This window comes from Methanobrevibacter sp., assembly GCF_017410345.1.
GTDB lineage: Archaea > Methanobacteriota > Methanobacteria > Methanobacteriales > Methanobacteriaceae > Methanobrevibacter.
On the sequence record NZ_JAFQQZ010000001.1, the window covers coordinates 1 to 45,980 of the forward strand.

At 34.5% G+C, this 45,980-nt stretch carries 41 protein-coding genes; 9 read left to right on the top strand and 32 right to left on the bottom strand.

The annotated features are described in order from the left end of the window. Positions 1-102 precede the first annotated feature (102 nt). Positions 103-1,224, bottom strand: a complete 1,122-nt coding sequence (gene cofH, locus IJE13_RS00005) for a 5-amino-6-(D-ribitylamino)uracil--L-tyrosine 4-hydroxyphenyl transferase CofH (protein ID WP_292775525.1) — start codon at positions 1,222-1,224, stop codon at positions 103-105. A 148-nt stretch (positions 1,225-1,372) separates the two neighbouring features. Between cofH and IJE13_RS00010 the strand changes: the two genes are divergently transcribed. The 5 genes from IJE13_RS00010 to IJE13_RS00030 all read left to right on the top strand — a co-directional run bounded on the left by IJE13_RS00010 (position 1,373) and on the right by IJE13_RS00030 (position 5,367). After that, positions 1,373-1,909 carry a nicotinamide-nucleotide adenylyltransferase gene (locus tag IJE13_RS00010; RefSeq protein ID WP_292775527.1) on the top strand — a complete coding sequence of 179 codons (537 nt, stop codon included), beginning with the start codon at positions 1,373-1,375 and terminating at the stop codon, positions 1,907-1,909. Positions 1,910-2,066: 157 nt separating this feature from the next. Further along, positions 2,067-2,504, top strand: a complete 438-nt coding sequence (locus IJE13_RS00015; protein ID WP_292775530.1) for a molybdenum cofactor biosynthesis protein MoaE — start codon at positions 2,067-2,069, stop codon at positions 2,502-2,504. 396 nt (positions 2,505-2,900) lie between these two features. Then, entirely contained in the window at positions 2,901-4,121 is a 1,221-nt protein-coding gene (locus tag IJE13_RS00020) for an HD domain-containing protein (RefSeq protein WP_292775612.1), read from the top strand. A 61-nt stretch (positions 4,122-4,182) separates the two neighbouring features. Continuing rightward, positions 4,183-4,737 carry a UbiX family flavin prenyltransferase gene (locus IJE13_RS00025; RefSeq protein ID WP_292775533.1) on the top strand — a complete coding sequence of 185 codons (555 nt, stop codon included), beginning with the start codon at positions 4,183-4,185 and terminating at the stop codon, positions 4,735-4,737. A gap of 66 nt (positions 4,738-4,803) precedes the next feature. Beyond that, positions 4,804-5,367 carry a methyltransferase domain-containing protein gene (locus IJE13_RS00030; protein WP_292775535.1) on the top strand — a complete coding sequence of 188 codons (564 nt, stop codon included), beginning with the start codon at positions 4,804-4,806 and terminating at the stop codon, positions 5,365-5,367. A 79-nt stretch (positions 5,368-5,446) separates the two neighbouring features. Here IJE13_RS00030 and IJE13_RS00035 read toward each other — a convergent pair whose 3' ends face one another. From IJE13_RS00035 to IJE13_RS00060, 6 genes are all read right to left on the bottom strand, one after another. Further along, positions 5,447-6,181: a molybdenum cofactor guanylyltransferase gene (locus tag IJE13_RS00035; protein WP_292775537.1), complete on the bottom strand. Its 735-nt coding sequence runs from the start codon at positions 6,179-6,181 to the stop codon at positions 5,447-5,449. Positions 6,182-6,292: 111 nt separating this feature from the next. After that, complete coding sequence (locus IJE13_RS00040) at positions 6,293-7,060, bottom strand: hypothetical protein (RefSeq protein ID WP_292775539.1); 768 nt, start codon at positions 7,058-7,060, stop codon at positions 6,293-6,295. A gap of 289 nt (positions 7,061-7,349) precedes the next feature. Further along, a complete protein-coding gene (gene guaB / locus IJE13_RS00045; RefSeq protein ID WP_292775541.1) occupies positions 7,350-8,843 on the bottom strand; it encodes an IMP dehydrogenase in 1,494 nt (497 codons plus the stop codon). Between the two features lie 138 nt (positions 8,844-8,981). Further along, complete coding sequence (locus tag IJE13_RS00050) at positions 8,982-9,701, bottom strand: (5-formylfuran-3-yl)methyl phosphate synthase (RefSeq protein WP_292775543.1); 720 nt, start codon at positions 9,699-9,701, stop codon at positions 8,982-8,984. A gap of 258 nt (positions 9,702-9,959) precedes the next feature. Beyond that, positions 9,960-11,420 carry a sodium-dependent transporter gene (locus IJE13_RS00055; RefSeq protein WP_292775545.1) on the bottom strand — a complete coding sequence of 487 codons (1,461 nt, stop codon included), beginning with the start codon at positions 11,418-11,420 and terminating at the stop codon, positions 9,960-9,962. A 278-nt stretch (positions 11,421-11,698) separates the two neighbouring features. After that, positions 11,699-13,174, bottom strand: coding sequence for a homoserine O-acetyltransferase (locus IJE13_RS00060; RefSeq protein ID WP_292775547.1), 1,476 nt, complete (start codon positions 13,172-13,174; stop codon positions 11,699-11,701). A 281-nt stretch (positions 13,175-13,455) separates the two neighbouring features. Between IJE13_RS00060 and IJE13_RS00065 the strand changes: the two genes are divergently transcribed. Next, the gene (locus IJE13_RS00065; protein ID WP_292775549.1) at positions 13,456-13,719 is read left to right on the top strand and encodes a hypothetical protein; all 264 of its coding nucleotides are present in this window, start codon (positions 13,456-13,458) and stop codon (positions 13,717-13,719) included. Between the two features lie 75 nt (positions 13,720-13,794). On the opposite strand, the gene rnc is transcribed toward IJE13_RS00065, so the two are convergent. The 7 genes from rnc to IJE13_RS00100 form a co-directional block, all read right to left on the bottom strand. Continuing rightward, positions 13,795-14,463, bottom strand: a complete 669-nt coding sequence (gene rnc, locus IJE13_RS00070; protein WP_292775552.1) for a ribonuclease III — start codon at positions 14,461-14,463, stop codon at positions 13,795-13,797. A 652-nt stretch (positions 14,464-15,115) separates the two neighbouring features. Beyond that, positions 15,116-15,625 carry a flavodoxin gene (locus tag IJE13_RS00075; protein ID WP_292775555.1) on the bottom strand — a complete coding sequence of 170 codons (510 nt, stop codon included), beginning with the start codon at positions 15,623-15,625 and terminating at the stop codon, positions 15,116-15,118. Positions 15,626-15,819: 194 nt separating this feature from the next. Next, the gene (locus tag IJE13_RS00080; protein ID WP_292775557.1) at positions 15,820-16,005 is read right to left on the bottom strand and encodes a 50S ribosomal protein L37e; all 186 of its coding nucleotides are present in this window, start codon (positions 16,003-16,005) and stop codon (positions 15,820-15,822) included. 210 nt (positions 16,006-16,215) lie between these two features. Then, a complete protein-coding gene (locus IJE13_RS00085) occupies positions 16,216-16,449 on the bottom strand; it encodes an LSm family protein (RefSeq protein ID WP_067146527.1) in 234 nt (77 codons plus the stop codon). Between the two features lie 531 nt (positions 16,450-16,980). Next, a complete protein-coding gene (gene tsaA / locus IJE13_RS00090) occupies positions 16,981-17,373 on the bottom strand; it encodes a tRNA (N6-threonylcarbamoyladenosine(37)-N6)-methyltransferase TrmO (RefSeq protein WP_292775564.1) in 393 nt (130 codons plus the stop codon). Positions 17,374-17,435: 62 nt separating this feature from the next. Further along, positions 17,436-18,140 carry a 2-amino-5-formylamino-6-ribosylaminopyrimidin-4(3H)-one 5'-monophosphate deformylase gene (arfB, locus tag IJE13_RS00095; protein WP_292775566.1) on the bottom strand — a complete coding sequence of 235 codons (705 nt, stop codon included), beginning with the start codon at positions 18,138-18,140 and terminating at the stop codon, positions 17,436-17,438. An 83-nt stretch (positions 18,141-18,223) separates the two neighbouring features. Next, entirely contained in the window at positions 18,224-18,706 is a 483-nt protein-coding gene (locus IJE13_RS00100; RefSeq protein ID WP_292775614.1) for an RNA-binding protein, read from the bottom strand. 299 nt (positions 18,707-19,005) lie between these two features. Here IJE13_RS00100 and IJE13_RS00105 point away from each other — a divergent pair, with 299 nt between their 5' ends. Continuing rightward, positions 19,006-20,493 carry a sodium-dependent transporter gene (locus IJE13_RS00105; protein WP_292775568.1) on the top strand — a complete coding sequence of 496 codons (1,488 nt, stop codon included), beginning with the start codon at positions 19,006-19,008 and terminating at the stop codon, positions 20,491-20,493. A gap of 58 nt (positions 20,494-20,551) precedes the next feature. Here the strand turns inward: IJE13_RS00105 and IJE13_RS00110 are convergent, their stop codons facing one another. Continuing rightward, positions 20,552-21,154, bottom strand: a complete 603-nt coding sequence (locus IJE13_RS00110) for a YigZ family protein (protein WP_292775570.1) — start codon at positions 21,152-21,154, stop codon at positions 20,552-20,554. 156 nt (positions 21,155-21,310) lie between these two features. On the opposite strand from IJE13_RS00110, the gene IJE13_RS00115 reads away from it, so the two are divergent. Continuing rightward, positions 21,311-21,676 (top strand): hypothetical protein, encoded by a 366-nt coding sequence (locus tag IJE13_RS00115; protein WP_292775572.1) that lies wholly within the window; start codon positions 21,311-21,313, stop codon positions 21,674-21,676. Positions 21,677-21,722: 46 nt separating this feature from the next. Here IJE13_RS00115 and IJE13_RS00120 read toward each other — a convergent pair whose 3' ends face one another. From IJE13_RS00120 to IJE13_RS00195, 16 genes are all read right to left on the bottom strand, one after another. Then, positions 21,723-24,935, bottom strand: coding sequence for a DUF5814 domain-containing protein (locus IJE13_RS00120; RefSeq protein ID WP_292775574.1), 3,213 nt, complete (start codon positions 24,933-24,935; stop codon positions 21,723-21,725). A gap of 148 nt (positions 24,936-25,083) precedes the next feature. Beyond that, positions 25,084-26,160 carry an ATP-binding cassette domain-containing protein gene (locus IJE13_RS00125; RefSeq protein ID WP_292775576.1) on the bottom strand — a complete coding sequence of 359 codons (1,077 nt, stop codon included), beginning with the start codon at positions 26,158-26,160 and terminating at the stop codon, positions 25,084-25,086. A 51-nt stretch (positions 26,161-26,211) separates the two neighbouring features. Then, positions 26,212-26,886 (bottom strand): molybdate ABC transporter permease subunit, encoded by a 675-nt coding sequence (gene modB / locus IJE13_RS00130; protein WP_292775579.1) that lies wholly within the window; start codon positions 26,884-26,886, stop codon positions 26,212-26,214. A 109-nt stretch (positions 26,887-26,995) separates the two neighbouring features. Then, on the bottom strand, positions 26,996-27,202 hold the full coding sequence (locus tag IJE13_RS00135; protein WP_292775582.1) for a TOBE domain-containing protein: 207 nt from the start codon (positions 27,200-27,202) through the stop codon (positions 26,996-26,998). A 20-nt stretch (positions 27,203-27,222) separates the two neighbouring features. Then, positions 27,223-28,032, bottom strand: coding sequence for a molybdate ABC transporter substrate-binding protein (gene modA, locus IJE13_RS00140; protein ID WP_292775584.1), 810 nt, complete (start codon positions 28,030-28,032; stop codon positions 27,223-27,225). A gap of 250 nt (positions 28,033-28,282) precedes the next feature. Continuing rightward, a complete protein-coding gene (locus tag IJE13_RS00145; RefSeq protein WP_292775586.1) occupies positions 28,283-29,089 on the bottom strand; it encodes a zinc ribbon domain-containing protein in 807 nt (268 codons plus the stop codon). Between the two features lie 135 nt (positions 29,090-29,224). Next, positions 29,225-29,476 (bottom strand): DUF5654 family protein, encoded by a 252-nt coding sequence (locus tag IJE13_RS00150; RefSeq protein ID WP_292775589.1) that lies wholly within the window; start codon positions 29,474-29,476, stop codon positions 29,225-29,227. 293 nt (positions 29,477-29,769) lie between these two features. Then, complete coding sequence (locus IJE13_RS00155) at positions 29,770-30,474, bottom strand: ECF transporter S component (protein WP_292775591.1); 705 nt, start codon at positions 30,472-30,474, stop codon at positions 29,770-29,772. A 128-nt stretch (positions 30,475-30,602) separates the two neighbouring features. Then, positions 30,603-32,441, bottom strand: coding sequence for an ATP-binding cassette domain-containing protein (locus IJE13_RS00160; RefSeq protein WP_292775593.1), 1,839 nt, complete (start codon positions 32,439-32,441; stop codon positions 30,603-30,605). Further along, entirely contained in the window at positions 32,432-33,424 is a 993-nt protein-coding gene (locus IJE13_RS00165) for an energy-coupling factor transporter transmembrane component T (protein WP_292775595.1), read from the bottom strand. The genes IJE13_RS00160 and IJE13_RS00165 overlap by 10 nt, the downstream gene beginning before the upstream one ends. A gap of 575 nt (positions 33,425-33,999) precedes the next feature. Further along, positions 34,000-37,800, bottom strand: a complete 3,801-nt coding sequence (locus tag IJE13_RS00170; RefSeq protein ID WP_292775597.1) for a right-handed parallel beta-helix repeat-containing protein — start codon at positions 37,798-37,800, stop codon at positions 34,000-34,002. A gap of 214 nt (positions 37,801-38,014) precedes the next feature. After that, entirely contained in the window at positions 38,015-38,659 is a 645-nt protein-coding gene (locus tag IJE13_RS00175) for a MotA/TolQ/ExbB proton channel family protein (protein WP_292775616.1), read from the bottom strand. Positions 38,660-38,768: 109 nt separating this feature from the next. Next, a complete protein-coding gene (locus tag IJE13_RS00180) occupies positions 38,769-39,500 on the bottom strand; it encodes a DUF2162 family putative transporter (RefSeq protein WP_292775599.1) in 732 nt (243 codons plus the stop codon). Positions 39,501-39,572: 72 nt separating this feature from the next. Further along, a complete protein-coding gene (locus IJE13_RS00185) occupies positions 39,573-39,905 on the bottom strand; it encodes a DUF2149 domain-containing protein (RefSeq protein WP_292775602.1) in 333 nt (110 codons plus the stop codon). A 174-nt stretch (positions 39,906-40,079) separates the two neighbouring features. After that, complete coding sequence (locus IJE13_RS00190; protein WP_292775604.1) at positions 40,080-41,183, bottom strand: CDP-glycerol glycerophosphotransferase family protein; 1,104 nt, start codon at positions 41,181-41,183, stop codon at positions 40,080-40,082. A 103-nt stretch (positions 41,184-41,286) separates the two neighbouring features. Next, entirely contained in the window at positions 41,287-44,169 is a 2,883-nt protein-coding gene (locus IJE13_RS00195) for a CDP-glycerol glycerophosphotransferase family protein (protein ID WP_292775606.1), read from the bottom strand. A 146-nt stretch (positions 44,170-44,315) separates the two neighbouring features. Between IJE13_RS00195 and IJE13_RS00200 the strand changes: the two genes are divergently transcribed. Next, a complete protein-coding gene (locus IJE13_RS00200) occupies positions 44,316-44,867 on the top strand; it encodes a hypothetical protein (RefSeq protein WP_292775608.1) in 552 nt (183 codons plus the stop codon). A gap of 116 nt (positions 44,868-44,983) precedes the next feature. Here IJE13_RS00200 and IJE13_RS00205 read toward each other — a convergent pair whose 3' ends face one another. Further along, positions 44,984-45,892: a hypothetical protein gene (locus tag IJE13_RS00205; RefSeq protein ID WP_292775610.1), complete on the bottom strand. Its 909-nt coding sequence runs from the start codon at positions 45,890-45,892 to the stop codon at positions 44,984-44,986. Positions 45,893-45,980 lie beyond the last annotated feature (88 nt).

Genomic DNA, 45,980 nt, shown 5'->3' on the forward strand with positions numbered 1-45,980 from the left:
AAAATTCCAAATAATTAAATCAGCACAAATTATTTTGAAAAATAGGATAAAAAAAATAAAAAAGACTAATAAAAAAAGACAATTGAAAATAAAAAGAGAAATTTATAATTCAATAGGATAAAACTCAGTGTAAGTGGAGTTTCTCTCTAATGGAACTCTTCCCAAGTCATTGACCAATTTAGTTAGGTCTCTGATGCTTGCATTTACACCATCTGGAGCTCCAGAAGCTTCAGACAATTCATCTCCACCTAAAGTTCCGCCTAAGTCATTGGCACCGGCCAACAGTGAGACTTGAGCAAATCTGAATCCCATCTTAACCCAAGAGACCTGAATGTTCGGAATGATGTCCCCGAACATCAATCTTGCAACTGCATAAAGCTTAAGATCTTGAGTGCCGGTAGCTCCCAAATCCCTTTGTCCCTCAAGGAATATAGGGGAGTATTCATGCATGAATGTCATAGGAATGAATTCATTGAATCCGCCTGTATCAAGCTGAATTTGTCTAAGTATGTCCAAATGCTCCACTCTCTCTTCCAAAGTCTCAACATGGCCATACATCATGGTTGCAGAGCCTGTAATGCCCACTTCCTGAGCAATCTTGATAATGTCAATCCATTCCTGTGTCTTGACTTTCTTAGGACAGATTATCTCTCTTGACCTGTCTGTCAGGATTTCAGCTGCAGTTCCAGGCAATGTGTCCAAACCTGCCTTCTTCAATACCTTAAAGGCATCATCCACAGCCATTTCACTGTTTAATGCAGCATCCCTAATCATTGTAGGTGAAAAACCATGAATCTCCACATCTGGATAATGTGATTTGAGCAGTTTCAAAAGATGCTCATAATATTCAATTGTAGCATCTTCAAGCACTCCTCCCATCAAGGTAAATTCACGGGCACCGTCACGATAGCCTCCTTCAGCCTTATTTAAAATTCCTTCATCATCCAGCAAATAAGCGTCAGGGTCGTCAGGATCCTTTCCAAAAGCGCAGAATCCACAGCGAACATGGCAGATGTTTGTGAAATTGATATTGCAGTTATTGATGAAAGTGACCTTATCCCCGACAATCTCTTCCCGGACTGCATCTGCTGCAGCTAAAAGTGGATAGATTTCTGAACCCTTTAGGTTCATCAGGTAATTTCCATCTTCAACTGAAATAGGCTCATCAAAAGCGCTATCTAAAATCCTTTTAGTTTTTGATGCCACATTAATTCTATCGTACATAATTTTAAATCAGTCTTATATCACTTATATACTTTTCTTTTAATGCTTAAATGAATTAATCTAATGGAAATAATTCGAAACCAAATCAAATGAATCACTAAACTCAAATAATCAAATATTAATATAATAAAAGATAAAAAGAGATACAATGAAGAAAGTGACACGTGGCTTACTTATTGGAAGAATGCAACCTGTTCATAATGGCCATATCCAGATTATAGAAAAGACATTGAATTATGTCGATGAAGTCATAATCGGTATTGGAACCGCTCAAATAAGCCATGAGCTAAAGGATCCATTTACAGCAGGCGAAAGGATTATGATGATGACACAGGCATTGGATGATGCGGATATCGACCCTACCAGATATTACATCATACCTATTGAAGACATCAATAGAAATGCATTGTGGGTAGCTCAAGTCAAGATGCTTACTCCTCCTTTCTCTAAAGTCTATAGCGGCAACCCTCTTGTAAAACGATTGTTCAAGGAAGAGGGCTATGAAGTCTATCAGCCTGAACTCTTTGACAGGGAAGTCCTGTCCGGAACAGAAATCAGAGATAGGATATTGAATGATGGAGATTGGAAATCCCTTGTTCCTCAAGCTACAATAGATGTGATTGAAGAGATTGACGGAGTCAATAGAATCAAGGAATTGAATCAGAAGGAATTGAGCGAAAGATAATTCCTATTTATTTATCTATTTTTTTGGAATAATTTTATAACAATAGTTATATTTATTAAGAAAAAAATTAAATATATTAATGGAATAAGACAAATTAATCTTAAGTATCAAACTTAAACTTATTATTGCTTATTTAATTATTTATTAGGATGATAGAATGGTAATTAAAATTGTAGAAAAAGACGAAGAGTACTTTACTATTGGAGACTTAATCGAAGACATAAAGAAATCACAAAGAGTTGATGAAGCGGGAGCCATTTACAGCTTTGAAGGAATCGTAAGAGGAACAGAAGATGAGAAAACTGTTGACAAGCTCACTTTAAGCCTTCCAGACAAGGAAAAGGGATTGGCTGAAATTGAAGCCATTGTTGAAACCGCTAAAGTCAAGCATGGAGTCTTTGAAATAAGCGTTATCCATTATATTGGAGAGTTCTATACTGGAGATCAATTGTTCCTTGTAGTTGTTCTCGGACCTCACAGAGGAGAAACCTTAGAGGCACTTACTGAAGTTGTGGAAAGGGTCAAGCATGAGATTGACTTTAAGAAGGAAGAGCTTTCCAATAAGGGAACCAAGGTCATAATGGCAGGAGGATAATTATTCTCCCCATTTTACCACCATTTCATTTGTTCACCATATAAAAATAACTATTTTTAATCATAAACTACTTTTTTAAAAAAACTAATTTCAATACTAAAGCTATTTTTGAAAATTAAATTTTCTTCCAATTAAAAACAATATTTAAATGAGATTGAAATTTTAAAATAATGAACAATATTGATTTAAATTGGAAAATTATAATTAAACTAGTAAAAAAATAGGAATAAAAAGCTAAAACTAACCTAATTATTAGAAAACTTTATTAAATAAGTATTTTATAAACTATTATTAAGTAATTATTGAATATTTGAATTAAAAACCCAAAATAAAGAAAAAAATAAAATAAAGAACAAAGAAAAATTTTTTTAAATTCAAAATATCATAAGAAGTGTTATCATGTCACACCAGAAATTCATCAGAGACAGCATTCATGGAAACTTGCCGCTAAATGAATTTGAAGTGGAGGTATTGGATTACCCTCAAGTTCAAAGATTAAGAAGAGTGAAGCAATTGGGATTCATTTCATTGATCTATCCAGGAGCAAATCACTCCCGTTTTGAGCATTCCATCGGAACAATGCATCTAGCATCAAAGCTTGCCGAACAATTGGAATTGGAAGAGGATGAAAAGGAATTGGTCAGAATGGCAGGTTTGCTCCACGATGCAGGGCATGGCCCGTTCTCACATGTTTCAGAAGCTGTTTTCGATGTTCCTCATGAGGAATTGACTGGATATATTGTCACAAAGACAAGTTTGGCTGACAAGCTTTCAGAAAGATTTGACACACAAGAGATTGTTGACATCATTAACGGAAAGGGTAAGTTAGGCCCAATAATATCTGGCGAACTGGATATGGACCGTATGGATTATCTGATTAGAGACTCACATTATACTGGAGTTGCTTATGGTGTTATCGATACTGAAAGAATCATAAGCAATCTAAAGCTGAAAAGGGAATTGATATTGGACATCAAGGGAGTTCAGGCTGCAGAGGCAGCTCTCACCGCTCGTTATTTGATGTACCCTAGCGTCTATCAGCATCATACAACAAGAATCATAAATGCAATGTTTAGAAGATGCCTAAGACACATGATCAGCCAGGATATCATAAACCCTAATGAGATGTACAAATACGATGATTCTGATATGATCAGCATGTGCAGAAGCTCAGAAGGATATTCAAGGGACATCATGGAACGAATTGACAACAGAAACCTTTTGAAAGCAGCTAAAACAGAATCAGTGAACAATTTCGAAAGTCCTGAAAAGGTATTCGCAATTGAAAAGGACAAATTGCTTAAGGCTGAAGAGGAAATCAGTGAAGACTTCAAATTGGATAGGGATTATGTCATCCTAAGCCTTCCTGAATACCCTAGATTCGATGAGATGAAGACATGGGTCTCAGTTGGAGAGAACCTATATCATCTGAATGAAATCTCAAGCATTGTAGGTGCATTGAGCAGTGCAAGATTCAATTATGCAGACATTTGCCTTTATGTCCCTAAAGAGGAAAAGAACAAATTGAACAGATTGAAATTGGAGAATTACATTGATTTGCCTGAAAAGGTGAATAAGTTTGATACAATACACTTTGAACAGTCAAAATTATTTTAATTGAAAAAAAATTTAAAAATCAGAAACTTTAATTAATTTTAATATTTTATGAGAGGATACGATGATTTTAATAGCTATTACAGGTGCTAGCGGAGTAATCTATGGAGTGGAATTGCTAAAGGCACTTAAGGAATTGAACATTGAAACAGGATTATTGATAAGTGACCCTGCCAAAACAGTTATGAAATATGAGCTTGATGAGGATATTGAGGAAATCAAGTCATTGGCAGACCACTACTTCGATGCGAATGAGATTGATTCTTCCGTAAACAGCGGCTCATTCAAGTTCGATTCATTGGTGATCATACCTTGCTCCATGAAGACAGTCTCTGCAATAGCCAATGGCTATGCATCCAACACAATAAGCAGAGTGGCAGATGTGGCACTGAAGGAAAGAAGAGAACTTGTTCTAGTGCCAAGGGAAACTCCTCTAAGGGATGTCCATCTTGGAAACATGCTTAGGATATCCAAAGAGGGAGGCATCATATTACCTGCAATGCCTGGATTCTATCATGACCCTAAAGACATCAAGGACATGACTGACTTTATTGTGGGAAAGGTATTGGATGTTTTAAGAATAGACAATGAGATGTTTAAAAGATGGGAAAAACCTTAATTTTTATTTTTTAATTTTTTAAAAATCAATTTATTTCTAACTATTTTAATTCAATAGAGTGAAAAAATGATTAATGACTTTGACTTTATGACCACATGCGATATTTCCGGATTCCTAAAAGAGGAAATCAGATCAATTTTAATATACAAATCAGCTGTTAAGGACACAGACATTGTTTTGGACATCAATTGCGGCGTAGGAGAAATATCAACTGAGCTTTCAAATATGGCTGAAAAGGTTTACGCAATCGACGAAAGCCAACAGGCAATCACCATAAGCCAAGAGAACATCAAAAAGCTTGGGAATATTGATAAAGTTGAACTGATCAATGAGAATGAACTGTCTGCATTGGAAAAAATAGAGGAATTCGATGTAACCATCTTAAAAGCAAAAAAGGATAATTATAATGAAATTATCGAAAAAGTCCATGAAAAGATCAATTCAAAAGGAAGAATTCTTATTTTAACAAACTTATTGGATTATGAAGTGGATATTGTAAAAAAACTGGATGAACTGAATTATATTCCACAAATAACCCAAATAAACATCTCAAAAGGACAATTGCTGTATAAGGGAATAAAATTGGAAAGTCAAAATCCTATGACAATCGTCTATGCTAAAAAAAGATAATTGAAAAATTTTTAAATAAAATTTTACTATTTTTTATTTATTTTTCAATTTTTTAAAAAAGATTATTATTTTTATTAACTCATTCTAGACCTAATCCCTCAAGGTCCTCTTTTCTGTTGAAGTTTCTAAAGTCCTTATCAAACAGTACCTTATTGTCCACTTCTATAAAGCAAGGATTATTAAGACTTCCAATAAATGACTTAACGTAGAGATTATCTTCTTTCAAAAGTTCATCAATATTATTCAGATTCTCTTTTTTATAAATGGAATGCAATGGCTCTGAGTTTGCTATCTTCATATCAATGGTCATTTCATCTGCATTCTCAAAGTTGAATTCCTCATTATCCTTGAACTTATCCTTATTTGACTTGATATGGAATGGAATGATGGCATCAACATCCAAATCCAAGTTCTCTTCCAATAGGCCAAACATGACCTCAATGAAATCTTCACTGATGAAAGGGGAATCGCATGGCAATACAAGTGCATAATCTGTCTTAATATTCTTAAGCCCAGTCATGATTCCTGATATGGGACCCTTTCCCTTGATTTCATCTTCAAGAAATTCCAGTGAATAGTCAAAATTGTCCTCAATTTCACTTTCACAATACTGGTCAAGTAGTGACTGATAATCAGCTATCCTTTTTGAATCATTTAAAACAATTGTAGCATCATTTATTTTATAGTTTAGTCTCTCAAGTATGTGTAAAATCATAGGTTTCTCTTGAATAATCATAGATCCCTTATCCTGACCCATTCTTCTACTCATTCCTCCTGATAAAACTATGCAAGAATACAATTTTTGACCATTCATGACTATCATCTTAAGAACATTAAATCTTTTGAAGTTGAAAACAATAAAAAAAATAGAAAAATGATTAATTGACTAAATGAAAATCATAGTCAACTAACCCCATGATAGAAACTATTCATTAACATGAACATCTGCATCGGTATCAAATGGATTGGTACGGATGGCAAGTGAAATCATGTAAGGATAGTACTTTTTAAGGTATTTCAAGTAATAAACCCATTCATATACCAATTTGGAGTAGACTCTCTTGATATCACCATTCAAGTGATTGAAGTCTGCATCCTTGATATCTGAGAACTCCCCTCTGCGGGTAAGCTCCTCATCCAAATGCATTATAGCAAGCAATAGAGATGAGAATTCATCCTTTTCAAGGAGATTAGGGTTGTTGATGAGGTTTATTAAGAATTCTCTCTTTTCCACAAGTATGGAATGGATATTATTCAAGAATTCTTCCCTTTCCTCTGGAGGAATGTCTGCCTTGAAGTCAATTCCATTTTCCTTCAATTCCTTCATCTTATTGTCATAATCCTTTTCATCCCAGTTTCTGATGTCCTTAAGGCTTTCAGTGTTGATCTTATTCTTATTCACTTTGCTGAACTCTGAAATAAGATCGTATCCAAGTTCTGAGAAGAAAGTTCCCATAAGCATGTCAATCTTTTCCAAAATGGCTTCATGTTCCTTTTTGCCCATGATTCCTTCAAGCAGGAATCCAACAATCAATATGTCGATTGGAATGAAGCCTATATGTTTCCAAAGATATGCAATGATCTCCTCACCATCTCCGAAGATAAGGTATCTTGCCAGAAATATGATGATGGCTAAAGCGAACATGATTATTGCAAATCTGATCTTCCAACTCCTATCGTTGTTTTCTCTCATTTTATAAACTCCAATAAATATTACAAATTATCTAAAAATTATAAAATACATTTTAGTAAAATAGCTATTATAAATTTTAATTAATTTATATAGATAGTTTATTCTTTAAATTTAATAAACTATTCGTTTTAAGGAATAAGAATTAAATCCGTTAAGTAATGGAAGATAAAAAAAGATGAAACTATAAAAAAATTAAAAAAAACTAAAAAAGTAAAAAAAGTAAAAAAAGTTTAGTTAGGAATAATTCTCCTAACCAAAGAAAAGATTTTGAATAAATTTTTCAAAAAACTTATTCTAAAGTCGGATAATTAGGACTTTCGTTAGTGATCATCAATTCGTGTGGGTGTGATTCCTTGATTCCACTTGCTGTAATTCTAACGAAACGAGCGACTTCCTTCATGGTTTGAATGTCACGAGCACCGCAGTAACCCATGGAAGATTTCAATCCACCAACCAATTGGAAGACAACTTCAGCTACGGTTCCCTTGTATGGAACTACACCTTCTACACCTTCAGCAACCAATTTTGAATGCTTCATATGAGTTCCTTTCTCCAATTCCTGGAAGTACCTGTCAGCTCCACCACCGGAACCTCCGGTCATGGCACCAATGGAACCCATTCCACGATAGGTCTTGTATTTCCTACCATTCATGGTTACCACATCACCTGGTGATTCCAATGTTCCTGCAAGCAAGTTACCGAGCATTACCACATCTGCACCTGCACCAATTGCCTTGGCGATATCACCGGAGAATCTTAAGCCCCCGTCTGCAATTACTGGAACTCCAGCTTCACTTGCAACATCAGCAACTTCAGCGATTGCTGTCACTTGAGGCACACCGATACCTGCTACAATACGGGTAGTACAGATGGAACCAGGACCGATACCTACCTTAAGACCATCCGCACCGTGAGCAATCAAGTCTTCTGCAGCTTCACGGGTTGCAATGTTACCCATGCACAAGTCAGCATCGATATTGTCCTTAATGGTTTCGGCAAATTTTACAACATTCATGTTATGGGCATGTGCACAGTCGATTGAAATGATGTCTGCTCCCGCTTGGTCTAATGCCATAGCCCTATCCAAATCGAAAGGACCGCAAGCAGCTGCCACCAGGTATTTGCCTTTCTTGTCAAGTGCAGCATTCGGGTACTGATCTTGATTCAATATATCCTTAATGGTAAGGATACCAACCAAATCACCATCTTCACTGACTACAGGCAATCTTTCAACCTTGTTTTCATAAGCAATATCCAATGCTTCCTCTGAAGTGATATCCTCCTTAATGGTAACCACTTCAGAAGTCATGATGTCTTTAACTAATTTTTTTGAATCAGATTTTAGGAATGGCCTTACATCCCTTTTTGAGATAATTCCAACTATCTTATCGTTTTCCATAACTGGAAGACCACTTACTGATTCATTTTCCATAATGTCTGAAACGGTTTCAATGGAAGATTCCGGGCTTATTGTCACTACATCACGAACAGTGATGTCAATAGCGCTTTTTACCTTTTTAACCTCTTCCACTTGTGCCTCTTGAGTGATGTTACGATGAATGACACCGATTCCTCCTTCCTGAGCAAGTGCAATGGCCATATTGGCTTCTGTAACTGTATCCATTGTAGCACTCATAATAGGAATGTTCAATTGAATGTCTTTAGTTAAGCTGACTTTGGTATCCACATCTTTCGCTTCAATCCAGGAAGCGTTAGGAACCAATAGAAAATCATCATAAGTATAACCAGGTTTTGCATTATAAATCTTATCTGAGAATTGCAATCTTTTTTCCTCCTAAAAATTCTAAAAACAAAAAAACATCAAAAATGATTTAAAAAAAATTATCCTAATTTAATGGATTAAATTAGAATAATTTATAATAATTAAAAAAATTTAAAAAGTTAAAAAAAAACTAAGAATTTAGTTTTCAAAGGATTTCACGAGCTCTTTCAATTCAGCTACAGCGGTTCTGTCAATGTGGCCGGTGTTTCTGTCTCCACCTACACAGGCAGCTCCTCTGACACCCACTACATCACAGCCGATATCATATAATGGCTTCAATTGATCCTTCTTGACGGAACCTGCCAAAGCCACTTTCAATCCATAGCTGTGAGCCTCTTCAGTGAATTTCCTGCAGTCATCAATATCCAAGTAATCGAATAATGTATGACCATCCTTAACAGCAGTATCCAACATGGCAATGTCTGCACCGGAGTCTTTTGCTATCTTAGGAATCTCCCAAGGACTAACAGCCCCGACTCTATGAGCATCTGCATAACCGGAAGCAACAACTGTAGCGTCAGGATTGGTGTCCTTTACAGCTTTGACTACACCTTTCATTACTTCCAATCCTTCCTCATAGTTGCTTGGACCATATAATCCTACCTTAATGTAATCTGCACCGGAAACCAATGCGCCCATAGCAGCTAAAGACACGGTTCCAGGCTTGTATGGAACATCCCCTAAAGTTGCGCTTACAAGCATGTCGCTAGGAGTAAGTTCTCTAATGTCTTTAATTACCCAAGGGAAATTAGCACCTAAGGAACCTTCCTTAGGATTTTTTACATCCACTATATCTGCTCCACCTTCAATGGATTCAATAGCTTCATCATGATTTATAGGACTAATTAATAAAAGCAATCATATTCCTCCAAAATCTATATAACATTTTTAATCTTTTGTAATCTTAATAAATTTTAATCTCCTATCTAAATCTATAATTTGATTTTTTATAATCTTTTATATCAGTAATAAATACTTAAATATATTAATTATAAACATTTTAGATTATTTATACTTTTATAAATAATTATATAAAAAGGTTTATATTTTTAGATTAATTTTAATATTAAGGTTCTATTATTTAAAGTTTTTTATAAAAATAGAAAAAAGAGAAAATTAATTCTCATCCTCTCTTGGGCTTAATCTTGTTAAAATGAAACTGAAGACCAAAACACCTACAATGATGATCAAGTCAACAATCAGCTCAAAGGTAGCTGCACTCATGAAAAGGTCATACATACCGTAAATCCACATTGCAAACAATACAATCGGAAGCAAATATTTGATTATGAATTTCCATACTTTTCCGACTTTCAAATGACCGTTCTCATTCAAGACAGGAATGAGGTCATCAATCTTATAGAACCATGCAAATATCACACATTGAACACCAATCAAAAGCAATATACCGAATTGGTTAACAAATGAATCAATGATTCCGACCAGATAACTGCTTATTCCAGTAGTCAGCAAGACTGAAAAGGCACATCCTATAACGGATAGAATGGCTGCAGTTTTCCTTCTTCCTAAATTGAACTTTTCACTTGTGGAAGAAAGCATAGGCTCAAAGAATCCCAATGCTGAAGTGATTCCTGCAAATAGAATTGCCAGGAAGAGCAATGGAGCCAGAACTCTGCCGATTGGACCCATGATATTAAATATCATTGGGAAAACAATGAAAACAAGCCCTGTTCCTTCAGTGACCAATTTTCCCATTGCCATACCAGAATGAAGTGACATGTACCCGAGTATTGAAAACACTCCAAAAGCAGTGAATATCTCAAACAATGAGTTGGAAGCGACTACGATAAGCACATTGTCAGTCAGTTTGGAAGCCTTAGGCAGATAGCTTGCATATGTGAGAGCAATCGCCTGACCCATACTCAAGGAGAATATGATCTGAGCAAATGCAGCAAGCCAGATGTTGATGTCCAGAAGCATTGACCATCTCGGCCTTAGCAGTGTGTCTATACCAATCATATGTCCAGGCAAGGTGATTGCATAAAGGACTATGAATCCCATGATTACAAACAAGCAGGGAATCAGGATTTTGGAAACCTTTCCAATACCTTCATCGACATTCCTATGGGAAATGTACCATAAGACAATCCACATAATGATTACACAAATGGTTGTAGGGATGAGCAAAAATCCCGCACTTGCCAAGTCAGAGCTTCCGCCAACGGTATTTGTGAAGTAGGCAGCAGTATCGGTTCCCCATCCAAAGCTAAAGCTGGTAAGGAAATATACCATATCCCAACTAAGGATAACCATATAATAGATTGTTACAATGAAAACAAATAGAACAAGCATCCAAGCCACATACTCGAATCTCTCGTTTATGTCCTTTAGAATCTTCGAGAAGGACTCCTTGAAACTGAATCCAATACCATATTCAAGTATTAGAAAAGGAATTCCCATGATTGCTATGGCAGTGAAATAAGGAATGAAGAATGATCCTCCACCGTTGGAATACACTACATAACTGAATCTCCAAATGTTTCCAAGCCCAACAGCAGCTCCAATCATAGCTAATATAAATGAAAGGGAACTGTCCCACTCTAATTTTTCACTCATCTTATTCAATCCTAAAATTGTTGATGATATTTTTATAAATATGAATATAAAAACTTATCTTAATTAATTTTAGATAAGGAAAAATAATCTAAAATAATCTAAAATAATCTAAAAAAAGCTAAAAATTAAAAAAATAAAAAATTATCTAAATAATCTAAATAATCTAAAAAAAGCTAAAAATTAAAAAAATAAAAAATTATCTAAATAATCTAAATAATCTAAAAAAAGCTAAAAATTAAAAAAAAGAAAAATAGAATCAAACTATAAAATAGTTTGATCTAGTAGTTAGAAATCAAGTGACTTATTCTATCAGTTGTAATGAGACCTTTTAAGTTGGATCCTTCAACAACAGGCAAACAGGAGATATTGTACTTCTTCATCAGTCTTGCAATATCCTCGATCTCATCTGTAGGTTTGCAGGTCCTCACATCCTTGGTCATTACTTCCCTTAGTTCTGTGCAGTCTTCTACAATTGATTTGGACAGGTCCCATGCAGTAACGATTCCTGCCAAGGAATTATCCTCATTTACAACAGGCAAATGAGTGATTTCCCTGTCAAACATGATTACTGCAGCTTCCTTCACACTTGAGCCGATATTGATTGTAGGAACATCTGTTTTCATGACATCTCCAACATTATGCTCGGAGAGGAAATTGGATAGAAGGAAGTTCATCTGACCGTTTTCAAGCAGGAATGCATCATGACCGTAACTTGATTTGACTTCATTATAGATTACATCAACATCATTGGATTGAAGTGCCGCAAGCAGATCCTTGGATTGGTCCACCGGATATAGCCAATCGGAATCAACTGCAATGATTTGTATCTTGGATTCGACTCCTTTCAGACCTTCAGCGAGATTGCCTTCAATAGCCAAGTCAAAGTAATCGACAGCTTTTGTAATGTATAAATAGGAATTTGCATCAAAGCGCCTTACAAAAGTCTCCCCTTGGTGGTGCAAATAGCTTTCCACCTCAAAATCGACGGTAAAGTCATAGCTTAGCTCTTTCTTGTCCTGCAAGTCCCTTCCGAATTTCTGATACATTGATTCATCACTAAGATAGGTGATGTGGCCAATCATACGGGCAACGGCAAGTCCAGATCTAGGAGACTTTTCCTGGTCATAGTAATTTCCCTTATTCCAGTTATTGTCCAGAATGATGGATTGTCTACCTACCTCATTGAATGCAATTTGCTGAGGTGAAGACCTTGCAGTTGTAGCGATTATGCTTGCCTTTTTCATCATCTTCGGATAGGAAACAGTCCATTGCAATGCCTGCATTCCCCCCATGGAACCTCCAATGACAGCATATAGTTTCTCTATGCCCAAAAATTCTATAAGCTTCTTTTGCGCATGAACCATATCCTCAATGGTGATTATTGGAAAATCAAGAGCATATTCCTTTCCGGTTTTTGGATTGATTGATGCCGGTCCGGTTGAACCCTTACATCCCCCTAATACATTTGAACAGATGACAAAGTATTTGTCTGTATCCAACGCCTTTCCAGGACCGATGACCATGTCCCACCATCCAGGCTTTTCGTTTTGGTTGCCTGTGAACACACCTGCAGCATGTGCATCCCCTGTAAGTGCATGGCAAACCAAAATGGCATTGGATTTTGCGGAGTTCAACTCCCCATAAGTCTCATAGGCAAGTTCCACATTAGAGAGAGTCTTGCCGGAGCTTAACTTCAAATCATCCTCAATAGCGAATTGTTTGGTTAAAACCCTACCAACAGATTTTTGTTTCATTTTAAGTACCTATATAAGTTTAAGAATACTGAATTTTATTAATTCAGCATACTATTCAACAGCTAGCTAGTATTAATCAAATTGATCATTGATAATTTCAGTTTTTCATATAGTTAGTCATAAATCTGAAATTTCTAAAATAATTAAAAATTATCGCCTTATTTATATTTATCTTAAATACTATTTATATTTACTTATAAATGGTTAATTAAAAAAATAGTAAAAATTAATATCTATAATTGATATATAAGCATTTAACAATAAGAATAAGGGATTATTTTATGACAAAAGAGAATAAGATGGAATTCAACAACACTGACCTGTTGATCGAATTATATGAAATGCTATTCAACGACATCATCACTGTAGAGACAAGCAAGATAGTGTCCAAATTCATTTTAGACTTGATAGACAATCAGGAAATCGATGAAGAGAAAGTTATCAAGCATTTTAATGAAAAGAATCCTGAAAACATGGAATTTGGCTTGAAAGAGGATTTGGATACAATCTATGATATCTGTATTGAAATTTATGAAGAGGAATAGTTTCATACTATTCTTTTAATTTTAAACTTTTTTTATTAGTTTTTTAATTTTAAATTATATCTAAACTATTCTAACTTATTTTCCCAATTTAAGCTTCTCAATAGCTTTGCTGGCAGCCAATTGCTCTGCCTCTTTTTTGCTTTTGCCTACACCATGGCCGTAATCCACACCATCAATCAGAATCCTCATTACAAAGGTCTTGTCATGTGGAGCACCATGTTCCTCAAGCAATTCATAACTAACTTCAACATCTTCAGCATCACCATATTCCTTGATTGTGGACTTGTAATCATAAAAGAACACTGTCTTGGCTTCAATATATGGGAAAACAGTCTGCTGAAGGAATTCCTTTGCCTTTTCTATTCCCTGATCCAGATAAATTGCTCCTAAGAATGACTCGAAAACATCTGCAGTTATTGAAATGACCTCATTGTCGGTAAGGGCATTGTCTTCCAAGTTCAATCTAATGCATTTATCCAAGTCATTTTCATGTGAATAAACGATCAAAGCATTTTGACAGACGTAATTAGCCCGAAGCTTAGTCAACTTCCCTTCACTGAAAGTAGGATGCATGTTCTGCAGGAATTCAGAGGTCAGCATATTCAAAACGGAATCTCCAAGAAATTCAAGCCTTTCATAATCATAATCCAAATCATACTTTGCACTGTATGAAGAATGAGTAAAGGCTATTTCATACAGATTTTCGTTATTCGGGACAATATTAAACTTTTCCAATAATTTCATATAATTCACTCAATGATAATCTTATGAGTACAGTTAAAAATAGTGGTTTGCTTATTTGATGAAATTATTATAATAATTTAATATTAGCTCAATTGCCAGCCATTTAAGCGTTTAATAAATTAATATTAAATTATCATAATAGCACTATTATGACATTTATAATTTAAAAATGTAAAAAACTATACCTAGTTGAATATATGTTTTACTTAATATATAAATCTTAAATAATTAAATTATTTTAAATTCAAGACAAAACTTAAACCAATCTTTAAAATTATAACATTAGTTTTCAAATGCTCTCGAACAATTCATTTATAAATAAAGGCAGATAAGATTATATAACAAACATAAAGACAGATTTTTTAAATCCGAATAGATTGCTGCAAATCAGGTTTAGGCTTCGGCTTAAAGATTTAAATCAGAATCTAAAAGGGTTTTGAAATCAAGACTTATGTTTTCTTGAATAATATATTTTTAATCCCTTTTTAAAGGAACAGGATCTTAGAATCTTGTATTTTATTAAAATTAAAAGACATATTATTGAATCTGGAAAACATAAAACAAATAAAATAAGATATTTTTTAAAATAAGATAAAATTAAATAAGATTTTTTTTTAGATAAATAAAATAAATAAGAAAAGGCAGTTTATATTTATCCTTTAACCCAATGCTTTACTTTTTTTCTTGAATCATCAACAAAGCTGCCTTGAATTGAGAGACCATCTTCTATTTTAGCTCCAGGACATAATTTCTTCAGATCCTTTAGGCTTTTGCCAAAACCGCTTCCTTCGTGGGTTACAAATGGCTTGACTGTCTTTCCACTGAAATCCAATCTTTCAAGCTGGGTCCATACAGGCATTGGCATGGTGTTCCACCAATTAGGAAAACCTATGTAAATGGTATCATATTCGCTGATATCCTCAATGTATTCCTTAAGTTCAGGCCTTGCATCATCCTTCAATTCAGCTTTAGCCACTTCAGTGCATTTCATATAGTCTTCAGGATAGTCGTTTAACGGGTCCATTTTAAACAGATCCGCATCTGCAAACTCTTTTATGTAATTGGCAATCACTTCTGTATTTCCTATTTCCAGATCTTTTATTCCTTCATTAGTGTAATTGTTCCCTGCTCTTGAAAAAAACAAAACCAAACTTTTTGACATAATCTTGACCTCATGACTTATGCTTAGATTATCTTATATTTTTAATAATATATAAAACTTAAAAAATAGCTTAAGATACCTAAAATGGACTAAATGAAATAAAAATTAAATAAAAAATAGTAAGTGTTTTTGAGATAATCGCATTATCTCAAATAAATTTTATATGTGCATCAAATGCACTATAGCAATTAAACCTATACTAATCTTTGACGAGTGGTAGGTTTTTTGTTTTGCCAACTGTATCTTCTTATTTTGCTGGATTTACCAAATCCGCAAGAAGCACAAACTTTTTTACGTACGTGGTATGAGTTCTTACCACATCTTCTACATCTGATATGGGTCTTTTTATTCTTTTTACCCATTGATGGAGTTCCTTTCACTTCTATCTCCTCCTAAATTAATAATCACAATAATAATAATTTTTACATTGAATGCTAAAATGGTCTATAACATAGTCTTATTAAAAATAAGAACATAAAATAGATAATTAATTAAATTAATTGAAAAATTAATTTAACTAATATGAGAATAATTCAATAATCTTTGAGTAGAACAAAGAAAAACTTCAGAAAAAATAAGAAACTAAGTTTCTATGGAGAAATGTATACAATATTGTCTCCTCTAATGAGAACAGTACCTAATCTTCTCATTATTTCTCCTTTTTCCAATTCTTCAGCATCATTAAGAACCAAGTTCATATGTAAGTCGAAACTTTTTAAGATGCCTCTGAATTCTCTTTCTCCTTTGAGTTTAATCAAAACTGGAGAGTTTACTGCTTTTCCTAATGCGTCAAGTGGTCTTTGAACATTTTGTTGTCCGCTCATGATTATCACCTATACTATATTAAATATGTTCGTATAATATATAAACTTAACTATTATTTCCATCCTTAATGGAAAATCAAGCCTCTTTTCAAAACAAATATCCATTAGGAATTTTCGTTTTAAGATATTATACATTAGTCAAGGAATTTTTTAGAAAAAATTAAAGACAATATGTTTTAGACACAATAATCTTATTTTAATTAGAATTTTTCTAAAAATTAATGAATTAATAAGATCAACTATAAAATTAAAAAACCAAAATTATCTTAAAAATTATTAAAAATCATTAAATTCCAATAAAATTTGAAAATAATCAATAATAATATAGCTAAACCAAATTAATATTAATATAATATATATAATAAATGATATATAAAGTTTTGTACCTAAATCGCTTAAATAGCTAATATTTATCCCTATTTTTTTATGAAAATAAATAAAAATTAGTATAATCTAAAAATGAATAGTAAAAATTAATATTTTAAGAAAAATAAGAAAAATTTAAAATAAAAATAGGAAAGAATATTTAAATCATAAAATGTCCTTTATGTCAAGCACTGGAGTGCCATTCAACATGTCGACCCCACTGAACTTGATCACATTTCCATTTATTTCCTCTATCCTTATTGTAGAAACCCCAATGGGATTTGGCCTATTCGGTGCATGAGTGGAGAACAATCCTTTAATCGGTCCGACTCCTCTAAATGGAACCCTCTGCTCGAATCCCTTTGACTTGTGGAAATAGAACAGGACCATATACCTTTCACCGACTTCCATGCTGGACATGCTTTCCAAATACTCTTCATTGATGACCATTTCAGCTACAATATCTCCAGATTCCCTCTCAGCCTTTGGCATGTTCCCGACATCTTTATATGGAGACTTGATGTATCCGATTGGCTTGAATATTATCTCTTCATCCATAAAATCATCTCATAAAAATTAATATTATTAAAAAAAACAAGAAAAAAAATAAAAAAAAACAATCAGTATCCATAATGGGAATCCAATTGCTTTTCAACATCCAGCAATACGGAGTTGATGGCCAGCTTCAAGAGCTCATTTCCATAGACCTCATCAACATAAACGCCGTTTTCCTGAATGTCAATTGCGCCTTCCTCAATGTTTGGATCATTCAATCTCGCTTCAGTGAACATGGATAGGCCAACTTCACCATATTGGCTCAAATCGGTCTGATTCTCCACCTCATCTTCATCAAGAATTCCTAAAACCTTTCCCATGGACAATTCTCCGGAACCTCCATGAGGCCCTTCGGATTCAATGATCTTGCTGTTTAATGTGATGAGCAAACCGGTCTGCTCCTCAATTTCATAAAGACTGGCAACAATAGGCAGATTGCCTCCATGCCCATTCACTATGACAACACTGGTGATTCCCAAATATTCCTTTGCTGATCTCAAGACCCTGATTATTTCCTTTGTCAGATTATCAAGTGAAACATGAATTCCATGGTTTATTTCCTTTATTTCATGTGCAGGATAGATTACTCCCAGGAATTTGGCTCCACTTTCCAATGCGGCCTTGAAGGCAATGTAAGAAGCTATCTTTGCATCAGTATCAATCGGAAGGGCAGGACCATGGTTTTCAAGATGTGACCCAAGGGCGATTATTCCCACCTTATGAACATTAGAGTTTCTGACATTTCCAGCATTTAATCTTAATTCCACCATATTATCACTTAAATAAATAAAAAATTCAATATTAATTCAAAAAAGATTATGAAGATATTAATTTAAAATTAAAAATAAATCCATTAAACTTCCAGATTCCAGATTGCATCCCCAACATAATGGAGTGACTTGATTGCCTTTCCTTCGGAATTCTCAACCATCTCCGGACCGCTGATCAGGCTGATTCCCATAGCCAATGGCTTGTTGTGGGTCTCTTCAACGATAATGACCACATCACCTTCCACAATGGACTCGTCAGCATCCACAATACCTGGACTCATCACATCTGCACCTTTGGTAACGAATCTGACAGCCCCCATGTCAACAACCACCACTTTGCTGTCCAATTCCAAATTCAAGGCAGCCTTAAGTGTAGGATATGGCTTTCCATTGATTATAATGATGTAAGGCTCACCATTCACCAGAATAAAGTCATAGTCTTCAGCTTCAAGCATTTCAAGAGTGTCCTTATTGTTGATGAAGGAACCGTAGTCTCCAAGCTCACTTTTAATGTCCTTTACTTTCTTCTTCTTTAAAAAATATCTTTTCTTGATTTTCAAAACCAGCACCTTAAGTTTTTTAATTTTTATTTTAAGATTAATTAAAAATTCTATAATTCTATTTATGTACTTTATTTTAATAATATTTTACTAAAATTTAATAAAAATAAGGGATAGGTGAAAACAATAGTTTACACAGTATAGTTTTTATATTTGGAATGCAATATTATAATATATTAAATTAATTTTAGATAAAAAAATCTTAAAATAGCTTCAAATCCCTGGAATATTGATTTGAAAAACTATTGGAATTTTTCTATTTTACAATTTAATCAATTATTATTAAATTTTATTTGTGATTTTTTATGAGTGATAAGAACGAATGGGGCAGCAACCTGTCATTTGTCTTGGCAATGGTAGGTTCTGCTGTAGGACTTGGAAACATATGGAGATACCCATACGTCCTGTACAGCAATGGTGGAGGAGCATTCTACATTCCATATATCGTTGCTATACTGTTGATGGGAGTTCCATTTTTAATACTTGAATATGGTGTCGGATATAATTTCAAATCATCCTTTCCAAAGGCTATCCGCAAGATACATGCCAATTATGAATTTTTAGGATGGCTATTGCCTATTTCAGTATTCATTATCATGATTTACTATTCATGCATACTAGGATGGGATGGAATATACGTAATCTTAAGCTTCTTCAAGGGATGGGGAGCAGACCCGAACACTTACTTTGCAACAACATTATTGCAATCACAGGAAACCGTCAGCGGAATAACCGCATTCATTCCTGTCATCGGTGCTGCAATGCTTGCAAGCTGGGCAATCATTTGGTACATTTCCCACAAGGACCTTGAAGAGGGACTTGGAAAGGTGAGCAAGATTCTTGTTCCCTTATTGTTTGTGATCATGATTGTGATTGTGGCATTCTCATTGACCTTGCCTGGTGCAATGATAGGCTTGAATGAACTCTTTTCACCGGATTGGAGCCTGCTTCTGAACTTTGACATATGGATGGCCGCATTCGGTCAGATAATATTCTCACTAAGCTTAGGAATGAGCATAGCATTCACCTATGCAAGCTATACTGGAGAGGAAAGCGACCTTATTACAAACACATTGTCCATTGCATTTGCAAACTGCGCATTCGAGAACTTCTGTGCATTGGGAGTCTTTTCAATTCTCGGATACATGTCACTTCAAAGCGGTACAGCTGTGGCAGACCTTGTAACTCAAGGTACAGGACTGGTCTTTGTGGCTTATCCTACAGTATTGAACGTATTGGGACAATATGCAATCATAATAGGACCTCTATTCTTCCTTACAATATACCTTGCAGGGCTTACAAGCATCCTATCCACTATCGAACCTTTGGCGTTCAGTATTCAAAACAAGTTCACATGGTCCCGTAAGAAGACAATGACCTTCCTCTGCATATTGGGAGCTGCGATTTCAATGATCTATGCAACAGCATACGGCGGAACACTTCTTGGATATGTGGATGCATATATCAACCAGATAGCCATTCTTTTCGGAGTGCTAGTGGAATGCAACCTATTTGCATGGACATTCAAATGTGAAGAGCTCATTCCTGCATTGAATGCAAGAAGCAAAACCATTAAGTTAGGCAAATGGTGGGTTTACATAGTCAAGTACATATTGCCGTTAGCCATTGGAATAGTATGGATCGGCGGAATGTACGATGTAATCACCACAGGTTCCATGAATCAATTGATGGTATTCGGCAATCTGACTGTAATATTGCTTGCATTGACTTTCATATTTACCAAATTGCCTGCTTCAAACAAGGACTGGAACGAAACAGAATATAGATTATAATTTATTTTAAATTATAGTCTATTTTTTTATTTAAAAAAAGTAAATTTATTATTATTTTTTAATCTATTTTTTCAAGGAATCTGCTTCCTAAATGCTCTATTTTAACTTCATCAGCTAATTTTTCTTGAATATTATTCACAATATCCTCATTGTTGGAAGCTACAAAATAGATTACATTGGCTTCATACTGCTTTTCCACAACAGCCAAATTCTTAGAGCGTATCTCATTGTCAATTGTCTTGATATGCTGATATTCGAAGCTGAACTTGAATATCTCATAAAGCTCCATATCAACAATCTCTGCAATGGAAAGGGTTTCCAGAACTGATTTGCTGTAGGCACGGACCAATCCTCCCGCACCAAGCTTTATTCCGCCGAAATACCTTGTCACAATAGCTACAACGTTTTCCATTTCATTCTTCTTCAATACATTCAACATAGGCCTTCCTGCAGTTCCTCCAGGCTCTCCATCATCGTCAAATCCTTCCCCATCGCTGACTACATATGCTATGCAGTTATGTGTTGCATCCTTATACTCTTCAGATATCTCCTTTATGATCTCCTTCGCTTCCTTTTCAGTCTGTGCAGGAAAGAGCCTGCAGATGAATTGGGACTTCTTGATATCTATGGATGTCTGGAAGGGTTTTGCTATTGTCTTCATGGTATCATTTGAATTTTTGATTATTAGAAAATGTTTTATATTAATTATTTTATATTCTATAACATATACATTTATATGTTTAATTGATATAATATTAATTTTGATAAGGTTTTTATAAAACTAAGATAATGATAATTAAATCATCGAGGTGAAATCATGGAAGATAAGAAAGCAAAATTCATAGTTTACATTTGCATAGCTCTAATTGCCTTTATTTGCAGCAGTGCGGTTTATTCTATGACTGGCGGTCTTTCAGATTGGATCGTTTCCAGCGATTACGATGAGGATAAAAACAATAACGGTTATTTGGACAGTTCAGAAAACGGAGGAGGATTGTTCTCATTATTCGGATCTGATGAGAATAATTACAACAGCTATGATAATGGTGATTCAGACTGGTCTGAACTGATAAACAAGGGATTGGATAAGCTGTCAAATCCAGACGATTCATATTCAAGCTCAAGCTCTGATGAACCAGACTTCCTTGCAAGACTCTTAAGATTCTTTATAAGCAATGGATAATCATCCATTCCTTACTTTTTTTACTTTTTTTACTTTTTTTATTTAATTATTTTCCAGATTCAACTATTTTCATCAATTTTTCTGACTTTTCAACTATCTCCTTTTGACCAAATGCTTTAGCTATTCTTCTTATTGCATCCAGATTCCTCACATAGGCATCAAGCCATGAGAATATGTCACCAGGATAAGTCTGAATCTGATATTCCTTAAGAAGAGAATTGGAAATGTCTATAGGGTCCTTTCCATTCAACCTTTGATTTATGATATAATAGGAGACTCCTCTCTGCAGGCATTCGCAGAATGGCCTTTCATGGCAATCGCATCTCAGGAAATCAATCTGAATCTTTAAAAGCGCATCCTGGAACTTCTTGTCAATCTTTGATATTGCCTCTCCAGAGGAAATTATATCCAATGTTGACTCTGAAAACAGTCTGGTTGAAAAGTTCATCTTCAAGGCGCTTATGATCTGCTTGTGGACAACAGGTGCCAAATAGGCATTTTCAAAGAGTTCCAAATCAAGTGCGATTGACTGAACCTTCAACAGGTCATTGGAATTGACTTCATCTTTAGTCATTTTCTCATGAATGTCTGAAAAGATGTTTTCCTTGAACTTGATTTGCTTCAGAGCAGGAGAATTATTCTTTTTATTCTTTTTATTAGTCTTCTTATTGTAGATTACATCTGATTTAATATCCTTATCCTTCTTATAATCATTCTTTTTATTATTAGAATCGTCAGTGGCCTTATAATCCTTGGACTGGTTCAATCCTTCAAAATAATCAGCAATGTTATCTATATATTTGCTGGTATTGGATTCCTTCTTGGTATCCTTTTTAGGAACTGGCTTTTCATCCAAATCCTCTTCAACAATGAACTTGATTCCGGAATCCTCATCCTTGAAAATAGGCTTTTCCTGGATTTTATCTTCCTTGGATTTGTCCTTTTTATGCTTATTATGATTCTTTTTATTGTCCTTTTTAGATTTATTCTTATTAGAAGACTTTTTATCCTTTTTAGATTTATCTTTCTTCTTGGAATCCTTTTTATCCTTTTCTTTTTTATTTTCTTTATCTTTCTTATCCTTTTTAGCACTATCTTGAACCTGTTTTGACTTGTTCTTTATCTTCTTGTTCTTCTTCAATATACTCTCATTCTCTTCATCTATCCTTTCAGACAACAGTCTTAGCTCCTTCAGATTAGTCTTGAAGAATGGCTTATTGTAATAATAGCTCAAATAATTTGAATCATTGATTGAATCCTTGATGATCACACCGTCATCAACTGATAAGAATGACATTGCAACTGCTCTACCGAAGCGAGTTGTGTCTATTGTATCGTCTGCATGTACTATTATCGCATCCTTATCTTCAAGTTCATCAAGTGCTGTCATTATATCCATTGGAACTGGAATATTTTGATAGAATTCCTCGACATCTGCCACTTTCCTTAATGACTTTGATGATATATCGGCAAGCATCTGTTCGAGGGATCCGTCCTCAGTATATTCCACGAATATGTCTTCCACATCACTTTCCAAAAGGTCAAGTGCAACTGCCTCTTCACTTTCATTGTCGAACTTGCTTCCAATCTCAGGTATGAGATAAATTACCCCTCTGTCATGGTATGTTGGCCTACCTGCCCTACCTAGCATCTGTGAGAATTCGTTAGGGCTAATCCATTTGTTACCCATCAATAGTGATTCGAAGATTACCTGTGATGCAGGAAAATCCACACCTGCCGCAAGAGCTGCTGTAGTTACAACTGCGGCAATCTTTCCTTTGGAAAAGTCCTTTTCAATCTTTTCCTTCTTGAAGTATGAGAGTCCAGCATGATAGGCTGAAGCGTTGATTCCCTTACCAGATAGGAAATTTGCTATCTTATGGGTCTTTCTTCTTGAATTTGTGAATATCAGTGTCTGTCCCTTGAATCCCTTTGAGGAAGTGCTGTAATATTCCCTTTGAACAAGCTTTCTCATTATTATCCTTCTTTGCACATCTCCCCTAACAAATGCAATGTGTCTTTCTAGGGGAACTGGACGCTCCTTGTACTGAACCAGTTTCATATTGAAGTCATTAGCCAGGTCCTGTGGATTCTTGATTGTAGCGGACAATCCTATTATTTGAGTGTTTGGGAAGATATGCTCGATTCTCTTAATTAAACCGTTCAGTCTGAGTCCTCTTTCCTCATCTGAGATTGTGTGGATTTCATCTATCAGAACAAGTCCCAAATCCTTTAATGCATCAGATTGACCTGAACGGATCAGAAAGTCGATTCCTTCATATGTACCGACAACAATGTCTGCCTCCTGTATATTTGAATTAGGCAGCTTAAGCTCTCCCTTAGCCTTGATACGGTTCATACCTACCTTAATTGCCACCTTCAATCCTAAAGGCTCGTATCTCTTCTTGAAGTCCCTATACTTTTGGTTTGCAAGTGCAACAAGAGGGGTTAGGAAAAGGAATTTCTTTCCATTCAATGCCTTTGGAATGCCTGCAAGCTCTCCAACCAATGTCTTTCCACTACCTGTGGCTGAAACTACCAATAGATTTTCATCCTTCAATAATCCTTCCCTGATTGCCAGATATTGGACTGGAAGAAGATATTGGTTCTTTTCCTGAAGTATGACCTGCTTGAATTCCTCTGGAATCTTAAGCCTTTTCATAGCTATTTTAGGTATCTTGTCATCATGGACCTTGACTCTATCGAAGAGTGTCAAGTCAGAATGCTCCAATGGATCGAACCTTGGTGAAAGCATTTCCAAGACATCATCAAGGCTTCCTGTCTTTTCAAGAACCCTCTTGAAGTTCCTGAATACCTTCTTGTCATATCCCCTAAGCTGAAGCTCCCTTTTTATTGTGTTTTCAGCACAGGTCTTGCAGATCAGTTGGTCATGATACCTGTATGAGAAAGAGGAATTTATGATGGTGACCTCACCTTCATAGCTGCAATGCTGGCATATGTTTGTGAATCTCACCTTGATGTTGTTCTGCTTCAAAAAGGCTTCCAGCTTATCGTCCTTCTCTGCCAGGAAAACCGCCTGGGAACGCAATAGATTGATTGCCCTTGATGGAGGATAGAGCTTGTCTTCCTTTTCATCCTTGACCACAAAGCGATTGATAGAGATTGAGCCGTCCTCTTCATTTTCCTTGAACTTCAAGACTCCAATGAATTCCGGCTTTCGCTTTGTATTCAAAGCTCCCTTAGGGCTTCCTATAGGATACATTTCCCAAGACTTTTTCCTTTTGTTCAGTACTATCATTGATAAGATTCCCAGATTTTTATTTAATAAAATTAGTATAGTTTAAATTATATTTCTAATAGTTTAAAAAGATTAAGACAAATAAAGAAATAATTTATGAAAAAATTAGAAAATAGGAAAATGATTTGATTAAAAAAAGTCCTTAAAATTAAAAAAAAAGTAAAAAAAAGTAAAAAAAAGAAAAAAGAGTATTAAAATACTCTTCCAACAGGATTATGTTTTTAGGATCCACCTTCAAATAGTCAGGAATCTCAAATTCATGCTCATAGATCTGCTTGTCATATTTCCACCATAGGCCGTTTTCCAAGGTTATCTCCCATTCGAAAGGCATTTCTATCTTTGTTGAATTTTCAGTGCCGAATGCATTGACAGCATCCTTATCTGCAGATGAGAAGTCATGTGCCCTTATTCCCATATGGGTTACGTTTGGTGAAATCTTCTGGGACACTTCAAATTCAAGCCCCCAATCCAATGACTTGAGATGATAGTCATCAATGATTTCAACTCTGGAAATGTTCTTGCATCCTGTAAGCCTTGCAACCTGAACCTTCCTCGGATTCTCAAATACATCATGGGTTTCCCCCTTTGCAATGATCTTGCCTTGGTCCAATATTATGAGCTCATCACAGAACTGGAATGCCTCGTCACGATTGTGAGTGACCAAAATGGAGAATCCGTCAAAATCCTTCAGTGAATTTATGAGTTCAAGACGCAACTGTTCCTTAAGGAAGGTATCCATGGCACTGAATGGCTCATCCAAAAGGATCACATCAGGTCCGTAAGCCAATATCCTTGCCAATGCCACCCTTTGCTGCTGGCCTCCTGACAACTGCCTCGGATATCTCTTTTCCAGACCATCCAAATGAAAGCGCTTTATGATTTGAGACAAATGATCTCTGTCATAATCCTTTCCAAGACCGATTGCAACATTTTCCTCTACAGTCATATTGGGAAACAAGGCGTAATTCTGGAACAGGTACCCCACATTTCTCTTTTGAGGCTTTAGGTTTATCTTAGCACTTGAATCAAAATAGGTTTTGCCGTTCAGGCTTACAATCCCATCATCAGGATCCACAATCCCGGCAATGGATTTCAATGTCATGCTCTTGCCGCAACCGGAAGGACCTAGAATACCCAAACAGCCTTTTTTCAACTCAAAATCAACATCCAAGTCAAATTCCTTAAGTCTCTTTTGGATATCCACCTTCAACAATTCATTTGTCATAATCCTTCCTCATAAAATAAAAATCAATAAATAAATAGAATAATGTTTTAGTTATCTCCATTGCTTTTCCTTGCGCAATGAAATGTAGTCCATAATGAAAATGGCTATGAAAGCTATGAAAACAATGAAAACCACATAATAAAAAGCAGTTCCCATATTTCCGGCAGCCACTTCAGAGTAAACTGCCATTGGGAGTGTTCTGGTCTGTCCTGCAATGTTACCTGCAAGCATGGCTGTAGCACCGAACTCGCCTAATCCACGGGCATAAGCCAATATTCCTCCGCTGATGATTCCAGGCAATGCATTTGCAAATAGAACCTTTCGGAAGATATTCCACTCAGACATGCCTAATGTACGGCCGGCATCCAATAGGTTGGAGTCAACCTGCTCGAATGCAGCCCTTGCAGAACGGTACATCAAAGGAAAAGACATGACCACTGCTGCAATGACTGTTGCAGGCCATGAGAAGGCTATCTTAAAAGCAAAAAAGTCTAAAAAGAAACTGCCGATTGGTCCTCTAACACCAAATATGTACAATAAGAAGAAACCCACTACAGTAGGAGGCAATACGATTGGAAGTGTGAAGATTCCATCAAGTATAATCTTTATTGTATCGTTTTTCATCTTGACAATGCCCCAAGCGACAATCAAACCTACAAAAAAGGTTATGAAGATTGATACGCTTGCTGTCTTCATTGAGATGAAAATTGGTGAGAAATCAACCATAAAAAAGCTCCTTTATTATCTATGTCCATTTATGTTCTTATAGACATATAAAATTTTTCATATCGTTTTAAAAAAAAAAAGTATTATGAGAGTTTTGAACTCCCATATTTTATTTTCCGACTATTACCTCAGTTGATTTGATGATGGCACATACGTCGTCGCCTTCAGTCAATCCTAAGTTCTCAGCGGATTCCTTAGTGATGACTGCGGTAATCACATTAGGATCTGTAATCTCAATCTTAATGTTTGCCATGACCGCACCAAGTTCAACTTTGGTAACCTTTCCTTTCAATTGATTTCTAGCGCTGATTTCCATAATTAATCTCCCTTTTATAATTAGTCATGAATTGTAAATCCATACTCAACGAATTTATCCTTTGCCTCTTGGGTTTGGAGGAATTCCATGAATTCCGCTGCAGCCTCAGAGTTTTTGGAATCCTTCAATTGAGCTACAGGATATATGACCGGAGTGTCTAAAGCATCATCAGGTGCTTCACAAACCACTTTAACATCTTCAGTGGATTTAGCATCGGTAGCGTATACGATACCGCATTCAGCAGATCCTTGAGCAACCTGGTTCAATACTGCAGTCACATCAGTGCCTAAAGAGAATTTGGATTCAAGCTTGTCCCAAAGGCCAAGGTTGGTCAATATTTCCTTAGCGTATTGTCCTGCAGGTACGGATTCAGGGTCTCCGATAGCAATGGTGCCGTCCACATTTGCCAAGTCGTCAAATGACTTGATTTCAGAGTCTGAGTCAGCAGGTACGATCAATACGACCTTGTTTTCCAGGAATTGGAGGTTGGTGTCGTTGTCAATCAAGTCCTCTTCAACCAATGCATCCATCTGTTTGTTGGCTGCAGACATGAATACGTCCGCTTCCAATCCGTTTTCAATTTGAGTTTGCAAATCCCCGCTTGAAGCGTAAGTTGGAGTGACCTTCACACCAGGATACTTCTCTTCAAACATAGGAATCAATTCATCATCATACACATTCTTTAAACTAGCTGCTGCAGCCAAGTTCACTTCCTGTCCGTCCAAGTCAGGTTCGCCGGTAATGAAGTCAAGCCAGCCAGCGGAACATGAACCTACGCTAATGATAGCGATTAAAGCCAAAACAGCAATAATTAACGCTTTCCTATTCATTTTTACTCTCCTTTTTAACAAATCAAAAAAATACAATCTTAATAATCCTCTTATTTTGATTGTTAAGCATACTTTGTTTTTGATGATATATAAATATTTTCATATCGAATTTTAGATTCCATCAAAAATTAGGGGAAAATTATTAAATATTTCTTAAAATAAGTCCAATTGAATTGCTCAGTGATGACGTTCGTTAATGAAAACAAATCATTTGAAAATGGATGATTGATGTGAGAAAATTAGAAATACTCTATTCTTTCATGTAATAAAAAATGGACTCTAAAAAGCTTATATCCTTATATGTGGAGTCATCACTGGAATTTGGAATTATTATGCCATATCCGTAATATTCTCCCTTGCCGCCATAGATTATTATCGGATCCCCATTATCCATATCAGTTGAATAGACCTGTCTTTGGGATGGAGTGTCGAACTTGCATTTGAAGATTTCGAGAACATACCAATCGTCATCATCGACATTCACATAATAGGTTTCATATTCGGTTATTGTGAAGTCTTCAGATTCAAGATTGTATGAATGGTTTGAATCAATCAGTTGGGCCTCTCCCTTTCCGCTTAAATAGGCATTACTGTCTATTGCTATCTTGTATGGTTCATTTGTGCCTATATCTCCTCTTCTTTCATCACGGTTTCTGTCATAGAGATATTTGGTATTGGAAGGATCATAAGAAAGATTATCTGAGCTGTCCTCTATAATGGAAGTGTCATAGCCATTTGAATTATCCCCTTGGGAACCATAATAGCTGATTGCTGAAAACAATAAGAGCACTATAAAGAGAACAATGCATACCTTTCCCCATGGAAAGCTTTCAGACTTATCTGAACCGCTTGATGAATCCTTCTTTGAAGAGCTTTCAAAGGGATTTCTAGAGCTTCTGTTGTCAAAGTCATCAAAGGGACCGTCAAATTCCCTTTTGGAAGAGCCGTCTGAATAATGATCCGCCTTGTATCTTGGCACATATTCCTGACCGCAATTGGGACAGAACTTTGCCTCATCTGAAAGTTCCCTGCCACAGTTTCCACAATATTTTGCCATTTTTAACCCCCTTAAACAAACAATCAACAAAATACAATAAACTAATGAATATATAATTATAAAAAAAGATTTTCAAAAATATTAAAAAAATATAAAATTAAAACAAAAAATGAAAAAGAGAATAATAAAGTTTATTTATTCTCCTTTAACTTCATCATCTACTTCAATACCCATTTTAGCAGCCATTCTAGCGAGAATGATGGTTACAACTACTGCAAGAATGGTTACAACAATTGCGTAAATGAATAATCCGTTAAGTGCGTCTCCAGTACCTACTAAAGTTTCAATTAACTTTTGGATTGCGTCGTTCCATGCTAAACCTGCAACTAAACCGAATGCAGTGGTTACTAATGTAATAATAGTTTTCATTACTGTTTTTGCTACCATAATATATCTCCCTTAATATTTTTAAAAAACAACTAAAATTAGTAATAAACTACAATTTTAACCTTTAAAGATGAATTCACTCATAAAAATTCAGTTAAATAGGCTTTACTAATTAATAGTTATTTAAGAATATGTTATTTATCATATATAAAGTTATTACTAAAATACGGTTTAAATAATACTATAAAATAGGTTTAAGTTAATATTCAGTAAAGAATTTGAAAATAAGTGAATAATATATAATTAAATCAAAAAATATTGAATATTAAAAATAAAAAAGAAAAAATAAAAGATTAGTCACTGAGACTAATGCTTTCATTTTCATAAGAATGGCCGGACAGGTATTTCACCTTTGCTCTGGTGAACATCTTCTTGAACCAATCATACAAAACAACCAAAAGCACTGCATTTGTAACTCCGTGGGTCAGGTCGTAGCTAACCCCATTCAAGTACAATGCAATGATTGGAGTGATTTCCAAAGCTGTTCCGGAGTAGAAGATTGCGGAAATGTCTGTAATCCATCCGTATAGGAATCCCCACAACAATCCGAACACTATTCTGAATCCCACATTGTCAAACTTGGAAGCCAGGAATCCTGCACTTGCTCCCATAAGTCCCCAAGCAAGCATCTGGAAGAGGACCCAATATCCCATTCCCATAAAGAGACCAGAGACGAATGCTGTCAATGCACCTACAATGAATCCCTCCTCCTTGCCGAAGACAACACCGACCATTATTATGATGAATGATGCCATGTTCACAGCAGGAATTGACATGAGAATAAGCCTTCCCACAGTTGCAATAGCTGTGAGAACTGCAATCAATACGATTGATTCAACCGGCGGCTTCTTGTTTTCATACATCTTGAATACTGCATAAATAAGTCCGGCAAGAAATAGAATCAGGAAAATAACCATTGTGATTGTAAATATTGGAGTATTTACAGCTCCTGTAGAACTTGCAGACATATTTGTTAACATTTCATCCATTGCACTCATTATTACACACTCTCATAAATCGAAATTAATTATTAATTATTTTTTTTTTAATTTTTTTTTTGAAAAATTAATTATAAATATTTATTTTTTTTTAATTGAAAATTATAAAATTATGAAAATTATAAAATTTATTCTAACTCCCATTTTTCCTTCAAGTCATCTAAAGTGACTATTTCAGGCACATAATCCTTTACCATCCTATTGACGAATGTGGTATAGAAATTGTTCTCGGCAAATATCACCTTAGGATCATCATCAATCTGAATGTCCTTGTCAAAGAGCATCAGGCATCTTCTGCAATTGTTTGCAACAAAATCAAGGTCATGGCTTGTCATGAGTATTGTCAATCCGTTATCCCTCAATGAATTCAATATATTGGCAAGATTCTTGCTGGATATAGGATCAAGACCCTTTGTAGGCTCATCCAATACAAGAACATCAGCATTCTGAAGCAATGCCTTTACAATCACAATCTTCTGCTGCTCTCCTCCACTGCAGTCATATGGATGCTTGTCAATCAGGTCACAGATGTCAAAGAATTCAATCAGTTCCTTGAACTTGAATTGTATGCTGTCGAATTCCAAGTTATTTAATAGCTCGGATTCAATGAATTCCTCATTATTCAATTTCAAAAGATTATCATAAGCTTCCTTATTGAATTCAATATTGCTCTTGTTAAGCAGATTGGATTCAAGTATGGATTCCAAGAACTCCTCCTTCACATTGTCCTTGGAAAAGTGAATCATAGGATTCTGATGAACATAAGCCAATTTTATTCCTTTCTTATACTTTACCTTACCTTTAATTGGCTTCAATATTCCAACCAACAATTGCAGGAATGTTGATTTTCCAACACCGTTTCCACCAATCAGGCTTACGAAGTCACCATCATTCAAGTCAAAATCGACATTCTTCAGAATTAGGTTTTCCTTTTCATATGCAAAGTAGATTCCACTCATTTGAATTAATGCATTTTTGTTTCTGTTCAATGAAATCCTATCCAAAATACCTGATTTTTCTTGAGAATGGTATTTTTTATTAGTGTGATGTAGATTACTATAATCTAAATTATCAGAATTATTAGTATCTTCACTTATTTTAATTAAATCATCATGAATTGTGATAAGACAACGTCTTCCTTCACGAATGCTTAAAGGAGTATTCAATTTAATTAAACTTGGAAACTTGACAGAAAGTGAGTTGTATATTTTGGTAACAACTGGCAGATAATTTTCAAATATCTCATCATCAATCACTTCACTGCAGATATTATGAGCATTGTCTACAAATTCTATTTTTCCATCCTTCAAAAACACTGCCTTGTCAATGAATGGGAATATGCTGTCTGCCTTATGCTCACTCATGATCACTGTTATGGAAAATTCCTCATTCAGTCTTCTGACGATTGATAGGAATTCATATGACGCAATAGGGTCAAGTTGTGACATAGGTTCATCGAGGAGAAGGACTTGTGGCCTTAAGACGAGAAGTGAACAAAGGTTCACCAATTGCTTCTGTCCTCCTGATAACTCATTCACATTCTTATGAAGTATGTCGTTGATTCCAAAGAAGGCAACTATCTCACTAATTCTGTTTCTTATTTCCTCTGTAGGAAGACCAATGTTTTCAAGAGGGAATGCAATCTCCTGAATTACAGTGTCTGTAACTATCTGGCTGTCCGGATTTTGGAAAAGGTATCCGATGTCACAGGCAGAGGAGATGTCATCAAGCTCCTCTATTCTCTTTCCATTGAAGGTTATCTCACCGCTTCTTCTGCCTGCAGGCATCAGTTCCTTCTTGAGATTGGTAAGCAAAGTGGTCTTTCCACATCCTGATGGACCGCATAATAGAACAAAATCACCGAAATCGATTTCAAGATTGATATTATCCAATGATTTTATATTGGATAGGCTTCCATCCGAATTGAGGTATTCGAAACTGAAATCCTTGAATTCAATCAATGCCATAATATCCTCTCCTTAATTTCAAGATAAATCAAAGGAAGCAGGAACACAATGAATGCCAGATAATAAATGTTGAATGGCAGATTGCTGAATGAGAAGTCAATTGAAGGGTAGATGTTGATCATTCCCACTCCTTTCAATAATCCTACAATGATAATGGCTACAGTAACTACGATGATTGCAATGAATGCATAGTCTGCACTACCGAACTTGTAGGAGAGATAGCTTGTTCTCTCTGTAGCGTTATATCCTCTTGCCTTCATGGATTTTGCTGTAAACATGGATTCCTCCAAAGACCATGAGACTGTTATTCCCATGATTTTACCTAATGTCTTTGCCTCCTTGATGATTGCAGCCACTCTCTTGTTTGATTTGAGTTTATTGATAAATTTAGAATTGTTATAGGAACTCATATTTGAGTTGAACTGATCCAAATTCAATTTATTATTTCCACTAAAAGCATTGGAATCAGAATCGTCATCATCAAATTCAACGCCATTATTCTTCAGATTATTCAATTTCTGAACTTCAATTGCTCTTGAATTGATTAGTGGAATGAATCTCAATGCCATTACAATAATCATAGAAATAATTGGAAGCTTTTTGGAAAAGATATAAAGCATTTCCTGATAGGAGACTGACCTGTTGTATGATGAGAATATCAAAATGACCAGGAGCAATGCCAAAGTCATCAATACACCATAGGCAATGGCTTCATAAGTTACAAAGAAGTTATGCCAAAGGTATATCCTATGGGCTCCGGTTCTGTTAAGCAATGGATTTAAGATTAGTATCAGTATGCTTAATGGAATGTAGAACTTCAATATGTTCCTTAATTCGGAGCTTACTCCCTGGAGAGCTATTAAGACCAATATGAGAACTAAAAATGTAAGTACAAAATAGGGATCACTGAAAATGAATGCAAAGAGAACCATTATAAAATAGTAAAGCAAATAGACTCCCGGATGAATTGATGTAAGTTCCATAAGACGTTCTCCCAAATTCAGTGAAGATTAATAATTATAATCTAATATTAATTTAATATATAATTTGTAATCTATATAAAGTTTTCTTTATAAAAAATAAAATAAATTTGATTTATAGGTTTAAAAGCTGTTAAAATAATAAAAAAATGAATAAAAAGGGAGAAAAAGAAAAATAGAATAAAAAGATATACTTTAGGAAAAAATAAAAAGAAGACATTCCTATTCTATAATCTAGCAAAGTTGAATATGGAACAAATCCCCTTTAAAGTTTAATCCTAAAGCATATTCCTCAACACAATTTATACTTATAAAATATATTTTATAAAATATAAATTATAATTGATATTAATATTATGTAAAAACATGTTTATAAAAGTTATTATATTTTTAGAAAAAAGCAATAAAAAGTAATAATCTTATTAAAAAAAGAGATTATAAGAAATGTAAAAAAAGCTTAAAATTAAAAAAAAGAAATGAATTAAGGCAAAATGCCTTAAAAAATAATAAAGTTTTACTCCCAAAAGTGAAAAAATTTTGGTCCAGGTTTTGCAGGCCGAAGGCCTGGAAAAGCTGGTTTATTTTATGTCCCTTTTGGAACGTTTGATAAGTTCTGCCGCACATGCAAGTATAAGCAATATTATTATAATCAATACAGGAGCATTCATACCGCCTAAGGATAATGAACGAGCTGCTGCAGAATCCTCATCCACATTCAAGTTATATGCAGCTGACTGAGAGACTGGAGCTGATGATGAAGTACCTACACCATTTCCATCATCCTTATTTGAATCTGAATTGAAACTTGTGCCGTTCACATTGGAATATTCACCAGAATTGGTGCTTCCATTGCCATTTCCATTGGATTCTCCATTGGAGTTATTGCTTCCGGAGTTATTTCCTCCAGAATTGCTTCCATTAGAACCAGAACCACTAGATCCTCCATTTGACTCTCTTACCTTATTGTTGTCGAATGTATTGTTCTTTCCTCCAATGTCATCAAACAACTGGTTTTCAGGAGAAATGACATCTGCGTGACTTGTAGGCTCATAGTCAAGCAAGTCCAATATGTTATAGTCTGTTCCGTTTTTCCTGATTATCATAGGGGAATTGGTACTGTTGTAAATTATATCATCTGCAGTGAATACCAATGGACTGGACGGATTCTTCAATTCCCATATTCTATTGATTTCCTTAACGATTCTAGGAATGAGTGGCTTCAAGGAAGGCAAGCTGTTGTTTGTAATTCTGTTGTTGTTGGAATTGTACAATGACACTCCCCTGACAACCAATGCCTTATCTCCATAACCAATATGATTGTCATAGATTCTGCTGCCATCGGCATCGTATCCTTCAACAAGATAATTGATCCTTGAATTGCATGTGACATTGTTCTTATAGAACTTTGTATTGTCAGCACCTTCCAGGATTGCACCGTAGGATACGTTGTTTGAAGTGCAACTGATTCTGTTCCTTGCCATTGTGGTATTGATTGAATTGTAACCTGCAATGATACCTGCCGCATAATATGTTCCATTCACATGAATATTATTGTCTGTGAAACTGTTGTTTGCGGACACTTGGTCTCTCTTACCGGTTTCTGCCCCTAAAACACCCAATCCATAAAGATATGGGTCCTTGGATGTAACATTGACATTATTATTATGAACCTTGTTGTAGCTGCTTTCATAATACAAGTCAATGCCTACAATGGAATTTGTTGATTCCTGAACTGCAGTATAATATTTGTCAACGCCAGAAGTGGCATTTATATTATTGTATCCGATATCGTTTGAAGATGAATAGAATAAAATAATACCATATGTTTTGTAAACTTCTGGAATAACCATACCCTCTGCATCATTGTCATCAACACTGATAGAGCTGTCCACCTTAATGCTTGAATCATATAGATGAGGCTTGCTTGTACCGTTAACGAAAATATTGTTGCTCTTCAATGTATTGTTGTTTGAATCATAAAGCATTATTCCAAATGTCAAGGCATTCGCTTTGGCTTTTATTGTATTGTTCTGGATATTGCAATTTGATGATTCGGATACATAGATTCCATAACCGTTGTCGTAACTACTTAATTGGATATTGTTGTTTGTCACATTGACGTTCTTTACATTGTCCAGCAATATTGCAAACCTATGGTTATCCTCTGCATTTCCCGGATTTGAATTGATTATTTTAAATCCGTTGACGATAACATTATCAGACTCTATCTTGATTACTGAATCCAATAGCTTGGCGCCGTTGGAGTTCAAATAAACCGGCTTGTCCAGGATGATTCTCTTATCGCTGAAGCTGCCTTTGAAGATCAGTTCATAATCCTCATAATCTGCCTTCAGATAACCGTTTTCATCAAAGCAGGTATAGAAATTATCCTCGGTTACAATGAATTGATTCCTTTTAACATTTATCTTTGTGGAAATCTTGGACGGATTGTAGTCGTCATTTCCTGCATAGCTTATATTCATTGCATAATTGCCAATATTTGCATTGATCTGCAAGCTTGCTTTACCTTGTGAATCAGTGATCCTTTCATAATTTTTCTTTTGTAAGGTAAAGATTACCTTTTGGCCGCTGATTGGATTTCCATACTTATCCTTCAGGAAAACATCAATATAATTGCCTTTTACAACTGTAGTGTCCATTATAGTGATGCCTGTATTTGTCTTGTCATCACTGTAGTTTCCTTCAGTGCCGCTGTCGCCGCCGCTGGTTCCGTTGTCAGTTCCATTGTCTGTATCGTTTCTCTCTATCTCAGAAGGGTCTGTCATGTTTACAATCTGACCGTTGATTGTATTGTTGTAGATTGCATTATGACTTGGAGTGATCGGATTCCTATTGGTGTACTTCAATACAGCAATGGCATCGGAGCCTCCTGAGACATTTATCCTGTTGTCACAGACCAATGTATAGCTGACATTACCTCTTAGAACGATAGCGCTTTTATCGGTGCTTATATCGTTGTTCCTTATTGTTATGTTCTCTGCAAGCCTTGATGTGAAGATAATGACACCTGAGGAATTGATTCCCTTAAGGGTGTTGTTTTCTATTACAGCATTGGACTTTGTAGTGTTTATGCAATTTGCAGATTCCGTATATATTGTATTGTTTGCAATAATTACGTTTTCACCGGTATTCAATATTGAATCTGAACCGACAGACTTCAATGTGTTGTTGGCTATAATATTGTTCTTTCCGGTATTCTGAATGGCAACAACATTTCCATCCTCATTCCAATCAAGTATATCGGTACGTTCGGTAGAGATGTTATTGTTTGAAACTGTAATGTTGCTTCCGGTTGTCAGAATGGCTGCAGGACCTCCGACATTTGATATTGTATTGTTGTATATCAAGGTGTTTGGAGCATCTACAATGATTGCATAGAATGCATTCTCTATTGTATTGTTCGCTATCACTGCGCCATTGCCGCTTGCAGACTGCATAAGATAGATTGCATAACAATAGGAATTATAGGTACCGTTTCTGCTTTTCAGGTAATTGTTTGCTATGATGTTTCCGCTGCATACCTCACCGTCAATAGGCATGAAATCTCCATTTCCATAGGCTGATTGATAGACCATATTGGTGTATTCTGACTCTATGTAATTGTCTCTGATCTCATTATATGATGAGGCTGTCATTGGAATTGTTGAGCTCAGTCCAGATATCAAGGTATTGCTGATGATCTTATTGCAGCTTGCATTTGACATCATTATTGCAAAGCACTTGTGAACGCTTACATTTATCGTAGAGTTCGAAATCGTGTTGTTTGCAGAGTTTATGATGCTTATCCCAGACAAATAATAATTTGAACCTGTTATCTTCTCCTTTGTATTGATTATCTTAAGGTTATTCAATACGGAGCCGGAACTTCCTTCAACAAGACGAATCAGACAATTGGATAACTTATCCCCATCATCTGAAATGATATTTAACCGTTTGTTGATAGTGAATATCTTATTTGAGATACTTTTGATTTTAATTGTATCTCCGTCTTTCAAGGTTCCTGATTTGATCTTTCCATTGGAATCAAAGTAAGTTGAATAGCTTGAACTGTCTATTATGATAGGTTCTGAAGCGGATATCTCATCTGCTTCCCTATTGCCAAGCTTCCTTGATTCCCTTGAACTTGCAATCTCATCATCCGAATCATCTGAATCGGTGATTAGGTCTCCATCACTGATTTCATGATTGGAATCATCAATATTGCTATCCAAATCATCATTTGAATCGGATATGCCAATAGAATCATCAATTATGCTATCCGATGCGTTTGTGACAAGATCGATATTGTCACTTGCACTGACTGCACTCAAGGATAAGAATAATATCACTATTAAAGCAAGAATAGAGGGCAATTTCATTTTATTCGTCATTTCACCTCCATTCAAATTCTTATGAGTTATGTTTTATTGTGCATATTATATAAAACTATCCAAATGACTTGAAAAAATATAAAATAAAGTTAAGATTAGTTGACAAAATAATAAAACAAGATTTAAAAACTGTTTTTGAAAAATAAGAAAAAAATAAAATTATTAGAAAATCTAAAAAAATAGCTATTGAATGATAGATTTTCTAATTCCTTTTAGACATGAAGTCCAATACCGCATCAGACAATACGTCCAAATTGGACAGATACTCCTCATACCATCTGTTCCTAAGCTTTGAGATGACATAAGCCACTGCACCTGATCCGATACCTACAACGGTTGTATCGAATGCCACAATCAATGATTGTGATAAGGTGTTCACATCCCCTGAACCAAGGGCTGCAAGACCTGTTCCCAAAGGAATCAATGTACCCATAAGACCTAAGGTCGGTCCGATACGGGTGATGATGTCAGTCACTTCAAGGGACTTGTCTGTAAGGTTTTCCTCATTTTCAATCAGTTTTCGAGCGAATGCCTCTCTTGAAGCATCAGTCAGGTTCTCTGTGTTTGCTATCTTCACCAAAAGGTTCTTTTGAGCCTGTGGAAGTGGAGAGCCATTGATCTTTGCCTTCAATGAATCAACTGAATCTGAAGCTGACATGTCCAGAATCAGATTGGATACATCATCTACAGAAACCCTTGTTCTTGAGGTGTATTCATAAATGAGTCCCCCTAAGGAAACCACTACAACCACTACAAAAATCAGCAGTATGATAACTACCGGTATCAAAAGACTTTGTGAAATCAAGTTGAGTCCAGTGGTTAGGAAGTCACCACCGGGAATTGCCATTGCCATTAAATCACCTATAAATAAATATTAATAAATTTTGAATAATCTTTAAGTTTTTAAATAAATAAATTTTTCAATCTTTTTAAGATATTTTTTTCTTCATATTGAATTATTTTAACCTATTGTTTCTCTTTTTAAACAAGACTCCAATGCCAAAGCAAACAACTAATAGGACCAAAAGAACCATTCCTACATTCATTGGCATTAAAGTGAGTTGAGTGGATGGATATTCCAATACCTGACTTATTGTAGGTATTAAAAATCCAAATACTATGAATATGAATGCGAAGATCACCATCATGCTTCCATATATTATCGGATACTCTGTAATTCGGTAATCTTCAATGAAATCTGAAAATCTGTAAGCGATAATGCTTATGATTATCAATAAGAGAGCTATGATAATAGCCAAATGAACTGTTGTGACAGTAAGTGAGAAATTGGCCGTATCGAATATGAAGCTTGGAGACAATGCAGCTGAAGACAATATGAACAATCCATAGGAGACTGGTATGAAGTCCAGATACAACAAACCCTTTAGTACATTATCGTATTTATGTTCTTTTTCCCAATAATAGAATGTCAATATTCCAAGTGCTAATGAAATGATTGCCATCACCATATAGAAAAAGAAATTATTCACTGTCAAGCCGATTACAGCCTCATAAAAGGGGCTCAATGCAATGATTATTATGGCAATTATCAATGAAATGAGAACTATGATAATGCTGTGCCTTCTCAAATCGTACTTGAAGAATTCAGACAGCAAGCCAGTTCCAATTGCCAATAATAGGACTGCAGCGAGAATAATTGCTCCAAATAAGCTAACCAATAAATTCATTCTATCACAAAATTAAATAATAGCAGAAGAGATAATGATCTAATTTAAATAAATATCCAAATCTTAATTAAATTATCCTTCCACCATAATCAGATTACCCGTTTTCGAATCCTTATATACCTTTCCCTGTTCCACATAACCTTCTCCAGAGCTGTTTGAAGTGTCTGGAGTTTCATTCAACTTTTCACCTTGTGTCACATTGGTGATCTCCTTGATTGACTCCATGGTTTCCTGCCGCTCCTCTGGAGACATGTCACTAAAGATAACGCTTTGCAAGTTCCAGCCGATTACGGCAAAGATCAGGAATCCGAGAGCAAGAACAAGCATAGCATCCACAAGGTTTGTGGTTCCAGCCATAGGATCCTCTTCCTGTCGTGACCGACGTCTAGATTTCTTTCTAACCATATAAAACCTTCTTAGAAAATCAAAATAATTATTTGAAAAATTAAAATTCTATTTATAGATTTCATTATAATATATAATAAATTTATCTAAATTACTTGAAAAGATATAAAGTGAAATTTAAAAAAAAAGGCTTAAAAGAACTAAGAAAAAAATAAAAAATTTCAAAAGACTGAATCAATCATCCAATACATAATCTAGAATACGCTTGCTTGAAAACTCATCAAAATAATCAAATTGGAAATTAGCAAACCTCTCCAAGTTCTTCATATTGAAATCCTCATTTTTGATTACATCAATCAGCTCATCAGTATTCTGAACTATGTTTCCCGGAACGCTTTTTCTATAATCAAAGTAGAATCCCCTTTCCTTTTCAAGATAATTGTCCAGATCATAGACAAACAGGATGATTGGCTTTTTCAGCAATGTATACTCCACCATCACTGAAGAGTAATCTGTGATCAATATGTCAGAAATCAAGAATAGCTTCTGTTCATCCTTATACTCTGTGAAATTAACGATATTATATGTTTGGCTTAATTCATCCAAATCTATCTGATAGTCCTTATCGGTGAACTTATTGTAATTTGGATGCAACTTAATGCATAGTATGTATTCGTCACCTAATTCCTCAATGAACTGTTCAACGTCAAAGTAATTGAAAACGGCATTATATTTTGGATGTTCCCTAAAGGTTGGTGCATAAAGAACTATTTTCTTACCTCTAAGATTAGGATAGTCCTTTTCAAACTCAGCTTTTAGGTTAGAGATGAATTTCTCATCCAAATGTTCCTTAGAGTAGAAATCGTTTCTAGGAATTCCAAGTGGGATGACCTTTGACTTGTCTATTGCAAAATTGCGAGCATATATATCCACCACATTCTTGGAACTTACAAACAGATTAGTTATCTTATTTGAAAACTTAAGCATGACCTTCTTCTCATTGTCTTCCAATAGGTCATAGCCGAATTTCTTGAACAATCCTGTTCCATGCCATAATTGGATTAATTTTGCTTTCTTATGAAATCTCATAAAGGCTATTGCAAAGAAGTTATCTGTTAAGAAAACGTATTTAGAAGTTGCAAGCAGTTTCATGTTGGACAATGAAAACTGATCCTTTGGAATGAAATGATATTCATACTTTTCCCCTTTGGAAGTTTCTCTTCCTTTTAGCTCATCTGCCAAAAAGCGCAAATTGCTCTCAAATGAAGCGTTTTTGGTAGTTATGAAGGAAACCCTATTGGATTTTAGTGGAAAAATTCTAAATAAATTAAAAATCATTCCATAAATTCTATGTTTAATGTAAATTTTAACAACTCCTAAAACTATATTTTGAATATATAATTTAATTATTTAGATAAAGTTTAATAAAAATTTCTATATTTCAATAATATTTATCCAAGTCCAAAAGCTCTTTAAAGACTCTCTTACAGTTATTTTTATCTTTATATTTAAAGAAATCATCCACTCTTTCCTTATACAAATCTTCCATTTGACAATTAGAATCAACATAATTCTTTATATTATTAATTAAATCATCATATCCCTTTACTACAGGCCCGAATCCCATTTCATCATATTTGAAGTATCCGTTTTCACTGTCAAAGTGATAGTCGTTATCATAATGGTAATAGATCAATGGCTTCTTAAGATATGCGAAGTCAAATGAGACAGAAGAGAAATCTGTAATTATCAATGAGGAATGATTGAAGATGTCACTGTATCTTCTTGAAGTGTACCCTTCATAATCCTTATTCAAATCCTTCAAATCAAAATCCACTCTTCTATCCTTATCAAACAGCTTTATGAACTTATTTAAATTAGGGTGTGGCTTAAAGACTAATTTATAATTATTCTCCTCCAAATAATCAAGTAAATCCTTATCATTAATTAGTTCATTAAAAGTCTTGAAGAAATTGGACTGCTTAAACTCATCATCACTAAAGTTATGATACTGCCTTCTCCAGGTAGGCATCACAATGATTTCCCTTTTATCCTCAAGAGACTCCAAATAGTCAAATCTTGGGAATCCTAAGACCTTTACTATATTTTCACTGTAGCCATAATTAGAGCTTAAGAAAGATTCTTTCTCATAATCAGATACTGTAAGCAATAGACTTAAGTTTTTTTCATAGCTGTTTAACCATGAAGAGACATCATCCTTTGTGACTCCATGCTGAAGGAAGACTGTCTTAGATTTGATCAATCCTGCAAGATGAGGATAATTTCCCCAAAACGGATAAATGATATTGTTGTCAGGATGGGAAGAAATAATCAACTCTGCATACATTGAATAAAGCCTATGCTTCAATGATTTATAAGGGATTACCTTGCCTATCTTTTTGATTTCCTCATATTCCTTGCTTGGCTTATCAAGTCCAAGCAACTTCTTAATCTTATCCTTATTGGAACTTGCAATATATTCATTTTCCAAACTCAACATATTCTCATAATGGCTTGAAGATTTCTCCAAAGTGAAATAGACCTTAATCTTTCTTAAATCATTTAATTCCCCTTTGGAAATGTCTAATTTATCAATTTCATTATCATCTAAATTCTTAATCTTATTGATATACTTGAATAACTGCAATCCATTGTCATCTGCAGAATATGGCAGATCCATCAATATCCATATTCTCTTGTTTCTAAGGAACGGATAGGACAATAAATATAATCCTCTTAAGACAAAGCCTGTACGCCATCCTTCTCTTTTTTGACTGAATATGTTTCTTAAAGTGTGCAATTGATTCTTCAATGAACTGAAGGAAGTCCTTTTCTCAACCAAAATGGAGTTTCCTTGGTCATAGGAAATGTAATCCTTAGATACTTTGAATTCTGAAATCCTTGATAGTCTTGAAGTCAAGTTATAGTCTATCAATAAGTCTTCATCAAGGATCCCCAAATCAGAATATGAATCATTAAGTTCTGCTCTAAATGAAATTTTTGTATTATTATCTTTCATTGGAATCTTAACTTCAAAATTGTGATTGTGTCCATAATTGAAATTCAGTGAATAATTGTCCCTTTGAGGGAAATTAAGCTTTTTGGAGTCTATTATAACATCATCATTCACCACAGCTTGAACATTAAGTTCCTTATTGAATAAGCTTGTAATCATACCAGATATGTATAATTCACTTGGATTCTTGAATTCAAAATTGTCAATATAAACTGTATTAAGAGATAATTTCTTAATTAATGAATCCAATTCTCTTTTACTAATTTTGGGAACTATATTGTTTTCATTTTCCAAGAACTTCTCATCAATTTCCTGAATATTGAATGTCTTTGTATCCAAATAATCCCAACCAAAGTACTTTAACAAGACAATATGTGCCTTCAGTGTGGATGGAATGGACCTTTGTTCCAATATCACCTCATCTCCAATGTAATATAGGAGTGAGAAGATCTTTTCATAAAGCTCCTTAATTTCCTCTTCATTTAAAAGATTGCTTACGTCCTTTATCTCCAAAATCCATTGAAGGTCATACATGATTACATTTTGAATGAATTCAGGAACTTCATTGTACATTCTTAATGAATCATCAATCAATTTAAAGAAATAATTGTCAATGCGTGTAGTGAAATAAGACTTATTGTTTGCAGAGTTGGATATAAGTGAGTTTTCAACATCATTCTTTCTGTAATGATACTCGCAGTCAGACAAAACACCATATTTTGGATTTTCTAAAAACAGTTGATTCATGAGTAATGCATCCTCAGATACAGTGAGGTTTTCATTGAAGTTTTTGCCCTCCAATTTAGAGTATCGAATAAATGAAGAAGCGGCTGATAATTGTATATGGTCAGGCTCTTCAATTAAGTTTACGACACCATTCCTTTCAAATTTGAAATTCAATGGATGATTTCCTCTTTTGTAACCGAAGAAATGTATAGGGATTGATACAATATCAATGTTTTCGTTATTTTCAAAGAAATCATAAACCTTTTCAAAGGCATTTTTAGAAATATAATCATCACTGTCCAGAAAGTTGACATATTTTCCTTCAACCTCACCTAATCCTCTATTTCTTGTGAAGGCTGGACCCATATTTTTTTCATTGCTGATTAGCTTGATGTTATTTGGATACTTTTCCACATAGGATTCGCAAATGGATTTGGTGTTATCCTGGCTTGCATCATTTACGATAATAATTTGAAGGTTATCCTTAAATCCTATGGATTGTTTTATGATTGAATCCAAGGATTCTTCTATGTATTTTTCAGCGTTATAAGCTGCCATCACAACTGAAAATATGAATGTCAAATTATTATCTCCTTTTAATGATTTGAAAAAAAGTCTTTAAAGTTTTTAAATAGTTTTTATATAATCTATATATTTTAAAAATATAAATAGATAACTTAAAAATTAAATACTAAAAATCATAAAATATTAAATTAGGTGAAAAAATAATGAAAAAACTATATATTTTATTATTGAGTTTAATTCTTATTTACATGTGTGTCAATATCGCATATACCATGTATAATCCAGAAAAAGGATTTACAAGCATATTGGGCCATGAGGAAGAGCAGATTGTAGACAACAATACAATAACCTTTGGTTCAAGTGCATTTGCAAGATTAGAGAATTTTGAAAACAATAGCGTTGTCAGCAATGCAGTAAGCTTAGTGGATTCAGGACAAAATCTGACTATAGATGTCAGTGAAATAGATGATTCACTATCATTGCCAGATACTGTGAATGACTTATTGGCAAATGATCCTGCAATTACTTCCAATCAAACTCTTGATCAGAATGGAGTGACTGTTTACTACCTATATGAAGAGGGGTCCGGTTCATACAATGCTAATATTTACTTCAATAAGAATGGACACAATTACTTGATTAGTGGAAATAATATTAGCTATAGTGGCAGTGATTACTTCATTAATAATTGTAAAAACATTATTAATTCCATGGATTTAAAAAAAGAGGAAAGTGGTGGATTTAGTAAATGGTGATTGGAGTTTTAGATATTTTATTTAACCTTTCATCCACATCATTAAATTTTTTTGATTATTCTTTTCAGTTCCATTAAATAATCTAAAATTCAAGAATTATACATTAAAACATAGATTTATTTCACGAAATCTTCTATATTGAACTCATTTCTCTTTTTGTCATATAAATGACTTCGAATAAATAGATGTAATATATTTAATGTTTCACTAATATCTAAAGGACTATGAGGATTTTCAATATCATCATGATAAAAATGCACAGAAAAATTACTATTAAAAATATCCAGATTAATAAGTTTTTTTGTGAAAGGGATACATCTTAAATTTTTGTCATCTTTAGAACATAGATTAACATAATATGTTATATCTGGCACATAATTCATTTTTTTAAATAACTCTATTAAGTCAATACGATAATGAATTTTTTTTAAAATTTCATCTTCATTATTTATTTTTAACTCTTTTTTTAAAAACTTCAATAAATTTTTACAATGAGATTCTGATAGATCAAAAATGGAAAAAAGGCTGTTATTTACTAAGGCCTTTGAATCCTTTATTAAAGTAGCCAAACCTATTGAAGAGAATCCTCCACCTGAACTTCCAAAAAATAGAATATTATTATTAGATATCTCTTGGTTAATTGCTATTTTTTGAATTATTTCAGATATAACTTCTAAAAACCACTCCTCACCACCTACATACCAACCGAGAGTTATATTCTCATCATAATGAAATGTTGGATCGGTATATGTTAAAACTGACTCATTAAAATAATTAAACCAAGACCATCTATCAAAATAAGGAGGCTTGATAATCTTTCCATTTTTAATAATATTCCTTGCCCAAGCCCCAGAACCAAAACAAATTAAATTCTTATTTTCACTTGCAAATTTAATTATAAATTCATATTTCACACCATTCTTAAAAACTCTTAAAGAAAAAGGTTCATCTAATGGAAACGTATATTCTTCAATTTCTTTAATGTCCAAAACTATAGATTTATCTAACATCTTTTCTAAGTTCATTTATTCACCTTTTTTAAGATTAATAAATTTCAGGAAGTTTTTTTCATATATCCAATATAAATAAAAAAAAAAAAAAAAAAATATTTAA

Excerpts from the sequence above, each read along its gene's own strand:
- arfB (WP_292775566.1), bottom strand. The coding sequence starts at position 18,140 with ATGGTGGAATTAAGATTAAATGCTGGAAATGTCAGAAACTCTAATGTT.
- rnc (WP_292775552.1), bottom strand. The coding sequence starts at position 14,463 with ATGAAATTATTGGAAAAGTTTAATATTGTCCCGAATAACGAAAATCTG.
- IJE13_RS00155 (WP_292775591.1), bottom strand. The coding sequence starts at position 30,474 with ATGAGTGCAATGGATGAAATGTTAACAAATATGTCTGCAAGTTCTACA.
- IJE13_RS00150 (WP_292775589.1), bottom strand. The coding sequence starts at position 29,476 with ATGGTAGCAAAAACAGTAATGAAAACTATTATTACATTAGTAACCACT.
- IJE13_RS00060 (WP_292775547.1), bottom strand. The coding sequence starts at position 13,174 with ATGAAACAAAAATCTGTTGGTAGGGTTTTAACCAAACAATTCGCTATT.
- IJE13_RS00205 (WP_292775610.1), bottom strand. The coding sequence starts at position 45,892 with ATGAACTTAGAAAAGATGTTAGATAAATCTATAGTTTTGGACATTAAA.
- IJE13_RS00120 (WP_292775574.1), bottom strand. The coding sequence starts at position 24,935 with ATGATAGTACTGAACAAAAGGAAAAAGTCTTGGGAAATGTATCCTATA.
- IJE13_RS00025 (WP_292775533.1), top strand. The coding sequence starts at position 4,183 with ATGATTTTAATAGCTATTACAGGTGCTAGCGGAGTAATCTATGGAGTG.
- IJE13_RS00115 (WP_292775572.1), top strand. The coding sequence starts at position 21,311 with ATGGAAGATAAGAAAGCAAAATTCATAGTTTACATTTGCATAGCTCTA.
- IJE13_RS00015 (WP_292775530.1), top strand. The coding sequence starts at position 2,067 with ATGGTAATTAAAATTGTAGAAAAAGACGAAGAGTACTTTACTATTGGA.
- IJE13_RS00030 (WP_292775535.1), top strand. The coding sequence starts at position 4,804 with ATGATTAATGACTTTGACTTTATGACCACATGCGATATTTCCGGATTC.
- IJE13_RS00165 (WP_292775595.1), bottom strand. The coding sequence starts at position 33,424 with ATGGAACTTACATCAATTCATCCGGGAGTCTATTTGCTTTACTATTTT.
- IJE13_RS00085 (WP_067146527.1), bottom strand. The coding sequence starts at position 16,449 with ATGAGCGGACAACAAAATGTTCAAAGACCACTTGACGCATTAGGAAAA.
- IJE13_RS00160 (WP_292775593.1), bottom strand. The coding sequence starts at position 32,441 with ATGGCATTGATTGAATTCAAGGATTTCAGTTTCGAATACCTCAATTCG.
- IJE13_RS00065 (WP_292775549.1), top strand. The coding sequence starts at position 13,456 with ATGACAAAAGAGAATAAGATGGAATTCAACAACACTGACCTGTTGATC.
- IJE13_RS00010 (WP_292775527.1), top strand. The coding sequence starts at position 1,373 with ATGAAGAAAGTGACACGTGGCTTACTTATTGGAAGAATGCAACCTGTT.
- IJE13_RS00190 (WP_292775604.1), bottom strand. The coding sequence starts at position 41,183 with ATGATTTTTAATTTATTTAGAATTTTTCCACTAAAATCCAATAGGGTT.
- IJE13_RS00135 (WP_292775582.1), bottom strand. The coding sequence starts at position 27,202 with ATGGAAATCAGCGCTAGAAATCAATTGAAAGGAAAGGTTACCAAAGTT.
- IJE13_RS00110 (WP_292775570.1), bottom strand. The coding sequence starts at position 21,154 with ATGAAGACAATAGCAAAACCCTTCCAGACATCCATAGATATCAAGAAG.
- IJE13_RS00105 (WP_292775568.1), top strand. The coding sequence starts at position 19,006 with ATGAGTGATAAGAACGAATGGGGCAGCAACCTGTCATTTGTCTTGGCA.
- IJE13_RS00185 (WP_292775602.1), bottom strand. The coding sequence starts at position 39,905 with ATGGTTAGAAAGAAATCTAGACGTCGGTCACGACAGGAAGAGGATCCT.
- modB (WP_292775579.1), bottom strand. The coding sequence starts at position 26,886 with ATGGTTGATTTCTCACCAATTTTCATCTCAATGAAGACAGCAAGCGTA.
- tsaA (WP_292775564.1), bottom strand. The coding sequence starts at position 17,373 with ATGGATGAAGAGATAATATTCAAGCCAATCGGATACATCAAGTCTCCA.
- IJE13_RS00170 (WP_292775597.1), bottom strand. The coding sequence starts at position 37,800 with ATGAAATTGCCCTCTATTCTTGCTTTAATAGTGATATTATTCTTATCC.
- IJE13_RS00040 (WP_292775539.1), bottom strand. The coding sequence starts at position 7,060 with ATGAGAGAAAACAACGATAGGAGTTGGAAGATCAGATTTGCAATAATC.
- IJE13_RS00055 (WP_292775545.1), bottom strand. The coding sequence starts at position 11,420 with ATGAGTGAAAAATTAGAGTGGGACAGTTCCCTTTCATTTATATTAGCT.
- IJE13_RS00035 (WP_292775537.1), bottom strand. The coding sequence starts at position 6,181 with ATGAATGGTCAAAAATTGTATTCTTGCATAGTTTTATCAGGAGGAATG.
- cofH (WP_292775525.1), bottom strand. The coding sequence starts at position 1,224 with ATGTACGATAGAATTAATGTGGCATCAAAAACTAAAAGGATTTTAGAT.
- IJE13_RS00175 (WP_292775616.1), bottom strand. The coding sequence starts at position 38,659 with ATGGCAATTCCCGGTGGTGACTTCCTAACCACTGGACTCAACTTGATT.
- IJE13_RS00180 (WP_292775599.1), bottom strand. The coding sequence starts at position 39,500 with ATGAATTTATTGGTTAGCTTATTTGGAGCAATTATTCTCGCTGCAGTC.
- IJE13_RS00145 (WP_292775586.1), bottom strand. The coding sequence starts at position 29,089 with ATGGCAAAATATTGTGGAAACTGTGGCAGGGAACTTTCAGATGAGGCA.
- IJE13_RS00200 (WP_292775608.1), top strand. The coding sequence starts at position 44,316 with ATGAAAAAACTATATATTTTATTATTGAGTTTAATTCTTATTTACATG.
- modA (WP_292775584.1), bottom strand. The coding sequence starts at position 28,032 with ATGAATAGGAAAGCGTTAATTATTGCTGTTTTGGCTTTAATCGCTATC.
- IJE13_RS00125 (WP_292775576.1), bottom strand. The coding sequence starts at position 26,160 with ATGACAAATGAATTGTTGAAGGTGGATATCCAAAAGAGACTTAAGGAA.
- IJE13_RS00075 (WP_292775555.1), bottom strand. The coding sequence starts at position 15,625 with ATGTCAAAAAGTTTGGTTTTGTTTTTTTCAAGAGCAGGGAACAATTAC.